Source organism: Bradyrhizobium sp. IC3123 (assembly GCF_020193625.1).
Classification (GTDB): Bacteria; Pseudomonadota; Alphaproteobacteria; order Rhizobiales; family Xanthobacteraceae; genus Bradyrhizobium; species Bradyrhizobium yuanmingense.
Map to the genome: position 1 here is coordinate 114769 of NZ_JADYVF010000013.1, position 55490 is coordinate 170258.

53 protein-coding genes (2 of these 53 only partly in view) are annotated in these 55490 nt (G+C 64.7%); 34 read left to right on the forward strand and 19 right to left on the reverse strand.

Annotated elements, in window-relative coordinates; genetic code table 11:
- From I6F20_RS30985 to I6F20_RS30995, 3 genes are all read left to right on the forward strand, one after another.
- A protein-coding gene (locus I6F20_RS30985; RefSeq protein ID WP_225129337.1) for a flavin-containing monooxygenase crosses the window boundary here: on the forward strand, positions 1–236 show its 3' portion. 1225 nt of this gene lie to the left of the window's left edge; the window shows 236 of its 1461 coding nt (coding positions 1226–1461); its start codon lies beyond the left edge, outside the window; the stop codon is at positions 234–236.
- 142 nt (positions 237–378) lie between these two features.
- Entirely contained in the window at positions 379–1041 is a 663-nt protein-coding gene (locus I6F20_RS30990; RefSeq protein WP_225129339.1) for a nucleotide-binding protein, read from the forward strand.
- Positions 1004–1633 (forward strand): phasin family protein, encoded by a 630-nt coding sequence (locus tag I6F20_RS30995; protein ID WP_225129341.1) that lies wholly within the window; start codon positions 1004–1006, stop codon positions 1631–1633. The genes I6F20_RS30990 and I6F20_RS30995 overlap by 38 nt, the downstream gene beginning before the upstream one ends.
- A gap of 121 nt (positions 1634–1754) precedes the next feature.
- Here the strand turns inward: I6F20_RS30995 and I6F20_RS31000 are convergent, their stop codons facing one another.
- Positions 1755–1991: a tautomerase family protein gene (locus I6F20_RS31000; RefSeq protein WP_192893139.1), complete on the reverse strand. Its 237-nt coding sequence runs from the start codon at positions 1989–1991 to the stop codon at positions 1755–1757.
- A gap of 16 nt (positions 1992–2007) precedes the next feature.
- Positions 2008–2715, reverse strand: coding sequence for an SDR family NAD(P)-dependent oxidoreductase (locus I6F20_RS31005; RefSeq protein ID WP_225129343.1), 708 nt, complete (start codon positions 2713–2715; stop codon positions 2008–2010).
- A gap of 212 nt (positions 2716–2927) precedes the next feature.
- Here I6F20_RS31005 and I6F20_RS31010 point away from each other — a divergent pair, with 212 nt between their 5' ends.
- The 3 genes from I6F20_RS31010 to I6F20_RS31020 all read left to right on the forward strand — a co-directional run bounded on the left by I6F20_RS31010 (position 2928) and on the right by I6F20_RS31020 (position 5225).
- Entirely contained in the window at positions 2928–3851 is a 924-nt protein-coding gene (locus I6F20_RS31010; protein ID WP_225129345.1) for a LysR family transcriptional regulator, read from the forward strand.
- Positions 3852–3997: 146 nt separating this feature from the next.
- Entirely contained in the window at positions 3998–4153 is a 156-nt protein-coding gene (locus I6F20_RS31015; RefSeq protein ID WP_007612486.1) for a hypothetical protein, read from the forward strand.
- Positions 4154–4295: 142 nt separating this feature from the next.
- Positions 4296–5225, forward strand: a complete 930-nt coding sequence (locus tag I6F20_RS31020) for an aspartyl/asparaginyl beta-hydroxylase domain-containing protein (protein ID WP_225129348.1) — start codon at positions 4296–4298, stop codon at positions 5223–5225.
- A 93-nt stretch (positions 5226–5318) separates the two neighbouring features.
- On the opposite strand, the gene I6F20_RS31025 is transcribed toward I6F20_RS31020, so the two are convergent.
- The gene (locus tag I6F20_RS31025) at positions 5319–5867 is read right to left on the reverse strand and encodes a Spy/CpxP family protein refolding chaperone (protein ID WP_036015773.1); all 549 of its coding nucleotides are present in this window, start codon (positions 5865–5867) and stop codon (positions 5319–5321) included.
- A gap of 166 nt (positions 5868–6033) precedes the next feature.
- On the opposite strand from I6F20_RS31025, the gene I6F20_RS31030 reads away from it, so the two are divergent.
- Entirely contained in the window at positions 6034–6492 is a 459-nt protein-coding gene (locus I6F20_RS31030) for a YybH family protein (protein ID WP_036015790.1), read from the forward strand.
- Positions 6493–6564: 72 nt separating this feature from the next.
- Here I6F20_RS31030 and I6F20_RS31035 read toward each other — a convergent pair whose 3' ends face one another.
- The 3 genes from I6F20_RS31035 to galE all read right to left on the reverse strand — a co-directional run bounded on the left by I6F20_RS31035 (position 6565) and on the right by galE (position 10235).
- On the reverse strand, positions 6565–7266 hold the full coding sequence (locus I6F20_RS31035) for a fumarylacetoacetate hydrolase family protein (protein WP_036029941.1): 702 nt from the start codon (positions 7264–7266) through the stop codon (positions 6565–6567).
- Positions 7267–7299: 33 nt separating this feature from the next.
- Positions 7300–9102, reverse strand: coding sequence for an ABC transporter ATP-binding protein (locus I6F20_RS31040; RefSeq protein WP_225129350.1), 1803 nt, complete (start codon positions 9100–9102; stop codon positions 7300–7302).
- A gap of 119 nt (positions 9103–9221) precedes the next feature.
- Positions 9222–10235 (reverse strand): UDP-glucose 4-epimerase GalE, encoded by a 1014-nt coding sequence (gene galE / locus I6F20_RS31045; protein WP_225129352.1) that lies wholly within the window; start codon positions 10233–10235, stop codon positions 9222–9224.
- 126 nt (positions 10236–10361) lie between these two features.
- Here galE and I6F20_RS31050 point away from each other — a divergent pair, with 126 nt between their 5' ends.
- A complete protein-coding gene (locus I6F20_RS31050) occupies positions 10362–11399 on the forward strand; it encodes a glycosyltransferase family 4 protein (RefSeq protein WP_225129354.1) in 1038 nt (345 codons plus the stop codon).
- Positions 11400–11583: 184 nt separating this feature from the next.
- Here I6F20_RS31050 and waaF read toward each other — a convergent pair whose 3' ends face one another.
- The gene (waaF, locus tag I6F20_RS31055) at positions 11584–12645 is read right to left on the reverse strand and encodes a lipopolysaccharide heptosyltransferase II (protein WP_036015783.1); all 1062 of its coding nucleotides are present in this window, start codon (positions 12643–12645) and stop codon (positions 11584–11586) included.
- A gap of 158 nt (positions 12646–12803) precedes the next feature.
- Between waaF and rfaD the strand changes: the two genes are divergently transcribed.
- The 5 genes from rfaD to I6F20_RS31080 all read left to right on the forward strand — a co-directional run bounded on the left by rfaD (position 12804) and on the right by I6F20_RS31080 (position 19546).
- Complete coding sequence (gene rfaD / locus I6F20_RS31060; protein WP_225129356.1) at positions 12804–13784, forward strand: ADP-glyceromanno-heptose 6-epimerase; 981 nt, start codon at positions 12804–12806, stop codon at positions 13782–13784.
- Positions 13785–13797: 13 nt separating this feature from the next.
- On the forward strand, positions 13798–15282 hold the full coding sequence (gene rfaE1, locus I6F20_RS31065; RefSeq protein ID WP_225129444.1) for a D-glycero-beta-D-manno-heptose-7-phosphate kinase: 1485 nt from the start codon (positions 13798–13800) through the stop codon (positions 15280–15282).
- Complete coding sequence (locus tag I6F20_RS31070) at positions 15279–16565, forward strand: O-antigen ligase family protein (protein WP_225129358.1); 1287 nt, start codon at positions 15279–15281, stop codon at positions 16563–16565. The genes rfaE1 and I6F20_RS31070 overlap by 4 nt, the downstream gene beginning before the upstream one ends.
- 84 nt (positions 16566–16649) lie before the next feature.
- Positions 16650–18563, forward strand: coding sequence for an SDR family NAD(P)-dependent oxidoreductase (locus tag I6F20_RS31075; protein ID WP_225129360.1), 1914 nt, complete (start codon positions 16650–16652; stop codon positions 18561–18563).
- Between the two features lie 35 nt (positions 18564–18598).
- Entirely contained in the window at positions 18599–19546 is a 948-nt protein-coding gene (locus tag I6F20_RS31080) for an NAD-dependent epimerase/dehydratase family protein (protein ID WP_225129362.1), read from the forward strand.
- Here I6F20_RS31080 and I6F20_RS31085 read toward each other — a convergent pair.
- Positions 19534–20553: an MraY family glycosyltransferase gene (locus I6F20_RS31085; protein ID WP_225129364.1), complete on the reverse strand. Its 1020-nt coding sequence runs from the start codon at positions 20551–20553 to the stop codon at positions 19534–19536. The two genes, I6F20_RS31080 and I6F20_RS31085, sit on opposite strands and share 13 nt — an antisense overlap.
- Entirely contained in the window at positions 20550–21509 is a 960-nt protein-coding gene (locus I6F20_RS31090; protein ID WP_225129366.1) for a lysylphosphatidylglycerol synthase transmembrane domain-containing protein, read from the reverse strand. Before I6F20_RS31090 ends, I6F20_RS31085 begins: the two co-directional genes overlap by 4 nt.
- Positions 21510–21749: 240 nt before the next feature.
- Here I6F20_RS31090 and I6F20_RS31095 point away from each other — a divergent pair, with 240 nt between their 5' ends.
- From I6F20_RS31095 to I6F20_RS31120, 6 genes are all read left to right on the forward strand, one after another.
- On the forward strand, positions 21750–22739 hold the full coding sequence (locus I6F20_RS31095) for an SDR family NAD(P)-dependent oxidoreductase (protein ID WP_225129368.1): 990 nt from the start codon (positions 21750–21752) through the stop codon (positions 22737–22739).
- A gap of 7 nt (positions 22740–22746) precedes the next feature.
- Positions 22747–24159 carry a mannose-1-phosphate guanylyltransferase/mannose-6-phosphate isomerase gene (locus tag I6F20_RS31100; protein WP_225129370.1) on the forward strand — a complete coding sequence of 471 codons (1413 nt, stop codon included), beginning with the start codon at positions 22747–22749 and terminating at the stop codon, positions 24157–24159.
- 182 nt (positions 24160–24341) lie between these two features.
- The gene (locus I6F20_RS31105; protein WP_225129371.1) at positions 24342–25346 is read left to right on the forward strand and encodes a Gfo/Idh/MocA family protein; all 1005 of its coding nucleotides are present in this window, start codon (positions 24342–24344) and stop codon (positions 25344–25346) included.
- Positions 25347–25384: 38 nt separating this feature from the next.
- Positions 25385–26536 (forward strand): DegT/DnrJ/EryC1/StrS family aminotransferase, encoded by a 1152-nt coding sequence (locus I6F20_RS31110; protein ID WP_225129446.1) that lies wholly within the window; start codon positions 25385–25387, stop codon positions 26534–26536.
- Between the two features lie 214 nt (positions 26537–26750).
- Positions 26751–28277 carry a murein biosynthesis integral membrane protein MurJ gene (murJ, locus tag I6F20_RS31115; RefSeq protein WP_225129373.1) on the forward strand — a complete coding sequence of 509 codons (1527 nt, stop codon included), beginning with the start codon at positions 26751–26753 and terminating at the stop codon, positions 28275–28277.
- 257 nt (positions 28278–28534) lie between these two features.
- Positions 28535–28939 (forward strand): DUF1127 domain-containing protein, encoded by a 405-nt coding sequence (locus I6F20_RS31120; RefSeq protein ID WP_225129375.1) that lies wholly within the window; start codon positions 28535–28537, stop codon positions 28937–28939.
- Between the two features lie 517 nt (positions 28940–29456).
- Here the strand turns inward: I6F20_RS31120 and I6F20_RS31125 are convergent.
- The 3 genes from I6F20_RS31125 to I6F20_RS31135 all read right to left on the reverse strand — a co-directional run bounded on the left by I6F20_RS31125 (position 29457) and on the right by I6F20_RS31135 (position 32290).
- The gene (locus tag I6F20_RS31125) at positions 29457–30236 is read right to left on the reverse strand and encodes a hypothetical protein (RefSeq protein ID WP_225129376.1); all 780 of its coding nucleotides are present in this window, start codon (positions 30234–30236) and stop codon (positions 29457–29459) included.
- 88 nt (positions 30237–30324) lie between these two features.
- The gene (locus I6F20_RS31130; protein ID WP_225129378.1) at positions 30325–31182 is read right to left on the reverse strand and encodes a trypsin-like serine peptidase; all 858 of its coding nucleotides are present in this window, start codon (positions 31180–31182) and stop codon (positions 30325–30327) included.
- A 643-nt stretch (positions 31183–31825) separates the two neighbouring features.
- On the reverse strand, positions 31826–32290 hold the full coding sequence (locus I6F20_RS31135) for a hypothetical protein (protein ID WP_225129380.1): 465 nt from the start codon (positions 32288–32290) through the stop codon (positions 31826–31828).
- Positions 32291–32548: 258 nt separating this feature from the next.
- Here I6F20_RS31135 and I6F20_RS31140 point away from each other — a divergent pair, with 258 nt between their 5' ends.
- The 4 genes from I6F20_RS31140 (at position 32549) to I6F20_RS31155 (ending at position 37416) form a co-directional block, all read left to right on the forward strand.
- On the forward strand, positions 32549–32830 hold the full coding sequence (locus tag I6F20_RS31140; RefSeq protein ID WP_036015526.1) for a hypothetical protein: 282 nt from the start codon (positions 32549–32551) through the stop codon (positions 32828–32830).
- 183 nt (positions 32831–33013) lie between these two features.
- Positions 33014–35323: a xanthine dehydrogenase family protein molybdopterin-binding subunit gene (locus I6F20_RS31145; protein WP_057028750.1), complete on the forward strand. Its 2310-nt coding sequence runs from the start codon at positions 33014–33016 to the stop codon at positions 35321–35323.
- Positions 35324–35452: 129 nt separating this feature from the next.
- Complete coding sequence (locus tag I6F20_RS31150) at positions 35453–35902, forward strand: cytochrome c (protein WP_225129382.1); 450 nt, start codon at positions 35453–35455, stop codon at positions 35900–35902.
- 230 nt (positions 35903–36132) lie between these two features.
- Positions 36133–37416 carry a cystathionine gamma-synthase family protein gene (locus I6F20_RS31155; protein WP_109143142.1) on the forward strand — a complete coding sequence of 428 codons (1284 nt, stop codon included), beginning with the start codon at positions 36133–36135 and terminating at the stop codon, positions 37414–37416.
- A gap of 212 nt (positions 37417–37628) precedes the next feature.
- On the opposite strand, the gene I6F20_RS31160 is transcribed toward I6F20_RS31155, so the two are convergent.
- Positions 37629–38048, reverse strand: coding sequence for a CHRD domain-containing protein (locus tag I6F20_RS31160; RefSeq protein WP_036015536.1), 420 nt, complete (start codon positions 38046–38048; stop codon positions 37629–37631).
- 147 nt (positions 38049–38195) lie between these two features.
- On the opposite strand from I6F20_RS31160, the gene I6F20_RS31165 reads away from it, so the two are divergent.
- Complete coding sequence (locus I6F20_RS31165; protein ID WP_036015538.1) at positions 38196–39119, forward strand: c-type cytochrome; 924 nt, start codon at positions 38196–38198, stop codon at positions 39117–39119.
- Between the two features lie 137 nt (positions 39120–39256).
- Here I6F20_RS31165 and I6F20_RS31170 read toward each other — a convergent pair whose 3' ends face one another.
- Positions 39257–39502: an Lrp/AsnC ligand binding domain-containing protein gene (locus I6F20_RS31170; protein WP_018642903.1), complete on the reverse strand. Its 246-nt coding sequence runs from the start codon at positions 39500–39502 to the stop codon at positions 39257–39259.
- A gap of 102 nt (positions 39503–39604) precedes the next feature.
- Positions 39605–41584 carry a hybrid sensor histidine kinase/response regulator gene (locus tag I6F20_RS31175; protein ID WP_225129384.1) on the reverse strand — a complete coding sequence of 660 codons (1980 nt, stop codon included), beginning with the start codon at positions 41582–41584 and terminating at the stop codon, positions 39605–39607.
- A 320-nt stretch (positions 41585–41904) separates the two neighbouring features.
- On the opposite strand from I6F20_RS31175, the gene thiD reads away from it, so the two are divergent.
- The 4 genes from thiD (at position 41905) to I6F20_RS31195 (ending at position 45811) form a co-directional block, all read left to right on the forward strand.
- Entirely contained in the window at positions 41905–42705 is an 801-nt protein-coding gene (thiD, locus tag I6F20_RS31180; protein WP_225129386.1) for a bifunctional hydroxymethylpyrimidine kinase/phosphomethylpyrimidine kinase, read from the forward strand.
- 189 nt (positions 42706–42894) lie between these two features.
- On the forward strand, positions 42895–43707 hold the full coding sequence (locus I6F20_RS31185) for a UDP-2,3-diacylglucosamine diphosphatase (RefSeq protein ID WP_109143147.1): 813 nt from the start codon (positions 42895–42897) through the stop codon (positions 43705–43707).
- A 13-nt stretch (positions 43708–43720) separates the two neighbouring features.
- Positions 43721–44764 (forward strand): glycosyltransferase family 4 protein, encoded by a 1044-nt coding sequence (locus I6F20_RS31190; protein WP_225129389.1) that lies wholly within the window; start codon positions 43721–43723, stop codon positions 44762–44764.
- Between the two features lie 63 nt (positions 44765–44827).
- Complete coding sequence (locus I6F20_RS31195) at positions 44828–45811, forward strand: threonine/serine dehydratase family protein (protein ID WP_109143149.1); 984 nt, start codon at positions 44828–44830, stop codon at positions 45809–45811.
- Positions 45812–45998: 187 nt separating this feature from the next.
- Here I6F20_RS31195 and I6F20_RS31200 read toward each other — a convergent pair whose 3' ends face one another.
- On the reverse strand, positions 45999–47810 hold the full coding sequence (locus tag I6F20_RS31200; RefSeq protein WP_225129391.1) for a caspase family protein: 1812 nt from the start codon (positions 47808–47810) through the stop codon (positions 45999–46001).
- Positions 47811–47975: 165 nt separating this feature from the next.
- Here I6F20_RS31200 and I6F20_RS31205 point away from each other — a divergent pair, with 165 nt between their 5' ends.
- The 3 genes from I6F20_RS31205 (at position 47976) to I6F20_RS31215 (ending at position 49387) form a co-directional block, all read left to right on the forward strand.
- Positions 47976–48419 (forward strand): RbsD/FucU family protein, encoded by a 444-nt coding sequence (locus I6F20_RS31205; protein WP_036030270.1) that lies wholly within the window; start codon positions 47976–47978, stop codon positions 48417–48419.
- A gap of 7 nt (positions 48420–48426) precedes the next feature.
- Complete coding sequence (locus tag I6F20_RS31210; RefSeq protein ID WP_225129393.1) at positions 48427–48942, forward strand: P-loop nucleotide/nucleoside kinase family protein; 516 nt, start codon at positions 48427–48429, stop codon at positions 48940–48942.
- A gap of 85 nt (positions 48943–49027) precedes the next feature.
- Entirely contained in the window at positions 49028–49387 is a 360-nt protein-coding gene (locus I6F20_RS31215; RefSeq protein WP_036015565.1) for a hypothetical protein, read from the forward strand.
- Between the two features lie 11 nt (positions 49388–49398).
- Here I6F20_RS31215 and I6F20_RS31220 read toward each other — a convergent pair whose 3' ends face one another.
- Complete coding sequence (locus I6F20_RS31220) at positions 49399–49698, reverse strand: hypothetical protein (protein ID WP_225129448.1); 300 nt, start codon at positions 49696–49698, stop codon at positions 49399–49401.
- Positions 49699–49879: 181 nt separating this feature from the next.
- Positions 49880–51313: a hypothetical protein gene (locus tag I6F20_RS31225; protein WP_225129395.1), complete on the reverse strand. Its 1434-nt coding sequence runs from the start codon at positions 51311–51313 to the stop codon at positions 49880–49882.
- A gap of 75 nt (positions 51314–51388) precedes the next feature.
- Here I6F20_RS31225 and I6F20_RS31230 point away from each other — a divergent pair, with 75 nt between their 5' ends.
- Entirely contained in the window at positions 51389–52585 is a 1197-nt protein-coding gene (locus tag I6F20_RS31230) for an MFS transporter (RefSeq protein WP_225129397.1), read from the forward strand.
- Here the strand turns inward: I6F20_RS31230 and dgcA are convergent.
- Complete coding sequence (gene dgcA, locus I6F20_RS31235; RefSeq protein WP_225129399.1) at positions 52555–53550, reverse strand: N-acetyl-D-Glu racemase DgcA; 996 nt, start codon at positions 53548–53550, stop codon at positions 52555–52557. The genes I6F20_RS31230 and dgcA overlap by 31 nt on opposite strands.
- A gap of 130 nt (positions 53551–53680) precedes the next feature.
- Between dgcA and I6F20_RS31240 the strand changes: the two genes are divergently transcribed.
- Positions 53681–54814 carry an MlaE family ABC transporter permease gene (locus tag I6F20_RS31240; RefSeq protein WP_225129401.1) on the forward strand — a complete coding sequence of 378 codons (1134 nt, stop codon included), beginning with the start codon at positions 53681–53683 and terminating at the stop codon, positions 54812–54814.
- 2 nt (positions 54815–54816) lie between these two features.
- Positions 54817–55490, forward strand: the 5' portion of a protein-coding gene (locus tag I6F20_RS31245) for an ABC transporter ATP-binding protein (RefSeq protein ID WP_036015555.1). Its footprint extends 109 nt past the window's final position; 674 of the gene's 783 nt are visible here — the first part of the coding sequence; the start codon lies at positions 54817–54819; its stop codon lies off the right edge, out of view.

Below are 55490 nucleotides of genomic sequence, written 5' to 3' on the forward strand. Positions count from 1 at the left end.
GCCTCATCAATTACATGGACCGGCACAATTTCCGCCAGTGCATGCCGCACAACGATGATCCCACCATCACCGCGCAGCCTTCGCTCGATTTCACCTCGGGCTACGTGCAGCGCTCGATTGCCAAGATGCCGAAGCAGGGCTCGAAGCGGCCCTGGCGGCTCCACCAGAACTACGCGCTCGACATCGTCTCGTTGCGCTTCGGTCGGATCGACGATGGCGTGATGCAGTATTCCTGATCTTGCTACGTAGGATGCCGGGATAGCCTCGCGTTCGCTTGAGACGAATCGCGACTTGCGGTAGTATTTTTTGCGCTGCAAGAAGTTTATTTCCGGCAACGTCTGAGTTCCGCGTCGTTGCCATCTAAGGGGAGCGCGGAACATGCACGTCCTTGCCCTGGTCACGCAAAAAGGCGGAAGCGGCAAGAGTACGCTGTCCGTTGGACTGGCGGTGGCAGCAATGCAGCGCGCTGAGCGCGTCGCTCTCATTGAGGCGGACGCGCAAGGTACGATCTCGAAATGGAAAGAGCGCCGCGATCATCCCTACCCCCGCGTCGAGCGCGTTGCCGATCCTGCCGAGATCGAACCGTTGATCGCGCGCCTGAAGGCCGAAGGCGTCTCGCTTGCCATCATCGACACAGCTGCCACGACCAACGGCTTGGCGATGCGCGTCATCGCCTGCGCCGATCTCTGTCTCATCCCGGCGCGCCCGAGCCCGGCCGATATCGAAGCCGCAATTCCTACACTGATCGCCATTCGCAGACTCAACCGCCGATTTGCCTTTATCCTCAATCAGACACCGACGCGAGGGTGCCGGCTGAGCGAAGCTGCCACATCGCTAAGCTCGCTCGGCGTGCTTGCACTCCCGTTTATTGCGCAGCGTAACGATCACCAGGATGCACTCGGAGCAGGGTTGGGCGTGACGGAGTTCGCACCGGCGGGCAAAGCTTCGGACGAAATTGTAAGTTTGTGGGGTTGGATCGCGGCGCACTTGGCCGAGGAGTCGGATGATTATGGGAAAGGCGCGCTCAAAGCTGCCTGCTGACGTTGCGCGCACCGGGCGTCGCTCGCTGCTGGAACTGGCGGAGGAAGTGAGCCGTGCGGTCGACGAGGGCTTGGCCATGCCGCAGGGCTCAGTCGCCGTCTTCCCCCAAGATGCGCCGCAGGTCGCGCAAGGAGCCCCTGCTCCTATGACTGTTCCGGCACAAGAAGCGGCCAGCGTCATTGTTGCAAGACCTGAACCTCCGAGCAGCACTGATCTCATCGTGGCCATGGCCAAGGAGTATCAAGCCCGCGCTTTGGACGGCATGAGCGCTACGCTCAACTACGCCAACGACCTCGCAAAATCACGGCTGGCCAGTGTGACATCAGAGGCCAATGAAACCGTCGTCGTGGAAAGCGATCTCATCGACGCGATTGGGACGGCAGCCGAGTGTCGCACCGTCGTGCTCGAACTGATGAAGGTTAATGCGGGCGCGACCTTGGAGTATGCGCGGGAGCTAGGGCGTGCAAAGACTCTGGCAGAGTTGGTTGAGCTGTCGGGCACGCATGCGCGAAAGCAATGTGAGTTGGTCCTGAAGCAAACCGAGTTGCTGAGGTCGCTTGCTCAAAGCATGACAAAGCCCAGTGCCAGGTGATGCAACTCGCCTGCGCGAAGGGCGGGACCAAAACCCGAGCGGTCGCCGAGATGGTCGGCGACGAGCGGGCCGACGATCGTGCCGAGGTCATGTCATCCTCTTGCGCGCGACGGCGTGCAGATCATCCTGTCTGCGTGGCGCGGCGGCGGCGGAATTCCTGCACGGGCACGCCGCCCCAGCCCCAATTGTCGGTGTCGACTTCCTCGATCACGACGAAGGTGGACTCGAGCGGCTTGCCGAGCACGTCGCGCAGCAGCTCGCTCGAGCCCTTGATCAGTGCGGCCTTCTCCTCCGCCGTGAGCGACGCCGCACCCGGCGCCGTTCCCTCGCGGGTCACTTGAATGGTGACGATGGGCATTGTCGTTCTCCTCCGCTCAGTGGCCGGCGCTCTGGCCGCCGTCGACATGCAGGATCTCGCCGGTGACAAAGGAGGCGCCCTCGAGATAGAGCACGGCGTCGACGATGTCAGACATCTCCCCCATATGGCCGACCGGGTGCAGTGCGTCGAGCTGGGCATGCGTCGCGACCGGGTGCATCGGCGACTTGATGATGCCGGGCGACACCGCATTCACGCGGATGCCGCGCCTGGCATATTCGATCGCGAGCGACTTGGTCGCGGCGTTCAGCCCGCCCTTGCTCAGCGAGGCCAGCACCGAGGGCACATTCGAATTGGCCTGATCGACCAGCGTCGTCGTGATCTGGACGACGTGGCCAGACCCCTGCTTCTCCATTTCGGCGATGGCAAGCTGCGTGATGTTGAAGAAGCCCGCGACATTGGTGCCCATAACTGCGGCATAGTCCTCGGCCGTGTACTGGGTGAACGGTTTTGCGACGAAGATGCCCGCGTTGTTGACCAGCGTGTCGACTCGGCCGAAGCGGGCGATCGCTTGCGACACCACGCGCTCTGCGGTGGACCGCTCGGCGATGTCGCCTGCAACGGCGAGGACGTCGTCACCCGACGGCTTGATGGAGCGCGCCGTTGCGACGACGCGATAGTTGCGATCGCGAAAACCCTGGACCAGGGCGGCGCCGATACCCTGCGATGCACCGGTGATGATGGCGACCTTCTGCTCGATACCCATGACGGGCTCCTGTTGTTGGCTTGAAAACCTGCGCCAGCGGCGGCTGGCTTGGGCGTTGAGGTACGCTGCGGCGGCTTGCTTGCGAATATCCGCTGCCCGGCAGACACTCTTTCGCGACGCGAACGAATGCCGGATCGATCCTTGCGCAGGTTGTCGCAGCCGGCGCAAACGCCTAGCTTTCAGCCGAAATCTCAGGGGGCTGCGGCGAGCGCATGGATCGTCTGGACGCGATGAAGGTGTTTGTCCTTGCGGTGGACGAGGGCAGCTTGGCTGCCGCAGGACGCAAGCTCGGCCGATCGCCGGCTGCGGTGAGCCGCGCCATCGCCTTTCTGGAGCAGCGGGTCGGCGCCGAGCTGCTGCACCGGACGACACGCTCGATCAAGCTGAGCGAGGAAGGCGAGCGTTATGTCGCGATCTGCCGCCGCGTGCTCACCGATCTGGAGGAGGCCGAGGACATCGCGGCCGGACCGCGCACGGCTCCGCGTGGTCTGCTCACGATCACCGCTCCGGTGGTCTCCGGCGAGATGGTACTGCGGCCGATCCTCGACGCGTTTCTCGACGCCTATCCGACCGTATCGGCAAAACTCCTGCTGTTCGACCGTGCGGTCAATCTGATCGAGGAAGGCGTCGATATCGCGCTTCGCATCGGTCCGCTGGCGGATTCGGCGATGGTGGCGATGCGGGTCGGCGGGATCAGCCGCGTCGTGGTGGCAGCTCCCCGCTACCTGAAACAACATCCGCGCATCACCGAGCCGGGCGATCTCGCCAAACACCAGATCGTCGCGATGGCGCATCTGCCCAGTTCCTGGACCTTTGCGCCGCAGCCGGGCTCATCGGCGCCGCGCACCGTGCAGTTCACCCCGCGGCTCGTCGTCAACAGCACCTATGCGGCAGTGGCCTCCACTGTGGCCGGGCGCGGCGTGGCGCGGATGTATTCGTACCAAGTGGCCGAGCAGGTCGCGCGCCGCGAGCTCGAGATCGTGCTGGCGGACGACGAGGATCCGGAGATGCCGGCGCATCTGATCTGCCCGCAGGGCCGGCTTTCGGTGCCCAAGGTGCGCGCCTTCACCGACTTCGCCGTGCCCCGGCTGAAGAAGCAGTTTGCGCTGCTGAAGCAGAGCACCAAGGCGCGTTGAGCCGCTTCATGCCCCCGCAATGCGCGTTTTCGCGTATACGGCGGGGCGGCTGAATCGGCGATGGTTCCTGAACGGTTAACGCCGATTTAACGGATGAGTCCTACCCTGTCTCGGCCGGGGTTACTCGCAAGGCCGAGGTGAGCCCAATGGAAGCCCAGAGAATAGCGGTCGACGCCGTCGTCGCGCTGACCGATTGCGACCGCGACGCCGTCATCGCCTTCATCCGCCGCCTCTATCTCGCCGGCGTCACCGACCCCAAGCGCCTGACCTTCAAGGGCCTGCAGGCGCTGTCGCGGGCTTGATTCGGCTCGTTTCGGCCGGTTTAGACCCCAGTCCATCCCCTTGCTCTCCCCGGCGTGATTGCAACCCAGCGGTGAATATCTTGCCGCTCCGGCCGGGTCGGGCTACACGACACCCCGGCTGGGTCACTTGGGGATTGGGGAAATGTTGAAACAGCTTTTTGCGCCGCAGCTCGTCATTTTGTACGTGCTTGCGGCTTCGACGATTTACGTCCACTTCCGCGGCAAGCAGCGGCTGCGCTTCGCGCGCCAGCTCGGCGATCACTCGACCTATCTCGCACCTTACAATGTGCTGATGTATGCGGGCTCGGCGGTGCCGAACAAGCCGGTGATCTCGGTCGATCAGTTTCCGGAGCTGAAGCCCCTCCGCGAGAACTGGGAGACCATCCGCGACGAAGCCGTGCGCCTGTTCGATGAAGGTTTTATCCGCGCGGCGGCGAAGAACAACGATTGGGGCTTCTACTCGTTCTTCAAGAGCGGCTGGAAGCGGTTCTACCTGAAATGGTACGACGACTTCCTGCCGTCGGCGAACACGCTGTGCCCGAAGACGGTGGAGCTACTCAAATCGATCCCGAGCGTGCATGGCGCGATGTTCGCGATGCTGCCGCCCGGCGGCAAGCTCGGCGCTCACCGTGATCCCTTCGCCGGGTCTCTGCGCTATCACCTCGGCCTGGTCACGCCGAACTCGAACAAGTGCCGGATCCTCGTCGATGGCGTCGAATGCGTCTGGCGTGATGGCGAGGCCTTCATGTTCGACGAGACTTTCATCCACAGCGCCGAGAATGCGACCGACGTCAACCGCATCATCCTGTTCTGCGACGTCGAGCGCCCGATGAAATACGGCTTCATGACCGCGATCAACCGCTGGGTCAGCCATCACATCGTCAAGGCGTCGGCGACCCAGAATGTCGACGGTGAGCACGTCGGCGTGCTCAACAAGGTGTTCGGCAAGCTCTACGAGATCCACCTCGCCAGCCGCAAGGTGAAGGAGTGGAACCGCAATGTCTACTACACGCTCAAATACGCGCTGACGGCGCTGATCCTCGGGCTGATCGTGTATTCGGCACTGAATTGAGGCAAATGCGCGGGGCGGATCAGCGAAGCTTGGTCGGCCGTTGCCTCATCTCGATCCGCCCTAGCGCGATCGTCTGATCTCGGTCGGCATTGTCTAGTGATGGTGCTTGTGCTTGTGCCCTGCGGAGCCGTCGGGACGCTGATAGCCCCGTAACTCTGCATATCGCTGCATCTGGCTCTGATCGAGCACGGCAGCGGTTGAGAGGTGGTATTTGAGGTGGCTCTCGCGGAGCTGCCCCTGAGTTTCGGCAATGGCGCCAATGCTGGTCTTGAGCGCTTCCGATGTGACCCTGCGGGAAGAGAAGAGGTCTTCCAGCGCTCTCTCTTGCTCGACGAGCTTGTTACCCAGCGGAACGGCTTCCTGTTTCATGGCATCGAACAGCCGTTGAACCTCGGCGCGCTGATCGGCGGTCAGGCCGAGACGATCACTGAGCTCGAGGACGTGGCTGGGACCGGGATATCCATTGAGCTCCGCAGCGAGAGCCAGGCCCATACCGCGTCCGGCGCGGAGATCGTCGATCTGTTGCTGTGACAGCGCCTTGATGGGGCGCTTCTCAAGGCCGGCATAGGGTTGACTGGACTGCGCGCCGGCTGTGCTGCCCGTGAGGAGGAGGGAGGCTGCAAGCAGAAGGACGCGGTTCATGAATCTGGCTCCCACAAAATGGAGCCGGCCGATGTCGAAGCATCGAACCCGGCTGTGACGTGACACCTGTCGCGATCGAGTGATCCCGGAGCACAAATCTTGCTGGATCGTCCGGCCCATGGCAACAAAGATCGCCGTGATTGAGTTGCCGAATGTGGAGCAGGTGATGGCCTCTTTGCCGACCGCGAATACTGAGATCACGCAGTTCTTCCGCCGATGGCTGGACACCTTCGCGGGTTATGTCCGAGAGGTCGATTACGCCTCGGCGCGGCCGCTCTTCGATCCGGACGTGCTCGCCTTCGGCACCCATAGCGACGTCATCCCCGGCCTCGATCAATGGGTCAAAACCCAATGGGACAATGTCTGGCCGAAGACGACCGACTTCCGTTTCGTCCTCGATCAGACCTCCGTTCTGGCATCACCGGACGGTATGATGGCAACCGTCGTCGCGCCGTGGACGAGCACGGGCTATCATCCCGATGGCAGCACGTTCGCGCGCCCAGGCCGCGCGACGATGGTGTTTTCGAGGAACGGCGATGGCTGGCTGTGCGTGCATTCGCACATGTCGCTCAATCGCGGTGTGCCGCAGGCGAGCCACGCCAATCGGCCGGTAAAGGCCTGGTAGCTCGACCGCGTGCACGATCGACATGCAAAAGGCCCCATTCCGGGGCCTTTTGAGTTCGAGCTGCAGCGAGCCTTATTCCGGCTGGCCGATGCTGACCTTCAGCGTGCCGATGCCGTCGACGCCGCATTCGAGCTTGTCGCCAGGCTGGAGCTGCGACACGCCGGCGGGCGTGCCGGTCATGATGATGTCGCCGGCGGCGAGCTTCACCTGCTGGGAGAGCTGCCAGATGATCTCGGGCACGTTCCAAATCAACTCGGTGAGGTCGCCCTTCTGCGCTTCCTTGCCGTTGACCGTCAGCCAGATCTTGCCCTTGGAGGGATGGCCGATCTTCGAGGCCGGCTGCAGCGCGGAGCAGGGCGCCGAATAGTCGAACGACTTGCCGATCTCCCACGGGCGCTCCTTCTTGCGCGATGCGATCTGGAGATCGCGCCGGGTGAGGTCGATGCCGACAGCGTAGCCGTAGACGTGGTCCAGAGCCTTGTCGGCGGGAATGTTCAGTCCACCGCTCTTCATCGCGACGACCAGCTCGACCTCGTGATGCAGATCCTTGGTCAGAGGCGGATAGGGAATGGTGGCGCCGTCGGGCACCAGCATGTCGGCATGCTTGGCGAAGAAGAACGGCGGGGCGCGCTCGTCATTGCCCATCTCGCGGATGTGCTCGAGATAGTTGCGGCCGACGCACCAGATGCGGCGTACCGGATAACGGCCGCTCTCGCCGACGACGGGAAGCGAAGCCTGGGGCGGAAGCGGGATGACGTAGGAGGCGGCGTTCATGCGGGTCTCGCTGCTCTTGAGGTGGAACGAACTCTATGCGGTTGCGCTGATCGGCGCCAGAGCGCCGGCGTGGTGATGCTGCAGGCGGAAGAACGAGGCATAGCGGCCGCCGCGACGGAGCAGCTCGTCATGGCGGCCCTGCTCGACGATCTCGCCGCCTTCGACCACCAGGATGCTGTCTGCGTGCATGATGGTGTGCAGGCGGTGCGCGATCACGATGGTGGTGCGGTTCTGGCAGAGATGCTCGATCGCCTCCTGCACCTGCCGCTCGGATTCGGAATCGAGCGCGGCAGTGGCTTCGTCCAGGAGGATGATCGGCGCGTTCTTGAGCAGCGCGCGCGCGACCGCAATGCGCTGGCGCTGTCCGCCCGAGAGCTGGGTGCCGTGCTCGCCGACGGGCGTGTCGTAGCCGAGCGGAAAGCCGGTAATGAAGTCGTGCGCGCAGGCCGCCTTCGCCGCCTCGACGATCTCGTCCTCGCTGGCGTCCGGCTTGCCGAAGGCGATGTTGTTGCGGATGGTGTCGCGGAACAGATAGACGTCCTGGCCGACATAGGCGGTCTGGGCGCGCAGCGATTTGCGCGAGACCGACGAGATCGGCTGGCCGTCGATCACGATGTCGCCCTGCGTCACCTCGTAGAAGCGCAGGAGCAGGCCCAGCACGGTCGACTTGCCGCCGCCGGAGGGGCCGACCAGCGCAGTCACCTTGCCGGGCTCCGCGACGAAGCTCATCCGGTTGAGCACCGTCTCGCCCGAGCGATAGGAGAAACTGACATCGCGCAGCTCGATACGGGCATCTGTCAGCTTCAGCGCCGGCTTGTCATCGTCGGACTGCTCGCTCGCGGGGCTGTCGACGACCTCGAGCAGCATACGGGCGCCGACGAGCTGGCTGTTGAGATCGATGTTGAGCCGGGCCAGCCGCTTGGCCGGCTCGGTCGCCATCAGGAATGCGGTCATGAAGGAGAAGAACGCGCCGGGCGTGGCGTTGAGCGCGACCACGGCATAGCCGCCATACATCAGGCAGCCCGCGACGGCGAAGCCGCCCAGCATCTCCATCAGCGGGTTGGAGCGGTTGGCGACGCGAGCCATCTTGTTGGCGTTGCGTTCGACGACCGCGGTGTTCTCGTCGATGCGCCTCTGCATGGTCTCTTCGAGCGTGAACGCCTTGACGGTGCGGATGCCCTGAAGCGATTCCTGCATCGTCTCCATGATGTCGGCGGTGCCGGTGAACTGGTTGAAGGCGAGGCCCTTGATGCGCTTGACCAGCTTGCGCAGCACCAGCATCGCCGGGGGCACTGCGACGAGGCCGATGAACGACATCAGCGGATCCTGCCACACCATCACGCCGATCATGGCGAGCAGCATCAGGAGGTCGCGCCCGACGGCGTTGACCAGCATGTTGAGGACGTCGGTGATCGACTTGGCGCCGGCGGTCAGCCGCGCCAGGAATTCGGAGGAGTGCCGCTCGGAAAAGAAGCCGACGCTCTCGCGCATCAGCTTGGCGAACAGCTGGCGCTGGTTGGTGGCGAGGATGGCGTTGCTGATCTTGGTCAGGATCACCATGTGGCCGTAGGTTGCCACGCCCTTGACGAACAGCAGAGCGACCGTGATCCCCGAAAACATCGCGATGCCCGGGATGTTCTTGTCGACATAGGCCTGGTTGATGACCTGGCCGAGCACGTAGGTCGCGCCTGCGGTCGCACCGGCCGCGAGCGCCATCAGCGCGAAGGCCACGAGGTAGCGCCGCCAGTAGACGATTCCCTGTTCCGTGATCAGGCGGCGAATCAGGACCGCTGCCGCGTAGGGATCGTCGGTGATTTTCTTTGGAAACTGGGCCATCCGGTGTCCATTGACGGCGCAGGACAAAAGCCTGCCCGCGCGTCAGGGATCGATGGGCCTCTGTGCCCGCTCAAGCCGGGTTTTTCAAGCCCAATTAAGGGCTTGCGCTTGGGATGATTCTAGGCGGAGGCGGCGTGGCGGAGCTCGCCGTGGCGCTCGCGGAACAACTTGTCCTCCCAGGCCAGCGCATGGGCTGCGATGGTCTCGAGGTCGTCGTATTGCGGCCGCCAGTCGAGCAGGCTGCGGATGCGGCTGGTGTCGGCGACCATGGTCATGATGTCGCCGGGCCGGCGCGGGGCGTATTGCACGGCGAAGCTGCGGCCAGAAACCCGGCGCACCGCGTCGATGGTCTCCAGCACCGAATAGCCGCGGCCATAGCCGCAATTGAGCGTGGACGAGGCGCCGCCATTGCGCAGATAAGCGAGTGCCGAGCGATGGGCCTGCGACAGGTCCGTGACGTGGATGAAGTCGCGGATGCAGCTGCCGTCCGGGGTCGGATAGTCGGTGCCGAACACGTCGATCTTGGCGCGCTGGCCGGTGGCGGCTTCCACCGCGATCTTGAGCAGGTGCGTGGCGCCGACGGTGGCTAGCCCAATGCGCGCCTGCGGATCGGCGCCGGCGACGTTGAAGTAACGCAAGGTCACGTATTGCATGCCGTAGGCGGCAGCGACGTCGTGCAGCATGATCTCGGTCATCAGCTTCGAGGAGCCGTAGGGCGATAGCGGCCGCGTCGGCGCGTGCTCGGGCACCGGCACCTGATCCGGATTGCCGTAGACCGCAGCGGTCGAGGAAAAGATGAAGCGGCCAATGCTGCGCTTGACCGCCACGTTGAGCAGGTTGCGCGCAGTGGTGAAGTTGTTGCGGTAATAGCCGAGCGGATCGCGCATCGAATCCGGCACGACGACCGAGCCTGCGAAATGGATGATGCTCTCGATGTCGTGCTGGGCGATCACGCCTTCGAGCAGGTTCTCGTCGCCGGCATCGCCGATGAACAGCGGCACGCCTTCGGGCAGGTAGGCCGAGAAACCGGTGGAGAGATCGTCGATCACGACGACGTCCTCGCCGGCTTCCGCCAGCGCCAGGACCGTATGACTTCCGATATAGCCGGCGCCGCCGGTGACTAGCACAGTCATGATCTCACCCGTCTTCGATCAACGCGCAAGGCTAGCGCTTGCGTGGTGAAGAGGGGGTATCGGCACAGCTGAACTGGTCACTATGCTTAATGTTGCGTATAGGGACTTTGCGAAATGGAGTGTGACGTGGCGGGTTTCCCCGGCGATCTCGAATTGATCGTGCCAAATCTGCACAGGCGCTATTCCGGGGTCACCGCGACCAACCGGATGGTGGCGCCGCGGCTGGCAAAGCTGTACCGCGCCGCCTGGTTCGGCTCGGACGCGCCGGCGGGGATCGCGCGCCTGAGCATCGGAGATCTCCTCAAGCTCTGGCGCCGCAAGCGGCCTGTGATCTGGCATGCGCGCCGCAACAACGAGATGATCGCGGGCGTTGGCTTGCGCGCGCTCGGCTGGCCGCTCAAGCTCGTGTTCACCTCGGCGGCGCAGCGGCATCACAGCTGGATCACGCGCTGGCTGATCCGGCGCATGGACGCGATCATCGCAACGTCAGATCTCTCGGCCTCGTTCCTGAAGGTGAAGGCGACGGTGATCCCGCACGGCGTCGACACCGACGTCTACGCGCCGCCCGCCGATCGCGCTGCGGCTTTCGCGGAAGCCGCGCTGCCCGGCCGCTACGCCATCGGCTGTTTCGGCCGCGTGCGGGCGCAGAAGGGCACCGATCTGTTCGTCGATGCGATGTGCCGTCTGCTGCCGCGCTATCCGGATTTCACCGCTGTCATCGTCGGGCAGGTGACGGCCGAGCAGACGCCCTTTGCCAACGACCTGAAGAAGCGCATCGAAGCAGCAAACCTGCAATCGCGCATCGTGATCACCGGCGAGCTGCCGATCGAAGCAGTGCAGCGCTGGTATCAGCGCCTGACCATCTACGCCTTCACTTCGCGCAACGAAGGCTTTGGTCTGACGCTGATCGAGGCGATGGCGGCCGGCAGCGCGCTCGTGGCCGCACGCGCCGGCGCGGCGGAGCTCGTCGTCGAGGATGGTGTCACCGGCGTGCTCATCCCGACGGGAGATGCCGACGCGCTCGCTGCGGCGCTCGAGCCGCTGATGCGTGATGTGGCTGCGGCGACCGCGATGGGTGAGCGCGGGCGGGCGCGGGTGCTCGAGAAGTTCAGCCTCGATGCCGAGGCGGCGCGGATCGGCGCGGTCTATCGGCCGCTGCTCTGAGGCCGTTTTCGCCTGTCGCAAACAAAACCGCGAAAACAACCCCATGCACAGTAGCCGGGGTCAGCAAAATCAAGGAGTTGGCGGAGAGTTCGAGAGATTGCGGATTTTTCGAACGAATTTTGACTCGTCGGGCAAAACAGTGGCAGGATGTCATCATCGGGCGAGCCACGATCGCCTCAGTTCGTCACCCGCTTCCCGCTTCCCCCAGCACCCTCTCCGCAATCCCCACCACCTCGCTTGCCGCAATATTCCGCATGCAGCGGTGGTCGTTCACCTTGCAGACCGTGCTCTGGCAGGGCTGGCAGGACAGCTTTTCCTTGTCCTGCACCAGTGTCGCGGCGAGGCCGTTCAGCGGGGCCCAGAGATAGGGGCTGGTGGGACCGAAGATGCCCATGGTCGGCGTGCCCAGGGCGGCTGCGATGTGCATCAGGCCGGAATCGTTGGAGATGGCAACGCCGGCGGCGGCCATGGCGAGGATGCCATTGCGCAAGTCCGAGCCGGTGAGATCGCGGACGCCCGGGCCGCCGGCGGCGACGATCTCCTGGGCGAGCTCCTTTTCGGCGGGACCGCCGACCACCCAGACCTCGAGGCCGCGCTCGACCAGCAGGCGAGCGGCTTCGGGATAAGAGGTCCAGCGCTTGGAGACGCCGACCGAGCCCGGGGCGAGCGCCACCGCAGCGCCGGCGCCGAGACCATTGGCCTCGCGCCAGCGGGCGATCTGTTCGGCCGGGACGCGCAGTTGCGGCACCGGCCATTCCGCCGGCAAGGGCGCGCCGTCTGGCTGGGCTAGGGCGGCGTTCTTGTCGATGAAGCGGGGCAGCTTCTTCTCACCCCAGCGCCAGCGGTTGAGCAGGCCGAACCGGAGCTCGCCGACGAAGCCGATCCGTTCAGGAATACCGGCGAGTGCCGGCGCGATGGCCGCCTTCCAGGTCCGGGGCAGCACCAGGGCAGTGCCGTAGTTCCGCTTCCGCAGCAGCCCCGCCAGACCGAACTGGCGTGCGACGGCGAGCCGGCTGCGCGGCATGTCCCACACGATGCCGGCGCGGACCCCGGGCATGTAATCGACCAGCGGGGCGCACAGGGAGGTGGTGAGGAGATCGACCGGCCGGTTCGGCCAGCGCTCCTTCAGGACCCGCACGACGGTGTGATTCCGCACGAAATCGCCGATCCACATGTAGGGGACGATCAGGATCGGGCGTGTGTCGCTCCGGTCTGCATCACTACCAAGTTGCGAATCAATATTCATTCGTTATGAGGGCCGAACACGTGCCGATATGGCGGCTCGGTTAGCCGCTCCGGGCCGGCAGGTAAAGGCGGCAGAAGAGCAATCCCAAAACAGCTTACACTTTGGCGGATCATGCGCTAGGGCAGGATCGGGCACCTAAAATCGGGCAGGTAGGTGGAATGTTGCTGGTGACCGGCGGGGCCGGTTTTATCGGATCGAATGTCGTGGCCGCGCTGAACGAGGCCGGTCGCAGCGACGTCGTGATCTGCGATCTCCTCGGAACCGAAGGCAAATGGCGCAATCTCGCCAAGCGGCAGCTTGTGGATATCGTTCCCCCGACCGAGCTGATGGACTGGCTGAAGGGCCGCAAGCTGGAGGCCATGATCCATCTCGGGGCGATTTCCGCGACCACGGCGACCGACGGTGATCTCGTCGTCGAGACCAATTTCCGCCTGTCGATGCGCCTGCTGGACTGGTGCACGATGAATGCCGTGCCGTTCATCTACGCGTCCTCGGCGGCGACCTATGGCGACGGCACGGAAGGCTTCGACGACGATTCTTCGCTTTCGGCGCTGAAGAAGTTGCGGCCTATGAATCTCTACGGCTGGAGCAAGCACCTGTTCGATCTCGCTGTCGCCGAACGTGTGGCGCGCGGCGATCGGCTCCCGCCGCAATGGGCCGGCCTGAAATTCTTCAACGTGTTCGGGCCGAACGAATATCACAAAGGCTCGATGATGAGCGTGCTGGCGCGGCGCTTCGACGACGTCAGGACAGGCCGGGTCGTGCAGCTGTTCAAGTCGCATCGCGAGGGCATCGAGGACGGCGATCAGCGTCGCGATTTCATCTATGTCGACGATGTCGTGCGCGTGGTCCTTTGGCTGCTCGCGACGCCGTCGGTGTCCGGCCTGTTCAACGTCGGCACCGGCAAGGCGCGCAGCTTCAAGGACCTCATGCTGGCTGCCTATGCGGCGCTCGGCACCAGGCCCAACATCGAATACATCGACATGCCCGAGCAGATCCGGGACAGCTACCAGTATTTCACCCAGAGCGAGGTCGATCGTCTGCTCCGCGCCGGCTATAACGGCGGCTTCACGACGCTCGAGGACGCGGTGAAGGCCTATGTCGGGGATTATCTCGACCGGCCCGACCGCTTTCGCTGAGGCCCTTTCGACCATGCCGACGCCCATTCTCGATTTCGATGCCCTCGCGCAAGCCATCTCAGGCCGTACGGTGCTGTGCATCGGCGACATCATGCTGGACGAGTTCGTCTACGGCGAGGTGTCGCGGATCTCGCCGGAAGCGCCGGCGCCCGTCATCGCCGCCCAGCGCAGCGAGATCCACGTCGGCGGCGCCGGCAACGTCGCGCGCAACGTCGCTTCGCTCGGCGCGCGCTGCATCTTCGTCGGCCTCGTCGGCGACGACGACGCCGGCACGCGGCTCGAGGCCGCGCTCAATGATCAAGCCGGCATCGAGAGCGTGCTGGTGCGCGACGCCTCGCGGCCGACCACGCGAAAGGTCCGCTTCGTCTCCGAACATTTTTCCACGCACATGCTGCGCGCGGATTGGGAGCAGGCGCTGGCTGCGTCCGACGAGGTCGAAACGAAGTTGATCGACGCGATCCTGCCGCAGATCGCGCGCGCCGACATCGTGCTGCTGTCCGACTATGCCAAGGGCGTGCTGACGGCTCGCGTGATCCGCCACACCATCGATGCCGCGCGCAAGCTCGGCAAGCCCGTCATCGTAGATCCCAAGAGCCTGAACTGGGCGATCTATCGCGGCGCCACGCTGCTCACGCCCAACCGCAAGGAATTCTCGGAAGCGACCCGCAGCCGCGCCGACACGGTGCAGAGCATCGTCGAGGCCAGCGAGGACGTGATGCGGCTCGCCGATTGCGAGGCGATCCTGGTCACCCAGGGCGAGCACGGCATGACCTTGGTGCCGCGGAATGGCGGGGCCGTCCACGTGCCGGCCGTCCCGGTAAAGGTGCGCGACGTCTCGGGCGCCGGTGACACCGTCGCCGCTGCGGTTGCGGTGTCGCTCGCGGCCGGCGCGGACTGGGACACGGCACTGCGCATGGCCAACGCCGCCGCCGCCGTCGCGGTCGGCAAGCAGGGCACCGCCAGCGTCAGCGCGGCCGAGCTGCGACGCAAGATCCTGCCGCATGCCACGCTCGCGGCCGAAGAGAAGATCGTGCTCGACCCGGCAGCACTCGACGCGCAGCTCGCCGAATGGAAAAGGCAGGGCCTGCGCGTCGGCTTCACCAACGGCTGTTTCGACATCCTTCATCCCGGCCACGTCAAGGTGCTGACCGCGGCGCGCGCCGCCTGCGACCGCCTGATCGTGGGGCTCAACAGCGACGCCTCGGTGCGGCGGCTGAAAGGTGCCGATCGTCCGGTCCAGGACGAGCGCGCGCGTGCCGAGGTGCTCGCCGCACTGGAGGCCGTCGATCTCGTCGTCATCTTCACTGAGGACACGCCGATCGACCTGATCACCAGGATCAACCCCGGCGTGCTGGTGAAGGGCGGCGATTACACACGCGAACAGGTCGTCGGCCATGAGGTGGTCGAGGCCGCGGGCGGGGCGGTCGTGCTGGTCGACATTCTCCAGGGCTTCAGCACGACGGCGCTGGTTCATCGCGCCCGGGGAGGGGGCAAGTGACGGCGCTCGCACGCGAGACCCCCGGCCAGGTGTTGCGGCGGCGCCTGCGCAGTCCGGCGGCCTGGCGTGAAACAGTCGATCTGTTTGCGATCCTGACTGCGGCCTCGCTGCCCTGGTCGACATCGCTTGCGGGGATCTTCAACGCGCTGATGCTGATCTGCATGGTGCCGTTCCTCGATCTACGCGACTTCCTGCAGTCCTTAAAGCGTCCGATCTGCATTGCGCCGATCGCGCTGGTCGTTCTCGCGCTGCTGGGGACGCTATGGTCGGACGCGGCCTGGGGTGCGCGCTTCTACGCGGTCAATCCGACCGTCAAGCTGCTCGTGCTGCCGGTCCTGCTCTATCATTTCGAGCGCTCGCCGCGTGGCCACTGGATATTCATCGCCTTCCTGGTGTCCTGCGCCTTGCTGTCGGTGATGTCCTGGCTGGTCGCCTTCTACCCGAACCTCGCGCTCAAGACCGATCCGCCCGAGCGCGGCATCTTCGTCAAGAACTACATTGACCAGAGCCAGGAATTCGCGCTTTGCGCGGTGGCGCTCGCCTATCCGATCGTGATGCTGTTGCGCGAGAAGCGATACTGGTTCGCCGCGTTGCTGACGGCGCTGGCGCTTAGCTTCTTCATCAATATGACCTTCGTGGTGGTGTCGCGCACCGCGCTCGTCACCATTCCGATCATGTTCGGCGTGTTTGCACTGCTTCACCTCAAATGGCGCAGCATCGCGATCATCTCCGGCGCGCTGCTCGTCGGCGCCGTTCTCGCCTGGCAGGCCTCGCCGCAATTGCGCCACACCGCCGAGAGGTTTACGACCGATTACACCGGCTATGTGGAACGGGGCGAGGCAACCTCCATGGGCATGCGGCTCGAGTTCTGGCGGAAGTCGCTCGGCTTCTTCGCGGAGGCGCCGATCCTGGGGCACGGCACCGGTTCGACCCGCGGGTTGTTCGAACGCGTCGCGACGCCCGCCGGTCAGGGGCGGGCGTCAGCCGAGGTGATCGGCAACCCGCACAACCAGACGCTGAACGTTGCGGTGCAATGGGGCGCGATCGGCGTCGCCATTCTCTACGCGATTTGGATATTGCATCTGCGGTTGTTTCGCGGCGACGGGCTTGCCAATTGGATCGGACTCCTAGTCGTGGTGCAGAACGTCTTCACCTCGCTGTTCAACTCGCATTTGTTCGACTTCCACGAGGGCTGGATGTACGTCATTGGCGTCGGCGTCGCCGGCGGAATGGTGATCCGGGAACAACAGCTCGGGGCGAAGATGAGGGAAGCCGGTTCCTGAGGGGCCACGCGGCTGGCAAGTCTTGTCGAGATGGGCTATCAGCGCGGTCAAGTTGCATTTAACTGGGTTTTCATCGGTCGGCGGATGACGCGAATTTCGCATCTCACCTCGCGCAATTTCCTGATCGCGCTCCACGACCTGCTGGCGACCACGGCGGCGCTTTTTGCCGCCTTCTATCTGCGATTCGAGGGTGGCGACGATTTCTACGCTCGATTGCCGCTGCTGTTCCAGATCCTGCCCTACTTCCTCGCCTTCAGCGTGGTCGTGTTCTTCCTCTGCAATCTGACCACGACGAAATGGCGTTTCATCTCGCTGCCTGACGCGCTGAACATCATTCGCGCGGCGACCGTGCTCACGGTTGCGCTGCTCGTGCTCGACTACATCCTCGTTGCCCCCAACGTTCGCGGCGCCTTCTTTCTCGGCAAGGTGACGATCGTCCTCTACTGGTTTCTCGAGATCTTCTTCCTCAGCGCGCTGCGCATGGCGTACCGCTACTTCCGCTATACACGGGTGCGGCGTCACGCGAGGGGCGAGGAGGCCGCGCCGACGCTGCTGATCGGCCGCGCCGCGGATGCCGAAGTGCTGCTGCGCGGCATCGAGAGCGGAGCGATCAAGCGCATCTGGCCGATCGGCGTCTTGTCACCATCGCCTGCCGATCGCGGCCAGCTCATTCGCAACGTGCCGGTGCTGGGCGGCATTGACGACGTCGAGGACGTGATCTCGGATTTCGCCAAGCGCGACAAGCCCATCGCGCGCCTCATCATGACACCATCGGCTTTCGAGCCGGAGTCGCATCCGGAATCGATCCTGATGCGGGCGCGCAAACTGGGTGTGATCGTGAGCCGGATGCCCTCGCTGGAGAGCGGCGATACACCAAGGCTCACGGCGGTTGCGGTCGAGGACCTCCTGCTGCGTCCGAGCGAGAAGATCGACTATGCTCGCCTGGAGGCCTTGATCAGGAGCAAGGCCGTGATCGTCACCGGCGGCGGCGGCTCGATCGGATCCGAGATCTGCGAGCGTGTGGTCGCCTTCGGCGCGGCACGTCTCTTGATCGTGGAAAATTCCGAGCCGGCTCTCTACGCGGTCACCGAGGCGCTGGCCGCGCGTGGTACCACCGCACAGATCGAAGGCCGGATTGCCGACATTCGCGACCGCGAGCGCGTCATGCGCCTGATGGCCGAGTTCAAGCCCGACATCGTCTTCCATGCCGCGGCGCTCAAGCACGTGCCGATCCTCGAGCGCGATTGGAGTGAGGGCGTCAAAACCAACATCTTCGGTTCCATCAACGTCGCGGACGCCGCCGTTGCCGCCGGCGCCGAGGCGATGGTGATGATCTCTACCGACAAGGCAATCGAGCCGGTGTCGATGCTCGGGCTCACCAAGCGCTTTGCCGAAATGTACTGCCAGGCGCTCGATCGCGACCTCGCAGCCGGAGCGAGCGGCAGCAAGCCGCCGATGCGGCTGATCTCGGTCCGGTTTGGCAACGTGCTGGCCTCGAACGGGTCGGTGGTGCCGAAGTTCAAGGCCCAGATCGAGGCCGGCGGGCCGGTGACGGTAACTCATCCCGACATGGTCCGTTACTTCATGACCATCCGCGAGGCCTGCGATCTCGTCATCACCGCGGCGACGCATGCGCTTGGGACGCAGCGTCCCGACGTCTCGGTCTACGTGCTCAACATGGGCCAGCCGGTGAAGATCGTCGATCTCGCCGAGCGCATGATCCGCCTGTCCGGGCTGCAGCCGGGCTACGACATCGAGATCGTGTTCACCGGCATGCGGCCGGGCGAGCGCCTGCACGAGATCCTGTTTGCCTCGGAGGAGCCGACCCGCGAGATCGGCGTGCCCGGCATCATGGCCGCGCAGCCGAACGAGCCGCCGATGCAGACGCTGCGCAAATGGAATGCGGCGCTTGAGCAGGCGATCGCGCGCGACGATCGCGCCACCATCAGGACCATCCTGAAGGATGCCGTGCCGGAATTTGGATCCACGGCGGCCTGACCATTGTTGCGCAATCCAGCGCTCGGGGAGCGACGATGAGCGAACGCAAACCGGTCGTGCTGGTGACGGGAGCGAGCGGCTTCATCGGCCGTCACCTCGGGCAGGCGCTGGTGCGCAAGGGATGGTCGGTCCGCCCCGTCGTCCGCAAGCGGCAGGGCATCGACGGCAAGGTCGTGATCGAATCGATCGGCCCCGACACCGACTGGCGAGCCGCGCTCGAGGGGGTGGAGGCGGTCGTTCACCTTGCCGCGCGCGTGCATCACAGGCGCGAGGAGCATGCAGCCCAGCTCTACCAGGACGTCAACACCGCCGGCACGGTGCACCTGGCGCGCGCTGCGGCGAAGGCGGGCGTGCGCCATTTCATCTTCATCAGCACCGTGCTGGTGCATGGCCGCAGCAACGAGGGCAGGGCCCCGTTCAACGAGAACGACGTCCCGACGCCGCGCGGCCTCTACGGGACGTCCAAGGCGGCGGCCGAGGCAGGCCTGAGGACGCTCGCGGGCGAGAGCGACATGAAGATCTCTGTGATCAGGCCGCCCATGGTCTATGGCGCGAGCGCCAAGGGAAGTTTCGCTCTGTTGACGCGCGCGATGAACCTTGGGGTGCCGTTGCCGTTCGCCGCGATCCGCAATCGCCGCGCCTTCCTTGCCGTGCAGAACCTGTCGTCCTTCATCCTGCATCGGCTCGCTCATCCAGATGCGGCCGGCCATTTCGAGATATTCCTGCTCGCCGACAGTGAGCAGTTCTCGACGCCCGAATTCATCGCGCGTCTGGCTAAGGCCTCCGGCAAGCGCCCGCGACTGTTCGGCGTGCCGCCGGGCTTGCTCAGCGCGCTTTTCCGAATGATCGGCCGGCAGGACATGCATGACAGCCTGATCGGCTCGCTCGAGCTCGACGTCTCCAAGGCGCTCGCGACCGGCTGGCGGCCGGAGGTTTCGCTCGATGAGGGGCTGCGGCTCGCCGTGTCGGCTCAGGACGCCTGAGGGCGGGAGAAGCGGCGCAGCAGGAGGGCGACCGCGATCGCGCCGGCGATCAGCGCGGGCAGCGTGACGGCCACCGTCGCGGCGCGAACGGCGAGGATCGCCAGCCCTGCGAGCACGAGGTTAAGCAGGAAGACTTCGCCGCTCACCCGGGACACCGAGAAACCGTTGTCGGTCGCGCGCTGATAGAAATGCGAACGGTGCGCCGACCAGAACGGCTCGCGGCGCGCGATGCGCCGAAACAGCGTGATGGTGGCATCGGCGAGGTAGTAGGCCGGCAGCAGCAGCGCCGCAGCCGCTTGTCCGTGCAAGGCGAGCTCGAGCAGGCACCAGCCGAGCAGGAGGCCGATCGGCAGGCTGCCGACATCGCCCAGGAAGACTTTTGCGACAGGACGGTTGAACGGCGCGAAGCCGAGCGTGGCGCCGCACAGCGCGGTGGCGATCAGCACGGCCGGCCATGGGAGATCCCCGAGCATTCCCAGCAGCAGCAGCGCAGCGGTGATCGGAACGACTTCCGCCACCGTCATCAGGTCGAGCCCGTCCATGAAATTGACGAGGTTCACGAACCAGACGCCGGCAAGGACGATGAGGCCGCGCTCCAGCGCGAGCGGCAGCGCCGGCACGATGCGCGCGGTGTCGGGGGCGGTGAACACCACGGCGCCGACGCAGGCGGCCTGCAGCACCAGGCGCACCAGCACGGGCAGCGATACGATGTCGTCGACGAAGCCGACCAGCGCGATCACGATTGTCGCAGCGACCAGCGCCGGCGGGATCGCGACATTGGCGGAGACCCCCCACAGCGAGGCAACGATCAGCGTCGCGGCGATCACCGCGATGCCGGCGCCCTGCGGGGTCGGGACGCGATGGGAGGACCGCGCATTCGGCCGCGCCAGCGCGTAGCGCTGCAGCAGGGGGCGGCTGGTCCAGGTCACGAGCGCCGAGATCAGCGCGGCCGCCGCAACGGCAAGCAGCAGGGCCGCGCCGGCGAGCGCATCGGCAGCCGAATTCACTCCGGCACTCCGATCGGGGCCGACCCTTGCGCGGCTTTCTCGGCGCTGAGGATCCAGACCAGGCCGCCGACTGCCCCGACCAGGAAGAACACGGCGCCGAACAGCAGCGAGACGTTGACGCCCTCGTTGGCGGAAAGTCCCGCGAAGCCGAACGCAAGGCTCATCGTGGCCTCACGCACGCCCCAGCCGGCGATCGAGATCGGCATCATCGTGATCAGCATCACCGGCGGCACGAGCAGAAAGACGTCGCTGAAGCGAACCGGGGCCCCAATCGACTGCACGACGCACCAGGCGATGACGACGGCGAGCACGTGAACGAGGACCGACAGGATCGCGACGACGGGGCCGCTTGTGCCGCTGAAGATCACGCGATTGGCGATGACGGCGCAGGCGTGGATGTGATGCGTTGCCCACCAGGTCTTCAGCCAGCGCCATTTCAGCGCGCCGAAGATCAGGAAGCCGAGGCCGCCGGCGAGCGCCAGGAGGTCGATGAGCAGCAGCGCCGAGCGACCGTGCGGATCGGTGATGAGGGTGTAGCTCCAGGGCAGGCTGGCGACGATCAAGATCGCGAGCGCGACCAGGCCGATGGCGCGGTCGACGAAGATCGAGTAGGTCGCCGTGCGCCAGCCGGCGCCGGCGCGGGCGACCAGCCACAGGCGCACGGCATCGCCGCCGATCGCCGACGGCAGCGTCTGGTTGAAGAACGAGCCGATCACGTTGTATCGCATGGCGCGGCCGAGCTCGAGCGGCGCGCCGCAGGCGGCGCTGATCTCGCGCCAGCGCAGCACGCCGACGAAGATCTGCAGGAACGTGACCGCGATCGCCACACCGAGCCAGACCAGGCTGGTCAGGGTGAATCGGGAAAACAGCTCGGACAGGTCGACCTTGCGCAGCGCCAGATAGAGCAGCGCCGCGGAAATCAGGATCTTGGCCGTCGACAACAGGATTCGGCGCATCTCGTCCGCATGAACAGGGTTTGCTAAGATTTGGAGGCAACCCGACGCGAGGCGCCGAATTCGGCCGCTTTGGTATGGTTTTGGCGCCGATCTTGCAATAGCCGTCGTTAAGGAGGCGTCGTTAAGGAGGCGTCGTTAAGGACGCCATGAGGAGATCGCGTGAAGGAGCGGGGAGCCTATTGCGACCCCGTCGAGGTGGCGGCTAGACAGGATCGGGCGAGGGATCACCCAGGGAACAGGATGACGGATCGGGCGATTTTGGTCACGGGTGCGGCCGGCTTCATCGGCTTCCACGTCGCCCGGCAGCTCCTGGGCGAAGGTCGCGCCGTCGTCGGGCTCGACAATCTCAACAGCTATTACGATCCGGCGCTGAAGAAAGCGCGCCTTGCTCTGCTCCGGGACCAACCGCGTTTCTCGTTCGTCGAGGCCGATCTCGCCGACCGCGAGACCATGGCGGCGCTGTTCGCGCAGCATCGTTTTGCCAAAGTCGTGCATCTGGCCGCGCAGGCCGGCGTGCGCTACTCGATCGAGCAGCCGCAGACCTACGCCGATTCCAATCTCGTCGGCTTTCTCAACGTGCTGGAGGGCTGCCGCAACAATGGCTGCGGTCATCTGGTCTACGCCTCGTCATCCTCCGTTTACGGCGCCAACACAAAACTGCCATTTGCGGTTGCGGACCGCACCGACCATCCGGTCAGCTTCTACGCCGCGACCAAAAAGGCGAACGAGGTGATGGCGCAGTCCTACAGCCATCTTTATCGCCTGCCGGTCACGGGGCTGCGGTTCTTCACCATCTACGGGCCATGGGGCCGCCCCGACATGGCCATGTTTCTGTTCGCGAGCGCCATCATGGCCGGCAAGCCGATCCGGCTCTTCAACCATGGCAAAATGCGCCGCGATTTCACCTATATCGACGATGTGACGCGCGTCGTGTCCAAGCTGATCGATCTCGTGCCTGCGGACGATCCGGCTGCCGCAAATGCGCCGTCAAAGCTCTACAATGTCGGCAATCATCATCCGGAGGAACTGATGCACGTCGTCGGTCTTCTGGAGCGGGAGCTGGGCCGGACGGCGATCAAAGAATTGCTGCCGATGCAGCCGGGAGATGTGCTGGAAACGTTCGCGGATGTCGAGGATCTCTCGCGCGACACCGGCTTTGCACCGTCAACGCCGATCGAGCATGGGGTTCATAACTTCGTCACCTGGTATCGGGACCATTTCAAGGTTTGAGATCACGATGGACAAACGCATAATCCCCCTGATCATGTGCGGCGGTGCCGGCACGCGGCTGTGGCCCGCTTCGCGCGAGGTTCGGCCCAAGCAGTTCCTGCCGCTGTTCGGCACGCGCTCGACGTTCCAGGACACGCTGCTGCGCGTGTCCGATCCCTCTTTGTTCGACCGGCCGATCGTCATCACCAACGCCTCCTACCGCTTCATGGTGCTGGAGCAGCTCGCCGAGATCGGCATTGAGGCCGACGTGATCCTCGAGCCGATGCGGCGCGATTCCGGCCCTGCCATCGCGGCCGGCGCGGTGTTCGCGCAGAACCGCGCCAGCGAGGCGATCGTGCTCGCGCTCGCCGCCGATCACGTCGTGCAGAATAATGCTGCCTTCGTCGCCGCCTGTCGCGAGGGCCTCACCGCCGCGAATGCCGGGCGCATCGTCACCTTCGGCGTCAAGCCGGAACGGCCGGCAACGGAATATGGCTACATCAATCCGGGCGACGTGATCGCGGGCGAGGTGCAGGCGGTTGCGCGCTTCGTCGAGAAGCCGGATGCGGTGAAGGCCTCCGACTACGTCAATTCCGGCTATCTATGGAACAGCGGCAACTTCATGTTCCCGGCGAGCGTGCTGCTCGACGAATATCGCAGGGTCGATGCGGCAAGCGTCGAGGCCGTCATCAATGCGGTCAACAATGCCGGCCGCGATCTCGGCTTCGTCACGCTGGAGCCCGAGGCGTTCGGCGCGGCCAAGGCGATCTCGATCGACTATGCGGTGATGGAGAAGACTTCGCGCGCCGCCGTCGTGCCGGTGTCGTGCGGCTGGTCCGACGTCGGCTCCTGGCATGCGGTATGGGAGCTGTCGGAGAAGGACGCGCAAGGCAATGCCGCGCACGGCACCGCCGTGTTCGAGGATTCCCGCAATTGCAACGTCACCACGGATTCCGCGCTGGTCGCGCTCGAAGGCGTCGACGATCTCGTCGTGGTCGCGACCGCGGACGCGGTGCTGGTCTCGCGGCAGAAGGATGCCAACGGGCTGAAGCGCCTGGTGACGAAATTGAAGTCGGTCGCGCCGAAGGTCACCGAAGAGCATCTCAAGGTGCACCGGCCCTGGGGCAGCTATCAATCCGTCGACAATGGCGAGCGCCACCAGGTCAAGCGCATCGTGGTGAAGCCGGGCGGGCGGCTGTCGCTGCAGAAGCACCATCATCGTGCCGAGCACTGGATCGTGGTCCGCGGCACGGCGCAGGTCACCGTCAACGAGACCGTGAAGACGGTGCACGAGAACGAGTCGATCTACATCCCGATGGGCGCCGTCCACCGGATGGAGAATCCCGGCAAGATCCAGCTGGAGCTGATCGAGGTCCAGACTGGAAGCTATCTGGGGGAAGACGACATCATCCGGATTGAAGACGACTATCAAAGGTCGTAACCAGCAAACTCCGAATCACGCGACCCGGGCCGAGAAGCGGTATCATTTTCGGCCTAAGGCCCGGGGAACGTGTAACTTTTTGAATCAAATCGTGTCCGGCCCGCCAGGGCGGCATTCGCCACAAATGTGGCGTCCGTGCTAGAAGCGGCCCGGGGATTTGCGTTGAATCGGGGTTTGCTCAGATGACTTCCAGGGGATCTGCACCGGCAAAGGCCGGCTTGCGCGTCGGTGTCATTGGCGCCGGCGTGATGGGCAGCAACCATGCGCGCGTGCTCAGCGGCCTGCCCGGCGTCAGCCTCGTCGGCGTCGTCGATCCCTCGCCGGCACATCGTGCGCGGGCCACGGAGCTCGCCAATTGCGAAAGCTTCGAGACGCTCGACCAGCTGTTCGCCGAAGGCGTCGATGCCGTCACCATCGCGGCACCGACCCATCTGCATCACGAGGTCGCGCTCGCATGCATCGCCAAGAACATCCACGTGCTGGTCGAGAAGCCGATCGCATCCACGGTGGAAGAGGGCCGCGAGATCGTCGCCGCCGCGCACAAGGCGGGCGTCACGCTGATGATCGGCCATGTCGAGCGCTTCAATCCGGCGGTCGCCGCGGTCAAGCAGGCGATCGCGGGCGAGGACATTCTCTCCATCGCGATCACCCGCGTCGGCCCGTTCCCGCCGCGCATGTCCAATGTCGGCGTCGTCATCGACCTTGCCGTGCACGATATCGATTTGATCCGCTGGTTCACCGAATCCGACATCGTCGAGGTGCAGCCGCAATTGTCGAGTGCGGTCGCCCAGCGCGAGGACATCGCGCTCTTGCAGTTCCGCACCGAGAGCGGCGTGCTCGCCCACATCAACACCAACTGGCTGACGCCGTTCAAGGCGCGCAGCGTCACGGTCGCAACGCGCGGCAAATACGTGATGGGCGATCTCTTGACGCGCCAAGTCACCGAATGCTTCGGCTTCAAGCCGGACGGCAGCTACTCGATGCGGCATCTGCCGGTCGGCCATGACGAGCCGCTTCGCGCCGAGCTGATCGCGTTCCTCAAGGCGGTGCGCAACGGCGAGACGCCGGCAGTGACGGGCGACGAGGGCGTCGCCAGCCTCGAGATCGCCACGCAATGCCTGGAGAGGCCCTCGCGTCCTGCGGCGACGTCACCCGCGCGCAAGGGGCCGCGCCGCGTCGCCGGCTGATCCCTTCCATGTCGACCGCTCAAACGTCACAAGGCGTCATGAACCAGCACTTACGTTCCGAACCCATTCCCTTCATCGACGTCGCCTCGCAGCGCCGCCGGCTCGGCGCCTCGCTCGATGCCGCCGTGAAGCGCGTGATGGACCATTGCCAGTTCGTCAACGGGCCGGAGGTCTTCGAGCTCGAGAAGCAGCTTGCGGCCTACTCAGGCGCCAAGCACGTGATCGGCTGCGCCAGCGGCACCGACGCCATCCTGATGGTGATGATGGCCAGGAATGTCGGGCCCGGCGATGCCGTGCTGTGTCCGTCCTTTACCTTCATCGCGACCGCCTCGCCGGTGGCGCGGACCGGCGCGACGCCGGTCTATGTCGACGTCGACGAGACCACCTTCAACATGAGCCCGGAATCGCTCAAGCGCGGCATCGCCACCGCTCGCAAGGCCGGTCTCAAGCCCGTCGCGGTGATTCCGGTCGATTTGTTCGGCCAGCCCGCCGATCACGACGCCATCGCCGAGATCGCCAGGGCCGAAGGCCTGTTCGTGCTCGACGACGCCGCGCAAGGCTTTGGCGCGAGCTACAAGGGCCGCAAGCTCGGCACCCTCGGCCACGCCACAGCGACCAGCTTCTTCCCGGCAAAGCCGCTCGGCTGCTTCGGCGACGGCGGCGCCATCTTCACCGATGACGACGAGCTCGCCGCCACCTTGCGCAGCATCCGCGTGCACGGGCAGGGCGTCGACAAATACGACAACGTCCGCCTCGGCCTCACCGGCCGGCTCGACACCATGCAGGCCGCGGTCCTGATCGAGAAGCTGAAGATCTTCGATGACGAGATCGCCGCCCGCAACAGGGTCGCGGAGCGCTATGCGCGCGGCCTGTCCAATGTCGTCACCGTGCCGCGCCTCGCGCCCGGCAACACCTCGGTCTGGGCGCAGTACACCATCCGCCTGCCCAAAGGCACCGATCGCGACGGTTTCGCTGCCGCGCTAAAAGCCCAGGGCGTGCCGACCGCGATCTATTACGGCAAGTCGATGCACCAGCAGACCGCCTACAAGCAGTACCCGGTCGCCGAGGGCGGATTGCCGGGTTGCGAGAGCCTGTCGCAGGACGTCATCAGCCTGCCGATGCATGCCTACCTGACCGAGGCCGATCAGGAGCGAATCATCGCCGCCGTCCGCGGCGCGCTGGCGGGCTGAGTTCTTCCCTCTCCCCTTGCGGGAGAGGTTGGCTTCGCGAAGCGAAGCCGGGTGAGGGGCCTCTCTCCGTACGGCATGCACTGAGAGATACCCCTCACCCGATTGAGTCTGTATCTGCCTGCGGTGCTGCCCTCTCCCGCAAGGGGAGAGGGCGCAGTAATGCGCATCGCAAGATGCATCGACCTCCGTCCGATAAGTCTCTACAACAATCCGCATGCTTGGACGCATCTTCACGGTCGGTGGTTACACGCTGCTGTCGCGGCTGACGGGGTTTGCCCGCGACATCATGCTCGCGGCGATCCTCGGTGCCGGGCCGGTGGCCGACGCCTTTTTCGTGGCGCTGCGGCTTCCCAACCATTTCCGCGCGATCTTCGCCGAGGGCGCCTTCAACGCCGCCTGGGTGCCGGCCTATGCCCATGTCCATGGCGAGAAGGGGGAGGCGGCGGCAAAGCTATTCGCCGACCGCATCTTCACGCTGCTCCTGGCCTCGCAGGTGGTGCTGCTGATCGCCGCCTGGCTGTTCATGCCGCAGGCCATGAGCATCCTGGCGCCAGGCTTTGGTGAGGATGCCGAGCAGCGCAAGCTCGCGATCGAGTTGACCCGCATCACCTTTCCCTATCTGCTCTTGATCACGCTGGTGACGCTCTATGGCGGCATGCTCAACGTGATGCAGCGCTTTGCCAGCGCCGCGGCCGCTTCGATCTTCCTCAACGTCGCGATGATGATGACGCTGGCGGTTGCCGTCTGGTTTCCGACCGCAGGCCATGCCGCGGCCTGGGGCGTGCTGATCTCCGGCTTCCTGCAATATTTCCTGCTCGCGGGCGATCTCGCCCGCCATGGCGGCCTGCCGCGCTTTGCGCCCTTGAAGCTTGATGAGGACGTTCGCGGCTTCTTCAAAGCGCTCGGACCTGCGACGCTGGGCTCGATGGGCACGCAGCTCGCGCTGTTCGCCGACACCATCATTGCGACGTTCCTGCCCGCCGGTGCGCTGTCGGCGCTCTATTATGCCGACCGGCTTAACCAGCTGCCGATCGGCGTCATCGGCATCGCCATCGGCACGGTGCTGCTGCCGGAGATGTCGCGGCGGATCACCGCAAACGACCACGACGGTGCGCTGAGCGCGCAGCGCCGTGCCTTCGATTTCACGCTGCTGTTCTCGATCCCGTTCGTCGCGGCCTTCCTCACCGTGCCCGATGCGATCATGCGCGCACTGTTCGCGCGCGGTGCGTTCTCCAAGGCCGATGCCGCCGCCGCCGGTGCGACGCTCGCGGCCTATGCCATCGGCCTGATCCCGTTCGTGCTGATCCGCAGCGCGGTCGCGACCTTCTACGCGCGCAAGGACACCGCAACGCCGGTCCGGGCGTCGCTGACGGGCATCGCGGTCAATGTCGCGCTGAAGGTCGCTTTGATGGGATCGCTGGCCCAGATCGGCCTCGCGCTGGCGACCGCCGTCGGCGTCTGGACCAACCTTTTGCTGGTGCTGTTCTTCGCCGTGCGGCGCGGCTTTCTCGTGCTCGACCGCGGCTGGCTGGTGTCGCTCGCCAAATTTCTGCTGACCGGATTGATCCTCGCGGCGGCGTTCTGGCTGATCGCGCGCTTCAGCGGTTCTTGGCTGGGCGCGATGCACTTCCGGGACGAGTTGATGCTGGTCCTGCTCGCCGTCGGCGGCACGATCGTCTACGCACTCGCGATCCTCGTGTTGTTCGGACGCAAGTGGCTGGTCTCGCTGGTGCGCGGTTAGGCGAGCACGGCGTTCGCCTCCTAGCTGCAGCCAGCATCGGCACATCTCTTGATTTTGGGCGGTTGCAGTGGTAGGAGTCGCTCATGATCAAAGCCATGCGCAAAGTCTCCTGCAACCACATCACCCGCTTCGGCTGGGCGGTGGGAGGAGTCGTGCGCTAGGATCTCGACGACATCTTTTCCACCAGGCCCCGCCGGCATCGGACGGGGCCTTTTGTTTGGCCACGCGCCCTGCCGGCCCAACAGCAGGAGCGTCCGATGCCACCACAACTGACGAACATTTCATCCGAGGCCGAGCACGCTGCCGCGGTGCTTCGCCTCGATCGATCCATTGCGCTCGCGAAGGACGCCATGGACGAGGTCCTGGCGGCAGCGGCTCGCCTCAATGTGTCCGTTGCAACCCCGGGCCTCGCCTTGTCGGTGAGGGGAGCTGCCGGAGCTGCAGCCGAGCCGGCGCAAAGCCTTCTGGGCCTGCTCAGGCGATATTGGTCTGCTCTTGGGAGGTGGCGCCTGCACCCGCGGGCCAGTTTGCTGGATCTGAGTGACAGGGAGCTGATGGACATCGGCCTGACGCGCGCCGAGATCGACCGTCTCGCGCCTGGGCGGGCGATCGATGCGCTCAGAGACAGTACGAGGTATCTGTTGAGCCGCGGTGGGATGTGAGTCCTCGACAGTCCCTGCCGGGCGATCCGCCATGCGATGATAGAAGGACAGCGACCATAACGTCACATTCGCACCCTGCCGAAATGGACGCGAAGATCCGGCGATTGCCCCTCGATGACCTGGATTTTTTTCGCGCGCTCCGCGGAGAGGCGCTCAAGTGGCACCGTCAAACGTTCGGATCGCCGGAAGAGGACGACGGCGGCGATGCCATGCTGGCCGCCTATCGACATTGGCTCAGCGGCACCATGCTCGGCGGCTTTGGATGCGGGAGCTTGATCGGAGTCGCTGGCCTCTATGGACAAAGAACAAAGTACTGGGCCGCACCTACTCGGTTAGCGTGTCGGTCCAGATGGACCATGCGCAAGTCGAGCAGATCGCCGATACCGCCATCGCAACCGGGGCTGCTCGACGTCTGATGTGCACACGTGAGTCCAGGTAACGCGCGAAGCGTGACCATACTGCCCCCTTTTGAGAGCTATATGCTTTACAAAAGTACCTCCACGGGGCATGAGAGCGTTTAGCCATTCCGTTCGCGCAGGATGCGAGCGGTCTCCGCTTCGATACCTAAGACGATGCGATCAACTTCGGCATGGATTGCGCGAAGTGCGGGAACGACTGGCTGACCTTCCATGATGTTAGGATCGGCAAACGTTACATCAAAGGCGACCTTCGCTTCGTGCTTGAACTCCGACCCAATGCCGAGGCGCATGTATTCGACCTCGTCTTTCGACGCGTCCCATTTGCAGTAGCCGAGTTGGGCGGGGGTAACAATCTTGCCGCCTGCGTTGCTGATCTCAGAGGCAAGAGAGGCGTTTCCGATAGGGATGATCACTCGGTGGGTGTTGGGGTTTCTCATTCGGTTGAGGTCAATGATAAGATTGTTTCCTCCCGGGTAAGGCTGGAAGCTCATGAGGACCGGGTGAAGTTCACGGGGGACGTCGCTGAATTTCCAGGTGCCCAATTCACTTGCGAGGTGGAAGGCATCATTCCCGAAGGGAAATCCCGTCTTCTTCGGCGAATTTATGCCAAGTGCCACGGCACTCGCATAAACGGCATGGTCGAGGGCGTCCCTCAGATTGCTGGTGACGTCCTTGAAGACCAGCCGGACTTTGCTTGGAAGTTTCGCGGTCAGTCGGAATTTGTAGACCTGCTGCCTCGTTTCACGGTCAAAATCGATAACGTGGGCGTATGGGTTGCGACCAAAGAAGGCTTTGATCTCCCCATCCAGTCGATCAATGTGCTCTTGCGCGTGCCCGACTAGATCTTTCGGGCTCTCGAATTCTGGAAGATTCGTCATTGGGAAGGCCAGCAAGAAGTTGGAGCAAACCTGACAATTGAAGCCGATCGCTCGTGCGATCGGCCACCGTTGTTTCAACACTATCTAGCTAGCAATTCTTCCCCTCGATCTCTCTACGCAGAAAGCAGGCCTTCCCCCGAGAAATGCGAGCGTCGATACCAAAATCAGGCTTTCCGATTAAGATGCCTGCATAGATTGAGATGACCTCTCCGCTGTCGGTTACCGATGGTGTCCCACTCGTCCCGTGAGGCCGCGGTTGCATGTGCCAGAACGTGCCGAAGTGGCAACCACGAGGTCCCACCAGATTGCCCGTCACGCGTACCTGAGGCTTGTACTCGAAGTTCTTGATCTCGTAGCTGTAGAGATCCACCTTTGGCGCGCCCAAGCACGATGGCGTCTGAGATGGGAGGCTATAGCGCTTGATGTTGCCTGGCAGGTCGTTTGCCACGAGAACGAACGCCAAATCGTGTGCGGGGTCTTGTCCTTCTGTATATCCATTAAATACGACGATCTTGGATGCAGTGAATGTGTATGGCGTAGAGCCATGCAGATGACCCGGAAGAACTTTGACATTTCTGAAGAAGCCACCCGAACCATACACACAGTGTGCGGCGGTAACGAACGCCCGATCGCCGACAGCTATTGCAACACAGCTGCCAATGTCGGACGCAGCAGAAACGGTGAGCTTTGCGAGTGCCAAGTTCGGCGGGTCAATAGGGAAGGAGAAAACAGACCCGTTTACGGATTTGGGGGCACCTGCCGGGCCGCTTACGTCATCTGGGATCGGTAGGTCGATTGTCCACTGGTTGCCAGTGGCTGTGTCCAGAATGATGGCTTTGCTGGTCCCAGCAAACGGCTTGATCTCTTTATACCGCGGTATCTCCATGGGTTTCGCTGTATCGTCGGTTTGTTGAGCAAAGGCACAGCAGTTCATAGTGATGTACAATGCAACAGCGCAAAATAGCCTCACTGGCATCCCCCTTATGATTAAGCGTCAAATAAACCGTTAGTTGAGTGCTCGCTATTAAACACCATGATTGCAGCGTAGCCAACTGGCGGTTGATTCTCGTGCAGTGATTTCTCTACTTGCTTCTGAGTTGGACGACTTTGCAACGCAAACGGCCTTGCGTTTTGCAAGACGCGGAGCTGTGCCAGCACACGAGGCGATGACCCGCAATGGCAGAGGGCAGCCGCACTATTCAAGCTGCACAATCCACTCTGCCCGGGTTGCGAGGTGGTCAGCCTAGTAACTGCCACTGAAGTTGACGACCACGTAGTCCCAGATTAGGCCGATCTCGACGTATTTTTGGGATCGCAACCGATGGCAGTCCTGCCTGCAAATGGCACAATGATGTGGTCAAGCTACAGTTCGAGCATTCCAAGGGTGCACCGACTGAGCGAGACCTCTGTCCGCGTAGCCGGCGTCACGCATGACAAATACCTGATGGTCAGGACGTTCGGCCAATAGCGCCGGCCTGGTTTGGCCAAATGGGAGTGCCGACGCGGCGGCACGATGCCGCTGGCTGGTCTCATCGGTGCGCGGCTAGGCAATTCCTGATTTCGCTCGCAACCAGGCTAATGCATCGTCCTCACGCCGGCTGATGACCTGCCGCGCGCGGGTTGAACTCGGCAAGGTCTGGCTCAATCCAGCCGTGCCGGGCCTCCCGCGAGAACAGCGCTTCGCGGCTCCAGAAACGTAAGAGTACATCCTTTTCGGTTGCCGGGGACGCCAGCACCGCGTTGCAGGCGGCGACAATGTCGCGGCGGCCGACCTCCGCAAGAATTCCTTCGATGATCATCAAGAAAGCCATCGTAATCGTGTGGTGATAGCCACGCACATCGTCGTTCACGCCGCCAGCGGCAACATTGTAGGCGCGGATCATCTCGGGGAGTTCGACCCGCCAGTCCCGAGCCGGATCAGTGGCGAGCAAGTAGCTCGTCACGATCAGATGTTCACGATGGCTGAAACGTGCCCCCGGAAGTGTACGCGCGAGGAAGCCCTCGCTCAGTTCGGCGACCTCTGCAGCATCCGTGCAGCTACGTCTGTTGCTCATGGCGGCGTCCTATGTTACCTTGGTACCAAAGTAACATTAAAGGCAAATTGGGATCGGTCAACTCGGCCGCCCAGGCTCTGCCTGTGTGACAACAATCGTTCCTCGGTCAGAGCGTCGACCCCCGCAGGCGTCCGAACGAATCCAAGATTCACCTGGTCTCTGAGGACGTGAGTTGCAGGGCTGGAGACCGATGCCCGAGCAAGTCCGGCAATGGCATGATGCGACTAAACCCCCGTCTTCCGATCGAGGTCACACATTATGAACTCAGAAGCTCACAAACATTCAGTCCAACGCGTACAGACGGGAGTTCGGATCGAGAAGCGCATTCTCAAGGTCGCGAAGGGCCTCGCCGAATACCTGGATATGAGCCTCGGTGATTTGCTGGAGGGCGTTCTCCTGCATTCGTTCGAAGGCAAGACTCCGTTCGAGCCTGCGACGCTGCAACGCATTTCGACGCTGAAAGATTTGTACGGGCTGACGCTCACGGCCTCCGATGCTCATCAGCTATTTGAAGCTCGGGGTGAGCACGAGAACAGCTAAGTGGGAGCGCTTGGCTCTCGCCGTCAACGTCACACGATCACGCTGGGACCTTGCCGAGCATTCCCGTGAGGCACGCGTGGCGCGATTGAACCTGCGACCCCTGCGCCCGCCTAAACCCGTTTGCCTTGCCAGTTTTTCCACGGCAATATGCCCACAAAACAACCATGAGAACGGGAAGATAAAATGGCGGCTCCCATCAAGTTCGGCGTTGGCCAAAGCGTGCTGCGCAAGGAGGATGACGCGCTCATCCGCGGCAAGGGCCGCTATACCGACGATTACGCGCCGCAGGCCGCGCTCCGCTGCCTGGTGCTGCGCTCGCCGCATGCGCATGCCAAATACAGCATCGATGCGAGCCGCGCGCGCGGCCTGCCGGGCGTTGCGCTGATCCTGACGGCCGACGACGTCGGGGATCTCGGCAATCTGCCCTGCCTGTTCAACCTCGAGACCGATCCCTTCACCGGCCCGCCTTACCCGATCCTGGCCAAGGACGAGGTGCGCCACGTCGGCGATGCCGTCGCCTTCGTGGTCGCCGAGACCATCGACCAGGCTCGCGATGCGATCGAGGCGATCGAGGTCCAATGGTCGCCGCTGCCCGCGGTGACTGGCGTCGTCAACGCCGTGAAGAAGGGCGCAGCCTTGGTCTGGCCCGACAAGCCGGGCAACGTGCTGTTCGACGTCTCGATCGGCGACAAAGCGGCGACGGAAGCTGCCTTCGCGAAAGCACATGCGGTCGCCGAGATCTCCATCGTCAATCCGCGCGTGGTTGCAAGCTTCTTGGAGACCCGCGCGGCGGTCTGCGAATACGATTCCAAGCGCGACCATCTGACGCTGACGGTCGGCAGCCAGGGCAGCCACCGCCTGCGCGACATCCTCTGCCAGAACGTGCTCAACATCCCCACCGACAAGATGCGGGTGATCTGCCCCGACGTCGGCGGCGGGTTCGGCACAAAACTGTTTCCGTATCGGGAATATGCCCTGATGGCCGTCGCTGCGCGCAAACTGAAGAAGGCGGTGAAGTGGGCGGCCGACCGCTCCGAGCATTTCATGGGCGATGCGCAGGGCCGCGACAACGTCACCACTGCCAAGATGGCGCTGGCTGAAGACGGCAAGTTCCTCGCGATGGATTGCGACCTCATGGGCGACATGGGCGCGTATCTGTCGACCTTCGGGCCCTACATCCCGCATGGCGGCGCCGGCATGCTGCCCGGCCTCTACGACATCCAGGCCTTCCATTGCCGGGTGCGCACGATCTTCACCCACAGCGTGCCGGTCGACGCCTATCGCGGCGCGGGCCGGCCCGAAGCCGCCTATGTCATCGAGCGCCTCGTCGATGCCTGCGCGCGAAAGCTCGACATGACGCCGGATGCCATCCGGCGCAAGAATTTCATCCCGCCGAAGGCGCTGCCCTACAAGACCGCGACCGGCAAGGTCTACGATTCCGGTGACTTCGCCGCGCATCTGAAGCGCGCGATGGAGATCGCGGAATGGAAGGAATTTCCCAAGCGTGCCAAGGCGGCCAAGAAGGGCGGCCTGATCCGCGGCATCGGGCTTGCGAGCTATGTCGAGATTTGCGGCGTGATGGGTGAGGAGACGGCCAACGTCCGCCTCGATGCCAATGGCGACGTCACCGTGCTGATCGGCACGCAATCGAGCGGGCAGGGCCATCAGACCGCCTATGCGCAGATCGTCGCCGAACAGTTCGGCGTGGCGCCCGAGCGCGTGCATGTCCGGCAGGGCGACACCGACGAGATCGCAACCGGCCTCGGCACCGGCGGCTCGGCCTCGATCCCCTCCGGCGGCGTCAGTGTCGAACGTGCCACGCGCGAGCTCGGTTCGAGGCTGAAGGAGATCGCGGCGCAGGCGCTGGAAGCCAGCGCGGGCGACCTCGAAATCTCCGAAGGCGTGGTGCGGATCGCCGGCACCGACCGCTCGATCTCGTTTGCCGACCTGGCCAAGCGGCCCGGCGTCGATCCATCGAAGCTGAACGGTAGCGCGACCTTTGCCAGCGCCGACGGCACTTATCCCAACGGCACCCATGTTGCGGAGGTCGAGATCGATCCGGCGACCGGCATCATCAAAATCGTCAACTACGTGATCGTCGACGATTTCGGCAAGACGCTCAATCCGCTGCTCTTGGCCGGCCAGGTGCATGGCGGCGCCATGCAGGGCATCGGCCAGGCCTTGATGGAGCAGGTGGTGTATGGACCGACCGACGGCCAGCTCATCACCGCGACCTTCATGGACTATGCGCTGCCGCGCGCGGCGGACGGGCCGGCCTTCGTGTTCGAGACCCACAACGTGCCCTGCAAGACCAATCCGATGGGCGTGAAGGGGGCCGGCGAGGCCGGCGCGATCGGCTCCTGTCCGGCCGTGGTCAACGCCATCGTCGATGCGCTCTGGCGCGAGTACAAGATCGACCACATCGACATGCCGGCAACGCCCGAGCGGGTGTGGGTTGCGATCAGCGAGCATCACCGCCGTCACAGCTTGTGAAGCCGCGCTTCCCGCGCGCACGGGAATAAACCCGCCGCGCGGGGTTCTACCCATGATGGGTCCCGGCTTCGCGCGAAGCCGGTGACAGTCTCATTCCCCGAACGTCTCGAGAGCCGGAGAAACGAACCAATGAAACCGACGATGATTGTCGCGGGCGCCCTCGTGCTGGGCGCGGGCGCCGTCATGGCGCAACAGGAGATTGCCGTCCAGCAGGACAATCTGATGCGAGCGATCGCCAAGAATCAGTATGGCGTGCTTCAGAAGATGAGCAAGGGCGATATTCCCTTCGACAAGAAGGCTGCCGATGAGGCCATCGCCAGCATCGAGGCCGATGTTGCCAAGATCGCCAAGACCTTCGAGATCAATCCCAAGCAGGATGTCGTCAACGCGACCTACGGCTCGTCGCCGAAGGTCTGGCAGAACAAGGCCGATTTCGATGCCAAGATCCCGCCGGTGCAGAAGGCGATCGCCGACGCCAAAGGCAAGATCACTAATGTCGCGGGCCTGAAGGCGGCCTACACGGCGATCAACGATCGCTGCAATGATTGTCACGAAACCTATCGCGTGAAATTGAAATAGCGGGGCGCAGTTAACGGGCTACCAAGGACTTCGGAAAGGGCGGTTGCGAAAGCAACCGCCTTTTTCTTGACCGCGGCCCGCAGGAACTTCCGTCCGCAAGGCCTGACGGATTGCCGCGAGAGCGGCTATCTTTGCGCCAACGGCCGTGCGCTCACACGAGTCTCTCCCGGCATCCTCACGTCGGGATTCCCAGCGCGCGGCGAGCACCTCGATCAACAGCGAGACAGGCCATGGCAAAACCGTTCCCCTCCAAGACCCATATCGGCAATCATATGCTGCATCCGGAAACCCTGATGCTGACCTATGGCTATGATCCGCAATTGTCCGAGGGCGCCATCAAGCCGCCGGTGTTCCTGACCTCCACCTTCGTGTTCAAGACCGCCGAGGACGGGCAGGACTTCTTCGACTACGTCGCCGGCCGGCGCGAGCCGCCGGAAGGCATGGGCGCGGGCCTGGTCTATTCGCGCTTCAATCATCCCAACAGCGAGATCGTCGAGGACCGGCTCGCAATCTACGAGCGCACGGAGAGTTGCGCGCTGTTCTCCTCCGGCATGGCGGCGATCGCAACCACGATCCTGGCCTTCGTTCGCCCCGGCGATGTCATCCTGCACTCGCAGCCGCTCTATGGCGGGACGGAGACGCTGCTGACGAACACGCTCGCGCGCCTGTCGATCGGCGCCGTCGGCTTTGCCGACGGCATCGACGAGACGGCGGTCAAGCAGGCCTCGGAGGAGGCCATGGGCAAGGGGCGGGTTTCGATGATCCTGATCGAGACGCCGGCCAATCCGACCAACGGCCTCGTCGACATCGCAATGATCCGCCGCATCGCCGATTCCATCGGCAAGGCCCAGGGACACACGCCGGTCATCGCCTGCGACAACACGCTGCTCGGGCCGGTGTTTCAGCGGCCGATCGAGCACGGCGCGGATCTGTCGCTGTATTCGCTGACGAAATATGTCGGCGGCCATTCCGACCTGATCGCGGGCGCCGCGCTCGGATCGAAGGCGATCATGAAAGGCATCAAGGCGCTGCGCGGCGCCATCGGCACCCAGCTCGATCCGCATTCCTGCTGGATGATCAACCGTTCGCTCGAGACGCTCAGCCTGCGGATGGAGAAGGCCGATGCGAATGCGCGGCTCGTGGCGGACTTCCTGCGCGACCATCCGAAGGTCGCCAGGGTGCACTATCTCGGTCACCACGAGCAGGGCTCGCTGTCCGGCCGTGTGTTCGCGCGGCAATGCCTGGGCGCGGGCTCGACGTTCTCGTTCGACATCGTCGGCGGCAAGGAGGCGGCGGTGAAATTCCTCAACGCGCTGCAGATCCTCAAGCTGGCGGTGAGCCTTGGCGGCACGGAATCGCTCGCAAGCCTGCCGGCGACGATGACCCATTCCGGCGTTCCCGCCGACATCCGCCAAAAGATCGGCGTGCTCGATTCCACGATCCGGCTGTCGATCGGCATCGAGAACCCGTCGGACCTGATCGCCGACCTCGCGCAGGCGCTGAACGCGGCTTGAGCACGGTCAGAGTCGTAGCGTCGTAGCCCGGATGGGGCGCAGCGAAATCCGGGGACCTGTCCGCAACGCGCAGGGCTCCCGGATTGCACCAACGGGCGGCGCTTCGCGCCGACCGTTGGCTCCATCCGGGCTACGAAGTTGCTTGGAATCGAAAAGGCCGGACGCTCCCTCCTTGCGTCCGGCCTTTCCGCGACGAAGCCCGCGTTTTCGCTTTACTTCGTCACCTGACCGCGGATCTCGCCGGCCGGGTTCGCCGCGGTATGGATGTTGATGTAGTACTTGCCGCCGAGCAGATCGGCGGCCTGCGCGTCGGTGAGCGTGGCTTCGCCCTTGACCGGGCTCGAGGCTGCATTCGGGATCGGGACCGCGACGCCGGCGTTCTTGCCGGCTTCGGCAGGCCCGTGGAAATGCGCGGCGGTGGCGGGGCCCGAGAGGCCGGAATAGGTGACGGTCCAGGACAGCTTCTTGCTGGCAGCGTCGTAGTCCAGATCGGCCGTTCCGGTCGCGCTGCTGGTGTTGGCGGGGACTTCGGATTTGCCGTCCAGCGTCGCCTTCAGTTTCTCCGCGCTGGCCGGGGCGGCGAACGCAACGGCGGCTCCGAGTACCAGTGTGGCAAAAACGGCTTTGGTCATGGCTTTCTCCTGTTGACGCCTGATTGCTTTTCAAACAGTGCGTCATGCGGTTTATTCCGGCATTACATCCGGGCCGTCTAAAATATTCGTGGTTGGATCGAGCGCGGCATGACCCTTAAGTTCGCGCGTTCACGATGGAATGATCGAATGTTGCGACGAACGCTCCTTGCCGCCCTGATCGCCGCCGCCGCGGCGTTCGCACTCTATTGGTGGTTGACCGCCCCGGCCGTGCTGGCCTTGCCGGCGCCGACACGCAACCCCGATCTCGCCAACGGGCAGGAGCTGTTCAACGCCGGCGGCTGCTCGTCCTGTCATGCCACCCCCAATCAGCCCGATCGCCTGCGGCTCGGCGGCGGGCTGGCGCTGGGCTCGCCGTTCGGGACGTTCTACGTCCCCAATATTTCCCCCGATCCCGCCTACGGGATCGGCCGCTGGAGCGAGGCCGATTTCGTCAACGCCGTGATGCGCGGCATCTCGCCCACGGGCACGCACTATTTCCCCGCCTTTCCCTACACGTCCTATCATCTGGCCAGTGTCGACGACGTCCGCGATCTCTTTGCCTATCTGAAGACGCTTCCGTCGGTGTCCGGCACAGTGGGCGACCACGCGCTGCCGTTTCCGTTCAACATCCGCCGCAATGTCGGCATCTGGAAGCTGCTGTTCATGGACACCGCGCCGTTCGTCGCGGACGCCGCGCGCTCGCCGCAATGGAATCGCGGAGCCTATCTCGTGAACGCTTTCGGCCATTGCGCCGAATGCCACAGCCCGCGCAATGCGCTCGGCGGCATCATCGCCAGCCAGCGCTTTGCCGGTGGGCCCAATCCCGAAGGGGAGGGCTGGGTGCCCAACATCACGCAGCAGGGCATCGGCAACTGGAGCGAGAAGGATATCGCGGATTTCCTCGAGACCGGCGACCTGCCCGAGGGCGACAGCGCTTCGGGCGCGATGCGGGCGGTGATCAAGAACCTTGCGCAACTGACCGCGGAAGACCGCGCCGCGATGGCCGCGTATCTGAAGTCGCTGCCGCCGGTGCAGGGACCGACACCGCCCAAGCGCAAGGAGGGCGGCTAGCGCTGCCGGCGCTTCGGCCGTTGTTTTGCGCGTGATCTAAAGCGCGATGAGATTGGGATGAATCATCATCGCGCTTTAGGTTGTTGTTTACGCATGATCTTTCCGGAAAACCGCTTCGCACTTTTCCGGATCATGCTTTAGCCGGTGCCGAACGCCTTGAAGGTGATGATGGTGAGAGTGTCCTGGATGCCCGGCAGCACCTGCACCTTCTCATTCACGAAGTGGCCGATGTCGGTATCCTTGTCGACGTAGAACTTCACCAGGAGGTCGTATTGGCCGGCCGTGGAGTAGATCTCGGAGGCGATCTCGGCTTCGGCAAGCGCATTGGCCACCGTATAGGACTGGCCGAGCTTGCACTTGATCTGAACGAAAAAAGGAACCATCGCGGGCACTCCGAAAGCGTATTCTTCCGGCTAATAGGCCAAAACCGGCTGGATTTAGCAAGCGAACTTGCTGGATCATCCGAGGTGCATTCGGGCGCGATGCTAGGATGGGACCACTGCGGCGGCCAATGCATCCCTCAGGCGCTGGGCGAGCTCGACCTTGCGGTAGGGCTTGGTCAGCACGACCGCTCGCGCCTGCGCGCGGCCCTGCTCGACCAAGGTCTCCAGCGCGTAGCCCGAGGTGAACAGGACCGGCAGGCCGGGACGCACCCGCCGCGCCTGATCGGCGAGCTCCCAGCCGCTCATGCCGCCCGGCATCACGATATCGGTGAACAGCAAGTCGATGCCGGGATCGCCCTGCAGCTGCTGCAAGGCATCCTTGCCGTTGACCGCGGCGACGACGCGATATCCGAGCGCTTCCACCCTGCGAATGACGGAGGAGCGGACGAACGGATCGTCCTCGACGATCAGGACCGTCTCGTAGCCTCGCGGCGCCGTGTCCTCGCCGTCGGGAAGATCGGCTTGCGACCTACCGGTGCTCGCGCGCGGCAGGTAGATCCTGGCCGTGGTCCCAAGGCCAGCCTCGCTGTAGATCGAGACATGGCCGCCTGATTGCTTGGCAAAGCCATAGACCATGCTGAGGCCGAGGCCCGAGCCCTTGCCGACCTCCTTGGTGGTGAAGAACGGCTCGAACGCGCGTGCGGCGACCTCCGGCGTCATGCCTTCGCCGTCATCGGTAACCGCGATCAGGACGTAGCTGCCGGGTGCGACCTCCCGGTGAACGGCACCGTCATCATCCTCGATCGTGATCAGCTCCGTGGCCAGCGTGAGGTGGCCTCCCGATGGCATGGCATCCTGCGCGTTGAGCGCGAGATTGAGCACGGCGGATTCGAGCTGCGCGCGGTCGGCAAAGGCCAGGATCGTGCCGGGCCCGGAGGTCGTCCTGATCTCGATGTCTTCGCGCAAGGTGCGCTTGAGCAGCTTGAACATGGAATCGAGCAGGCTCCGGCAATCGATCGTCTGAGGCCGCAGCAATTGGCGGCGGCTGAAGGCGAGCAGGCGCTGCGTCAGCTCGGCACCCCGTTCGCCCGATTGGCAGATGTCGTCGGCAAAGCGCCCGAGGTCGGGCCTCGCCTTGAGCTGCTCGCTCAGGTGCTCGGCATTGCCGATGATGACGGTCAGCAGATTGTTGAAGTCGTGCGCGATGCCGCCGGAGAGCTGACCGACCGTCTCCATCTTCTGCGCCTGCTGAAGCTGCTGCTCGGTCAGCTTGCGCGCGGTGAGGTCGTGGACGATGCCGACGAAGATCAATTCGCCGTCCTGCCGCGCCTGGCCGACCGACAGCTCCATCGGAAACGTCGTGCCGTCCTTGCGCAGGCCGACGGCCTCGCCGCCGGTCGCGAAATGCCGCGCCTGGCGCTCGGATGCTGCATCCGCCTCGGGCATCAGCATGCCGACGTTGCGGTTCATCACCTCGTCGGCACGGTAGCCGAACAAGCGCTCGCAGGCCGGATTGAACAGCAGGATGCGGTCCTGCGCATCGAGCAGGATGACGCCGTCGACCGCGGTCTCGACGATCGCGGTGAGGCGCGCTACGCTCTCGCGCATCGCGCGCTGGGCGTCGCGGACCTGCTGCAGCAGCAGCGTGGCGTCGCGGCTCTTGATTTCCTCCTCCTCGAGCGCGGCCTGGACCTGTCGCAGCTCGAACGGCGAGGGGATCGTGAGGATCTTCGGCAGCAGCGGCCAGAGCGCGGCGGCGGTGAAGACCGACGCGACCGCCGTGGCGGCCTTGAGCATGCCCTCGATGCCGTAGATCGGAACCCAGAGCGTATAGATCGACAGCACGTGGGTCAGGCCGCACGCCATGATGAAGATCGCGAACGCCCAGTAGACCCAGCCGAATTTGAGGTCGCGCCGCTTGGTGACGAGGATGGCGAGGGCGAACGGGATCGAGAAATAGGCGGCGGCAATGCTGGCGTCGGAAACGACGTGAAGCCAGATCAGCTCAGGCTCCCACAAAAGGCAGATGCCGTGCGGCGACAGCATGGACGAGTCGAGGAGACGTTCGAAGAAAGCCCACATCGTTCCACCCCAAGGAGTCTTGTTCAGGTGGCTTGCGGGGCCGGCGGCCCGCAACATGGGGGCGCTGGACGGTTCCACCACCTGACGTCTCGCGTAACTCGCGAAGCACGCTAAGGTACGCGACTATACCAAGGGTCCGGCTCCGTTGCATTTTCAAGTCCGCATCATTGCGGGTCTTGGTCCGCGCGGTGTCCGACTGATTCGCAAGGCGCGCAATCGGTTCGCGAATCACGCCTGGCGGCGTCCCGCCGCGCTTGCTGACGTTCCACGGTCGCGCTACGAGAGGCCATGGCGGCCTCCTCAAGCACATGTCTCCCGCGATGACGCCCCCGGTCGCACTCACCATCGCCGGTTCCGATTCGAGCGGCGGCGCCGGCATCCAGGCGGACCTGAAGACCTTTGCCGCGCTCGGCGTCTATGGCGCCTCCGTGATCACGGCACTGACGGCGCAGAACACGCGCGGCGTGACCGGCATTCACGCGGTGCCGGCCGGGTTCGTCACCGAGCAGATCGACGCGGTGTTCTCCGACCTCGACATCGGTGCGGTGAAGATCGGCATGGTGGCCCAGGCCGCCAGCATCGATGCCATCGCGGCCGCGCTTTCGCGCTGGGCGCCGCGGCATGTCGTGCTCGATCCCGTCATGGTGGCGACCTCCGGCGACCGCCTGCTCGCCACTGAAGCCGTCGACGCCCTGCGCACCAGGCTGATGCCGCTGGCTGCCGTGATCACGCCGAACCTGCCGGAGGCTGCGGCCCTGCTCGATGCGCCGGTGGCGGCGAGCGAGGCCGAGATCGAAAGCCAAGGACGCCGCCTGCTGGCGCTGGGCTGCCGCGCCGTCCTGATCAAGGGCGGGCACGGGGAGGGCGCCGAGAGCACCGACTATCTCGTCACTGCCGAGACCGCGATCGCGCTCGCCGCGCCGCGTGTGGCCACCCGTAACACCCATGGCACCGGCTGCTCGCTGTCCTCCGCCATCGCGGCCGGGCTGGCCAGGGGCGAGGACCTCGAGGCCGCCGTGCGCAACGCCAAGGCCTGGATCAGCGCCGCGATCGCCGCCGCCGACCGCTTCAGCGTCGGCCACGGCCACGGGCCGATCCATCATTTCCACAAGTTCTACTGAGGCGGGCTTGCTTCGCCTCCCCCGCAAGCGGGGGAGGGAGCGCCCCCACCTGCGGCGCCATGTCGCCTGATTGTCGCATGCGACTGATATTCGCGGGGAGGGCGAGGCAAGGCGTGATTCGTATTTGAAGGTGCCTCAAGGGTTCAATCGGTCATCCCCCTGTCACGGGACATTGTTACAGGCTGGCGCATGGGAAGTTACGATGTGAGTGACGAGAGCCCGGAGCGGCGCTTTCGCACGTTGTTCATCTCCGACGTCCATCTCGGGGCCCGCGGTTCACAAGCCGATCTTCTGCTCGACTTCCTGCGCTACCATGATGCCGATACGATCTATCTCGTCGGCGACATCGTCGACGGCTGGGCGCTGAAATCGAGCTGGCACTGGCCGCAATCGCATAACGACCTCGTCCAGAAGCTTTTGCGCAAGGCGCGCAAGGGCGCCAAGGTCATCTACATTCCCGGCAATCACGACGAGTTCCTGCGCAACTATTACGGTACGCATTTCGGCGGCATCGACGTGGTCGAGAACACGGTTCACACCGGCGCCGACGGCAAGCGCTATCTCGTCATTCACGGCGACATCTTCGATCTCGTGGTGCAGAACGCGCGCTGGCTCGCCCATCTCGGCGACAAGGCCTACGACTTCGCGATCCAGATGAACCGCCTGGTCAACTTCTTCCGCCGCCTGTTCGGCGTGCCCTATTGGTCGCTGTCGCAATGGGCCAAGCAGAAGGTCAAGAACGCCGTCAACTATATCGGCGCGTTCGAGCAGGCGCTCGCCGCCGAGGCGCGGCGTCACCAGGCCGACGGCGTGATCTGCGGCCACATCCACTACGCCGTGATCCGCGACGAGGCCGGCATCCGCTACATGAATTGCGGCGACTGGGTGGAGAGCTGCACCGCCCTGGTCGAGCATGACGACGGTCACTTCGAGATCATCACCTGGGCGGATCAGTTGCGGAAGCCGGAGCAGGTGCCACAGGTCGCAGCCAGAGCTGCATAACAAGGACCACTTGATGCGCATCCTGGTCGCGACCGACGCCTGGCACCCGCAAGTCAACGGTGTGGTTCGGACGCTGACCAAGCTCGCTGACGCTGCAAAAGCGCTCGGCGTCGAGTTCACGTTCCTGACGCCGCAATCGTTCCGCACCTTCGCGATGCCGAGCTATCGCGACGTGCGCCTCGCCATGCCGCGCCCGGCCCGGATCGCAAGGCTGATCGAGGAGGCGCGTCCCGACAGCATCCACATCGCGACCGAAGGGCCGATCGGCCTGATGGTCCGCCGCTATTGCCGCCAGCGCAAGCTGCCGTTCACGACCAGCTTCCATACCCGCTTTCCCGAATATGTCCGCGCCCGCGTGCCAGTGCCGGGCTCGCTGATCTGGCGGGCGCTGCGGCGCTTCCACAGCGCCAGCCGCGCCGTGATGGCGGCGACGCCGGCGCTCGCGCGCGAACTGACCGAGCGCGGCTTCGACAATGTCGTGCTGTGGCCGCGCGGCGTGGACACCACGCTGTTCCACCCGCGCGTCATCGATCTCTGCCTGCCGGCACCCGTGTTCCTGTCGGTCGGCCGCGTCGCAGTCGAGAAGAATCTCGAGGCGTTCCTCGACCTCGACCTACCCGGCACCAAGGTGGTCGTCGGCGACGGCCCGGCGCGCGCCTCGCTGGAAGAGGCCTACCCCGATGCGATCTTCCTCGGCGAGAAGCACGGCGACGAACTGGCGGATATCTACGCGGCCGCCGACGTGTTCGTGTTCCCGAGCAAGACCGACACTTTCGGCCTGGTCCTGCTGGAGGCGCTCGCGAGCGGCCTGCCGGTCGCGGCCTTCCCCGTGAAGGGTCCCCGCGACGTGATTGGCGATGCGCCGGTCGGCGCGCTCGATCACGATCTGCGCAATGCCTGCTTCGCGGCGCTTGGTGTCTCCCGGCAGGACTGCGTCGCCTTCGCCGCCAACTACACCTGGGAGGCCTCGGCAACGGTCTTTATCGACAGCATTTTGGCGGTCGGGGCGGTGCTGCCCGGCCGGACCGGCGCGGAACAGCCGCGTTTCGTGGCTTGAGGCAAGAAATCCTCTCGCGGAGGTGTCTTGCCCGGGCCTGATTGGCCGCGATAGCATTCCGCCATGACCGAACAGGCCCTTCCGGTCGGCCCTGCCGACATCGATGCCGCAGCGCGCGTGATCGCGCCTTACGCCATCCGCACCCCGCTGTTGTCCTTCCCCGTGCTCAACGAGCGCGTCGGTGCGAAAGTGTTCCTGAAGCCGGAGATGCTTCAGCGCACCGGCTCGTTCAAGTTCCGCGGTGCGTTCAACAAGGTGTTCTCGATCCCGCAGGACAAGCGCGCCGGCGGCGTCGTCGCGTTCTCCTCCGGCAACCACGCCCAAGGCGTGGCGGCGGCGGCAAAGATCCTCGACATGCAGGCCACCATCGTGATGCCAGCGGACGCCCCGCTGTCGAAGCGCGAGCGCACCAAATCCTACGGCGCCGAGGTCGTGCTGTACGACCGCGACAAGGACGACCGCGAGGCGATCTCGCGCGGCATCGCCGAGAAGCGCGGCGCGACGCTGGTCAAACCCTACGACGATCCGTTCGTGATCGCAGGGCAGGGCACCGCCGGCCGCGAGATCGCCGAGGACATGGCAACGCTCGGCCTCGGCCCCGACATCGTGGTGGCGCCGGCCTCCGGCGGCGGCTTGATCGCGGGTGTCGCGACCGCCGTGAAGGCGCGCTATCCGCAAGCCGAGATCGTGGTCGCCGAGCCCGAGGCCTTCGACGATCACGGCATTTCACTCAGCGCAGGCCATCGCGAGCCGCATCCGCCGGCCGGCCGCACCATCTGCGATGCGCTGATGGCCCTGATGCCGGGCGAGATGACGTTTGCGATCAACAGCAAGCTCTTGGCGCGCGGCGTCACGGCGTCGGACAAGGAAGTCGGCGCGGCGGTCGCCTTTGCCTATCGCGAGCTGAAGCTGGTGGTGGAGCCCGGCGGCGCGGTGGGGCTTGCTGCGCTACTCGCGGGCCGCCTCGATGTGGCCGGCAAGAACGTCGTCATCGTGCTGTCAGGCGGCAATGTCGATGCGGATCTGTTCGCGGAGCTGGTGGCCTGATCGTCATTCCGGGGCTCGCGCAGCGAGAGCTATGATGCGCAATTGCGCATCTGAGAATCCATAACCACGATCGGGAGTATGGATTCCGGGCCTGCGCCTTACGGCGCATCCCGGAATGACCAAGAACAGACATGAAGAAGGGGCAGAGCGTTTCCGCTCTGCCCCTTTGTCGTCTCGCTCGCCGCAATCAGCGCGTGAAGCCGCCGCGACGGTTGCCGCCATTGTTCATGCTCGGCGCTTGGTTCATCGACTGCCGGAAGTTGTTGTTGCTGCTGACCATGCGGCTCGGCATCGTGTTGATCTGCGGGCGGGTGTTCTGCACGTTGGTCTGCACCTGCACCTTATTCACCGGGTTATTGTTGAGCTTGACGATGCCGGTGTTGCCGTTGTTGAGCCGGATCGGGCGGTTCGGAGTCTGCACGTTGACCGGCTTCGACTCGATGTTCGGGCCACCCTTGCCGACATTCACCGGCATGGTCACGATCTTGCCCGGCTTGATGGTGCCGCCATTCGGCATGGTGCTGGTCGCAGGCAGGGTCACGATCTTGCCGATGCCGACCTTGCCGTTGACCGTATTGGTCGGCGCAGGCAGCGTGACGATCTTGCTCGGGGTCTGCGGCGGCGTGCCGTTCTGCGGGTTCGGCTGGTTGTTGCCGGCAGGCAGGGTGACGATCTGTCCGCCATTGCCGAGCTTGCCGACGACATTGCCGTCGAGCGGCTTCTGCACGACCGGCAGATTGCCGTTCACCTGCGCGCCATTGCCCTGCTGCATCAGCGGCATGTATTTGGGCTGGCCGAGATTGCCGATCTTGATCGTCGGAGCAATGGTCTGCGGCGCCAGGAACTTGGTCGCCTGCATCAGGGGGATCTGCTTCGGCTGCGTCTGCAGCTTCAGCGCGACCTGCGCATAGGGGCTGTTGCCGTAGCTGTCATAGAAGCTCTTGTAGGCGAGCGGCGAGTTGGCGAGGACCGCCTTGTGCCAGGCCTGCGAGATCAGGATGTTGTTGAGCAGCCAGCGGATGTGGTCGCACAGCGGGTCGTGCGGGTACATCCGGATGAACTCCTGATAGTACTCCGGCCGGCCCTCGGACACGACGTAGTCATAGGCCTGGCGGGTGGAGCGGCTCGGCAGGTTGGAGGCCATCTGCACGACCGGCGCTTTCACCGGCGCGCGGTTGGCGGCAACGGCGGTGTCACCGAAGAAGGTGAAGTCGCTCGTCAATGACGAGCTCTCCCACGGAATCTGCGCGCCGCTGGTGGTCTGGTTGACCTGCAGGCGCACGCGCTTGAACAGCTGCTCGATCGGCACGTTGGGCTCGCGCGCGACGTTCAGGAACGCCTGTGTGTACGGGCTGTGGCCATTGGTGCCGTCGAGCGCCTCGGCACCTGGCGCGGTCGAGTAGCCGACGATCGAGCCGTTCGGCGCATCGACGATTGCCAAGCCACGGCCGGCGTCGTTGATTTCAGGGAAAGGGTTGTTGCGGCAGGCATCGAGGATGACGATGCGCATGCGGCTCGGGATCGTCTCCAGCGTCGACATCACGTCGACGAGGCGCAGCGAATTGTTGACCAGCTCGGTCGGGCTGGAAACCTTGGCGTCGACCGGAACGAGATAGTTCTCGCCGGCGAGCTGCACGCCGTGACCGGCGTAATAGACCATCGCCACCGTGTTCGGACCGCGCGAGGCGACCTTGGCGGAGAAGTCCTGGACGACGCGGAGCATGTCGTTCTGGGTCAAGTCGGTCGCGGCGACCACTTCGAACCCGGCGGAGTTCAGGAACTGCGCCATCGACTGGGCGTCATCGTCGGGATTCGCAAGCTGCGGCGCGTTCTGGTAGTTGGCATTGCCGATCACCAGCGCCACCCGCTGCTCCGGGCCTTGCAGCGCGGTGGGGGCAGGCTGCACGGGGGCGACTTGCGCGGAAACGGGCCCGCAGGCGAAGCCGAACAGGCTTCCCAGCAGGCTCGCCGTCATGAAAAAGGGCTTTAGGCGGAACATGGCGTGCTCCTTTGGCACTCATCTCGATGCGAGATTGGTTGCGCGCAAGCTTGGCCGCGTTCGACCCTTGCGGTCCGTGATCCCTGTCACCATGCTGGCCTCCGTGATCTGAATCACGCTCGGAACCTGTTATGGTTAGCGATCGATTGGGAGGACGTCCGCCACATGCTGAAATCGATCGATCCGATCCTCACCCCCGATTTGCTCTGGCTGCTCGCCGCGATGGGCCATGGCGACGACCTCGTGTTCGTCGACGCCAATCACCCCGCCACCCGGATCGCGCAGAGCACCTCATCGCAGCGCCTGATCCAATTGCCGGGCATGACGATGGAAACTGCCATCCGGGCCATCATGTCGGTCTATCCGCTCGACGATTTCGATCCCGATCCGGTGCGTGTGATGATGCCGGTCGACGATCCCGACCGCGTGCCCGAGGTGCAGCGCGCCGTGCTCGCGGAGATCGCACGTGCGGCTGGCCGGCCGGTCACGCCCGGCAAGCTCGCGCGTCCCGATTTCTATCGCGCGGCAGCGGCAGGCTTTGGCGTCGTGCAGGTCGGTGACAGCAGGGGCTATGGCTGCTTCCTGATCAGGAAGGGCGTGATCAGTTAGGAATATCATGAAGCATCCATCCTCACTGATCGTGTTCGGCGGCCTTCCAGGTACCGGCAAGACGACGATCGCTCGCGAACTCACCGCCAGGCTGGCGGCGACCTATCTTCGTATCGATGCGATCGAGCAGCCATTGCGGGAGGCAGGTTTCATCGTCGGCGCAGCCGGCTATGCCCTTGCCAACACGCTCGCCGCCGAAAACCTCAAGCTCGGGCGCATCGTCATCGCGGACTGCGTCAAGCCCGTGCTGGCAAGCCGCGCCGGATGGCGGCAGACTGCCTTGCGAACCGGCGCAGGCATCGTCGAGATTGAAGTGATTTGCAGCGAACCGGCGTTACACCGGCAGCGCGTGGAAAACCGGCTGCCTGACATTGACGGTCACAGGGTCCCAACCTGGGATGACGTCGTGAGCCTGACTTACGAGCCGTGGGATCGGGAGCACTTGGTGCTCGATACGGCCGAGAGTTCGCTCGATCATGTCCTGGACCGCGTTGAAGCGCATGTGCGCGAGAAGATCGGCTAGTCGTCTTACTGGCGTTTGCTGGGACGAAACGCCTCGCACTCGAATTTGAGTGGCCTTCTCGCATCCGCCTGTCTATCGTCGATTCATGTCTCGCCTTCTGTGTCTCTTCGTTGCTGTCGTCCTGTCGCTGCTGCCCGCTGTGGCACCGGCCGAGCCCGTGCAAAAGCGCCCCAAGCCGGTCTGGAAGGGCTACGGCTTCCTGCCGGGCTATCGGCAGCCGCTCAGCAACAGCATCCCGCTCTACAAGCAGAAAGACGCCATGCGGCGCCTGTCGCGCGCCGACCGGCGCCATTGGTACATCGACCCGGTTCCGCAATATTATCGCTGGGACGGCGAGTGGCACTATTTCGGCCGCCCCGGATTCAACGGCGGCCGCTACAACGGCGGCAGCTATGGCCCGTGCTGGACGCGCACGCCGATCGGTCCGATCTGGAATTGCGGGTGAGGCGCTGACAGTCAGGGAAAGCTGCGGACGACCTCGATCAAGCCGACGATTGCGGCATTGAACGCATCGAGGTCCTCGGCCGGAATCCTATACTCCAGATGTGAGCGTCCGCCCGCTTCCTGCGCATCGTATTTTTCGATGAAGCTGCGCTTGATTGCAAAACGGGTCACGAAGCCCGATCCGCTCGCCGGGACATTCCAGTCCCGCGCGATCTTGATGGCGTAGTCTTCGGTCAGCACCGGATAGAAGATCGGCTGGTCGGGCAGGCGCGGCGGAAACGCGCGCATGCCGGATTGCTGGATCAATTCCAGCTCTTTTGGACCGACGGGCCGCTAGAGGGTGAGGGTGTCTTCGGTGGGGGACATGGGCGTGAGGTCCAAGATCGAGCGTCGTCGTCGCGAGCGCAGCGAAGCAATCCAGAATCCTCCGCGGAGACAGCCTGGATTGCTTCGCTGCGCTCGCAATGACGGTGTGGGGGGAGTGCGCGCCCCTTTACGAAAAGAACGCGATCTTCTCGGCCTGGGTCATGCGGCGGATCGGGGCGAGGGGGTCGTTGGCCGATGCGCGGGGTTTTTGCAAGATGCCGCTGGCGAGGATGGTGGCGCCGAGCGAGGCGTCGGACATGGACGCGGACATGGACGCGGGCAGGGGCGAGGGCATCGGCAGCGTCGCGGTCGGGGCTGCCGCCATTGATGCGGTGGCCGCCACGGCGGGCGCCTGCTGCTCCATCACCTCGGCGGCGGCTTCCGCGATGGCGTCGGTGAGGCGCGCGAGCGAGTCCAGCGCGATCGGCGCGTCCGCGGGCTCTTCGGCGATGGCTGCGAGGACAGGCTCAGCTGCGACCGGCTCCGGCTGTTCGGTGGCAATGGGCGCCACGACATCCGAGAGCGCCGGCTCCGGCGTCGCGGCTGCCATCTCCACCGGCTCGATGATCTCGTCGAAGTCGGGATCGGGCGCGGCCATCTCCATCGCGATGGCCTCGAGGATGGCTTCGTCCTCGGCCTCGGCTGCGGCGTCGAGCGAGAACTCCTCGCTTGCTTCCGTCAAGGCCTCCGGCTGAGCGGCCGGCTCTTCAAACGCGACGGCTTCGAGCTCGGCATCATCAGGCGCGAGGTTTTCGAGCGCCGCGCTTTCGGCAGGGATTTGGCTTTCGGCCGCGATCCCCTGTGCGGCAGCCGCGTCCATGGCCTGCTCGGCGATGGCGGAGGTTTCAGCGACGGCCGCTGCTTCGACGGCCGCATCGAGTTCCGGAGCTGCCGCGATCTCTTCGCGCGTCTCCGTAAAAGCCACGGATGCATCGCCCGCCATGGCCGCCATCTCGACGGGCGAGGCTTCTGCGACTGATGACGGCGCCTCCTGTGCCGGAGCAGGCGCGGCCTGCGGCGTTGCGTCGCCGTCGAGCTGCTCGACTCGATCCTTCAGCAGATCGAACGCGGCTTTGAGCTCGATGCGGGGATCGAGGGTCGAGATCTGCCCGCAGGCGGCCTCGATCGAGGCGAGCTGCGAATCAATGAGGTCGCAGATTCGCCCGTCGGCGCCGATCTCGCGCCAGCGCCAGGAGATCTCCTTGAGGATGCGTACCCCGCGCGGGATCGGCGCGAGACTCGCCTCGATCGCGCCGGGATCGAACGCGGCGAGCGCGATCGTCTCGGCCTCGCGGATGGCGCGGCGGATCTCGACCAGCGCCTCGGGCAAGCGGTCCTCGACGACCGGTTGCCGCTGTGCCGCAAGGGTTTCCTCGATTTTGGCGACCGCATCCAGCACCATGCGAGTGTCGGCATTGCGGTTGCGCTTGGCATATTCGCCGAGGAACCAGCGGCCGCGCGCGGTCTCCATGAAGGCTTCGCGGATCGCGTCGTAATCCTGCTCGTTCGGCGCGGCCGCGCGGGCAGACATGGGCGAGAGGGCGAATGCTTCGTTGGCCATGACAATCTCGTCGCGCAAATCAGTGCGCGTTACTGTAACGATCACCACGATATCGACCGAATCGCAATTGGTTTGATGCAGTCCGAATCACAAATCCCCATCGCGGCAGCGACGAAGCGGCGATTCGCCGTGAGCCTCGCCGTGTTCTATTCGGCCTTCTTTGCGGTCCTGGGCACGCATGTGCCGTTCTTCCCGGTCTGGCTGAAGGCGATCGGCATCGACGCTGTCTGGATCGGCATCATCGCCGCGCTGCCGGCGATCACGCGCTTCACCACGCTGCCGCAAGTGACCGCCTTTGCCGAAAAGCGACAGGCCATTCGCGCCGCCATCATGGTGTCGGCGCTGGCCACTGCGATCGGATTTACGATGGTCGGCCTGCAGCAGCAGCCGCTGGCGCTGTTCCTGGTCTACGCGCTGACCTGCATGGTGTGGACGCCGACGATGCCGCTGACCGATGCCTATGCGTTGCGCGGTGTCGCCCGCTACGGGCTCGATTACGGACCCCTGCGGCTGTGGGGGTCGGCGGCGTTTGCCGCCGGCTCGCTCGCCTGCGGCTATCTCGTCGACGTCGTCGCTCCGCGCGACCTGATCTGGGTCATCGTCGCCTGGGCCGTCGTCGCGGTTCTCGCCAGCCTGCTGCTGCAGCCGCTCGACGATCTCAGGCGGAGGACGCCGGAGCGGCATGCCGGCAAGCCGCTGCTGCGCGATGCAGCCTTCTGGGCCGTGATCGCGTCGGCGGCGCTGATCCAGAGCAGTCACATCGCCTTCTACACCTTCTCGGCCATCAACTGGCAGCTCCAAGGCATCAGCGGGCTGACCATCGCGGTGCTGTGGACGCTGGGCATCATGGCAGAGATCGTCGTGTTCGCGCTGTCGCCGCGCTTCTCGCTGCAGCCGTCCACGCTGATAGCCATCGGCGGCGTGATCGCCGTGCTGCGCTGGATCGTCACCGCGAGCGAGCCGCCGCTCGTGCTGCTCGCGATCGCCCAGCTCGGCCACGGCTTCAGCTTCGGCCTGACCATCGTCGGCACCATGAACCTTTTGGTGCAGCGCGTGCCTTCGCATCAGATCGCGCGCGGGCAGGGCTATTACGCCGCCTGCAACGGGCTCCTGGGGGCGGCGACGTCGATCGCATCAGGCGCGATCTACGCCCGCATCGGCGACAATGTCTATTACGTCATGGCCGCGATGGCCGCTGCCGGCGCCATTCTGATCTGGTCGGCGCGGCATCGCCTCACGGCTCAGCCCCAGAGCGAAACATCCGGCGGGTAGACCAGGCTGCCGTCATAACGCAGGCCGTGGTCGCGGTCGCGCGCCAGCAGCAAGGGGCCGTCGAGATCGACGAAGCGCGCCTGGGGCGTCACCAGCATCGCCGGCGCCATCGACAGCGAGCTCGCGACCATGCAGCCGATCATGATCTCGAAGCCGAGCGCCCGGGCAGCATCGGCCATGGCCAGCGCCTCGGTGAGGCCGCCGGTCTTGTCGAGCTTGATGTTCACGGCGTCGTAGCGTTCGCGCAAGGGCGCAAGCGAAGAGCGGTCATGCACGCTCTCGTCGGCGCAGACGGCGAGGGGGCGCTTGATGCGCGCCAGCGCTTCGTCGCGGCCTGCCGGCAGCGGCTGCTCCACCAGGGTGACGCCCGAAGCGGCGCAGGCGGCGAGATTGGCCTCCAGATCGGCCTCGGTCCAGGCCTCATTGGCATCGACGATCAGCTCGGCCTCAGGGGCGGCCTTGCGCACGGCCGCGATGCGCTCCGGATCGCCGTCGCCGCCGAGCTTGATCTTGAGCAGCGGACGGTGCGCCGCTTTGGCGGTCGCGGCTGCCATGGCCTCTGGGGTCGCTAACGAGATCGTGTAAGCCGTGGTGCGCTCTTCCGGGGCCGGGCGGCCCAGCAGGTTCCAGGCGCGCAAGCCCGCCGCCTTCGCCTCGAGGTCGATCAGGGCGCAATCCAGGGCGTTGCGGGCCGCACCTGATGGCATTGCGGCCTGGAGGGTCTCTCGCGTCAGCCCGCCCTCGACGGCCTCCTGCATGGCCTGGATCGCGGCCAGCGTCGCCTCCGGCGTCTCGCCGTAGCGGGGATAGGGCACGCATTCGCCGCGGCCGGTCAGGCCGCCCCGGCTGACCTCCGCCACGACCGTGACGGCCTCGGTTTTGGCGCCCCGACTGATGGTAAAACTGCCGGCGATCGGGAAGCGCTCGATTCGCGCCGCCAGGGTCACAAGTTTGCTGGAAGTCATTTTGAACTCTGGCGAAATCTGAACCTGCTAGTTACCTCTAGCAACTAACATTAACCCTTGGGGATACCTTCTCTGGGTAAGGGCGCGTGCGCAATCATCTGATTTTCTCCGCCCCGGCACGGGAGCGGACATGAGTGGCGATCCGAAGCTGGAACGGATTGCCAAGGGCAACGCCCTGGCACTGTGCGCCACCGGCACCTGGACCGCGAGCTTTGCGCCGGTCCTGGAGCGGATGGTCGCCGACGCCGAGAAGCTTGCAGACACCCCGCAAAGCATCTTCATCGACGTCTCCGAGGTCGCCAAGCTCGACACGTTCGGTGCCTGGCTGATCGAGCGGCTGCGCCGCAGCCTGACCCAGGGGGCCGTCGAGGCGCAGATCGCGGGGCTCTCCGCCAATTATTCCAGCCTCGTGGACGAGGTGCGGCGGGTCAGGGGGGCGGCCGTGGTCGACAGCGACCCGATCACCATCTCCGGGATGCTGGAGCAGATCGGCCGGACCGTGGCCGGCGTCGCCGGCACGGTGGCAGGCCTCGTCGACATGCTGGGGGCCGTGCTCGCGGCGTGGTTTCGCGTCCTGATCCATCCGCGCTCGTTCCGCCTGACCTCGACCGTGCATCACATGGAGCAGGTCTGCTGGCGCGCGGTGCCGATCATCGTGCTGATCACCTTCCTGATCGGCTGCATCATCGCGCAGCAGGGCATCTTCCATTTCCGCCGCTTCGGCGCCGACATCTTCGTCGTCGACATGCTCGGCGTGCTGGTGCTGCGTGAGATCGGCGTGCTCCTGGTCGCGATCATGGTCGCGGGCCGTTCGGGCAGCGCCTACACCGCAGAACTCGGCTCGATGAAGATGCGCGAGGAGATCGACGCGTTGCGCACCATGGGGTTCGATCCGATCGAGGTCCTGGTGCTGCCGCGCATGATGGCGCTGGTGCTGGCGCTGCCGATCCTCGCATTCCTCGGCGCCATGGCTGCGCTCTATGGCGGCGGTCTGGTGGCCTGGCTCTATGGCGGCGTCCAGCCCGAGGCGTTCCTGCTGCGCCTGCGCGACGCCATCTCGATCGACCATTTCATCGTCGGCATCGTCAAGGCGCCGGTGATGGCCGCCGTGATCGGCATCGTCGCCTGCGTCGAAGGGCTCGCCGTGCAGGGCAGCGCGGAATCGCTGGGTCAGCACACCACCGCGTCGGTGGTGAAGGGCATCTTCTTCGTCATCGTCATGGACGGCATCTTCGCCATCTTCTTCGCCTCGATCGGGATGTGACGATGGCAAGAGAAACTCAAAGCGAGATCCAGGACCCGATCATCCGCGTCCGCGGCATCACCGTGCAGTTTGGCTCAACGCGCGTGCTGGACGGGCTCAACCTCGACGTCAAGCGCGGCGAGATTTTGGGATTTGTCGGCCCCTCGGGCGCGGGCAAGTCGGTGCTGACGCGCACCATCATCGGCCTCGTGCCGAAGGTCGCGGGCTCCATCGAAGTGTTCGGCGTTGACCTCGATTCATCGAGCGCGTCGCAGCGGCGCAATGTCGAGCGGCGCTGGGGCGTCCTGTTCCAGCAGGGCGCGCTGTTCTCCTCGCTGACCGTGCGGCAGAACATCCAGTTTCCGATGCGCGAATATCTGCGCGTCTCGCAGCGGCTGATGGACGAGATCACCATGGCCAAGCTCACCATGGTCGGCCTCAAGCCCGAGGTCGCCGAGCGTTTCCCGTCCGAACTCTCCGGCGGCATGATCAAGCGCGTGGCGCTGGCGCGTGCGTTGTCGCTCGATCCCGACCTCGTCTTTCTGGACGAGCCGACCTCCGGCCTCGATCCGATCGGCGCGGGCGACTTCGACGAGCTGGTTCGGACCCTGCAGCGCACTTTGGGGCTGACGGTTTTCATGGTAACCCACGACCTCGACAGCCTATACACAGCATGTGACCGCATCGCCGTTTTAGG

What these genes read in the sequence shown, in the direction of transcription:
- I6F20_RS30990 (WP_225129339.1), top strand. Translation starts at nt 379, where the DNA reads ATGCACGTCCTTGCCCTGGTCACGCAAAAAGGCGGAAGCGGCAAGAGT.
- I6F20_RS30995 (WP_225129341.1), top strand. Translation starts at nt 1,004, where the DNA reads ATGATTATGGGAAAGGCGCGCTCAAAGCTGCCTGCTGACGTTGCGCGC.
- I6F20_RS31000 (WP_192893139.1), bottom strand. Translation starts at nt 1,991, where the DNA reads ATGCCCATCGTCACCATTCAAGTGACCCGCGAGGGAACGGCGCCGGGT.
- I6F20_RS31005 (WP_225129343.1), bottom strand. Translation starts at nt 2,715, where the DNA reads ATGGGTATCGAGCAGAAGGTCGCCATCATCACCGGTGCATCGCAGGGT.
- I6F20_RS31010 (WP_225129345.1), top strand. Translation starts at nt 2,928, where the DNA reads ATGGATCGTCTGGACGCGATGAAGGTGTTTGTCCTTGCGGTGGACGAG.
- I6F20_RS31015 (WP_007612486.1), top strand. Translation starts at nt 3,998, where the DNA reads ATGGAAGCCCAGAGAATAGCGGTCGACGCCGTCGTCGCGCTGACCGAT.
- I6F20_RS31020 (WP_225129348.1), top strand. Translation starts at nt 4,296, where the DNA reads ATGTTGAAACAGCTTTTTGCGCCGCAGCTCGTCATTTTGTACGTGCTT.
- I6F20_RS31025 (WP_036015773.1), bottom strand. Translation starts at nt 5,867, where the DNA reads ATGAACCGCGTCCTTCTGCTTGCAGCCTCCCTCCTCCTCACGGGCAGC.
- I6F20_RS31030 (WP_036015790.1), top strand. Translation starts at nt 6,034, where the DNA reads ATGGCCTCTTTGCCGACCGCGAATACTGAGATCACGCAGTTCTTCCGC.
- I6F20_RS31035 (WP_036029941.1), bottom strand. Translation starts at nt 7,266, where the DNA reads ATGAACGCCGCCTCCTACGTCATCCCGCTTCCGCCCCAGGCTTCGCTT.
- I6F20_RS31040 (WP_225129350.1), bottom strand. Translation starts at nt 9,102, where the DNA reads ATGGCCCAGTTTCCAAAGAAAATCACCGACGATCCCTACGCGGCAGCG.
- galE (WP_225129352.1), bottom strand. Translation starts at nt 10,235, where the DNA reads ATGACTGTGCTAGTCACCGGCGGCGCCGGCTATATCGGAAGTCATACG.
- waaF (WP_036015783.1), bottom strand. Translation starts at nt 12,645, where the DNA reads ATGAATATTGATTCGCAACTTGGTAGTGATGCAGACCGGAGCGACACA.
- rfaD (WP_225129356.1), top strand. Translation starts at nt 12,804, where the DNA reads ATGTTGCTGGTGACCGGCGGGGCCGGTTTTATCGGATCGAATGTCGTG.
- rfaE1 (WP_225129444.1), top strand. Translation starts at nt 13,798, where the DNA reads ATGCCGACGCCCATTCTCGATTTCGATGCCCTCGCGCAAGCCATCTCA.
- I6F20_RS31075 (WP_225129360.1), top strand. Translation starts at nt 16,650, where the DNA reads ATGACGCGAATTTCGCATCTCACCTCGCGCAATTTCCTGATCGCGCTC.
- I6F20_RS31080 (WP_225129362.1), top strand. Translation starts at nt 18,599, where the DNA reads ATGAGCGAACGCAAACCGGTCGTGCTGGTGACGGGAGCGAGCGGCTTC.
- I6F20_RS31090 (WP_225129366.1), bottom strand. Translation starts at nt 21,509, where the DNA reads ATGCGCCGAATCCTGTTGTCGACGGCCAAGATCCTGATTTCCGCGGCG.
- I6F20_RS31095 (WP_225129368.1), top strand. Translation starts at nt 21,750, where the DNA reads ATGACGGATCGGGCGATTTTGGTCACGGGTGCGGCCGGCTTCATCGGC.
- I6F20_RS31100 (WP_225129370.1), top strand. Translation starts at nt 22,747, where the DNA reads ATGGACAAACGCATAATCCCCCTGATCATGTGCGGCGGTGCCGGCACG.
- I6F20_RS31105 (WP_225129371.1), top strand. Translation starts at nt 24,342, where the DNA reads ATGACTTCCAGGGGATCTGCACCGGCAAAGGCCGGCTTGCGCGTCGGT.
- I6F20_RS31110 (WP_225129446.1), top strand. Translation starts at nt 25,385, where the DNA reads ATGAACCAGCACTTACGTTCCGAACCCATTCCCTTCATCGACGTCGCC.
- murJ (WP_225129373.1), top strand. Translation starts at nt 26,751, where the DNA reads ATGCTTGGACGCATCTTCACGGTCGGTGGTTACACGCTGCTGTCGCGG.
- I6F20_RS31120 (WP_225129375.1), top strand. Translation starts at nt 28,535, where the DNA reads ATGCCACCACAACTGACGAACATTTCATCCGAGGCCGAGCACGCTGCC.
- I6F20_RS31125 (WP_225129376.1), bottom strand. Translation starts at nt 30,236, where the DNA reads ATGACGAATCTTCCAGAATTCGAGAGCCCGAAAGATCTAGTCGGGCAC.
- I6F20_RS31135 (WP_225129380.1), bottom strand. Translation starts at nt 32,290, where the DNA reads ATGAGCAACAGACGTAGCTGCACGGATGCTGCAGAGGTCGCCGAACTG.
- I6F20_RS31140 (WP_036015526.1), top strand. Translation starts at nt 32,549, where the DNA reads ATGAACTCAGAAGCTCACAAACATTCAGTCCAACGCGTACAGACGGGA.
- I6F20_RS31145 (WP_057028750.1), top strand. Translation starts at nt 33,014, where the DNA reads ATGGCGGCTCCCATCAAGTTCGGCGTTGGCCAAAGCGTGCTGCGCAAG.
- I6F20_RS31150 (WP_225129382.1), top strand. Translation starts at nt 35,453, where the DNA reads ATGAAACCGACGATGATTGTCGCGGGCGCCCTCGTGCTGGGCGCGGGC.
- I6F20_RS31155 (WP_109143142.1), top strand. Translation starts at nt 36,133, where the DNA reads ATGGCAAAACCGTTCCCCTCCAAGACCCATATCGGCAATCATATGCTG.
- I6F20_RS31160 (WP_036015536.1), bottom strand. Translation starts at nt 38,048, where the DNA reads ATGACCAAAGCCGTTTTTGCCACACTGGTACTCGGAGCCGCCGTTGCG.
- I6F20_RS31165 (WP_036015538.1), top strand. Translation starts at nt 38,196, where the DNA reads ATGTTGCGACGAACGCTCCTTGCCGCCCTGATCGCCGCCGCCGCGGCG.
- I6F20_RS31170 (WP_018642903.1), bottom strand. Translation starts at nt 39,502, where the DNA reads ATGGTTCCTTTTTTCGTTCAGATCAAGTGCAAGCTCGGCCAGTCCTAT.
- I6F20_RS31175 (WP_225129384.1), bottom strand. Translation starts at nt 41,584, where the DNA reads ATGTGGGCTTTCTTCGAACGTCTCCTCGACTCGTCCATGCTGTCGCCG.
- thiD (WP_225129386.1), top strand. Translation starts at nt 41,905, where the DNA reads ATGACGCCCCCGGTCGCACTCACCATCGCCGGTTCCGATTCGAGCGGC.
- I6F20_RS31185 (WP_109143147.1), top strand. Translation starts at nt 42,895, where the DNA reads ATGGGAAGTTACGATGTGAGTGACGAGAGCCCGGAGCGGCGCTTTCGC.
- I6F20_RS31190 (WP_225129389.1), top strand. Translation starts at nt 43,721, where the DNA reads ATGCGCATCCTGGTCGCGACCGACGCCTGGCACCCGCAAGTCAACGGT.
- I6F20_RS31195 (WP_109143149.1), top strand. Translation starts at nt 44,828, where the DNA reads ATGACCGAACAGGCCCTTCCGGTCGGCCCTGCCGACATCGATGCCGCA.
- I6F20_RS31200 (WP_225129391.1), bottom strand. Translation starts at nt 47,810, where the DNA reads ATGTTCCGCCTAAAGCCCTTTTTCATGACGGCGAGCCTGCTGGGAAGC.
- I6F20_RS31205 (WP_036030270.1), top strand. Translation starts at nt 47,976, where the DNA reads ATGCTGAAATCGATCGATCCGATCCTCACCCCCGATTTGCTCTGGCTG.
- I6F20_RS31210 (WP_225129393.1), top strand. Translation starts at nt 48,427, where the DNA reads ATGAAGCATCCATCCTCACTGATCGTGTTCGGCGGCCTTCCAGGTACC.
- I6F20_RS31215 (WP_036015565.1), top strand. Translation starts at nt 49,028, where the DNA reads ATGTCTCGCCTTCTGTGTCTCTTCGTTGCTGTCGTCCTGTCGCTGCTG.
- I6F20_RS31225 (WP_225129395.1), bottom strand. Translation starts at nt 51,313, where the DNA reads ATGGCCAACGAAGCATTCGCCCTCTCGCCCATGTCTGCCCGCGCGGCC.
- I6F20_RS31230 (WP_225129397.1), top strand. Translation starts at nt 51,389, where the DNA reads ATGCAGTCCGAATCACAAATCCCCATCGCGGCAGCGACGAAGCGGCGA.
- dgcA (WP_225129399.1), bottom strand. Translation starts at nt 53,550, where the DNA reads ATGACTTCCAGCAAACTTGTGACCCTGGCGGCGCGAATCGAGCGCTTC.
- I6F20_RS31240 (WP_225129401.1), top strand. Translation starts at nt 53,681, where the DNA reads ATGAGTGGCGATCCGAAGCTGGAACGGATTGCCAAGGGCAACGCCCTG.